Genomic DNA, 51,082 nt, shown 5'->3' on the forward strand with positions numbered 1-51,082 from the left:
CAGATGATGAGACAAAATATTTTTGAAAACAGAAAAAGACAAACACCAAAAATGACGTTTGTCTTCGTTCTGAGAGCCGTTTAAGGCTCTTTTTGTGTGTTTACATTTGATGAGAGATCATTATAAACATTGGTGTTGAGGGCTTACAAGTTTATGGGATTTCGCCATCTAGATTATTAGTTAGACGAACTGGTTGTATCGCTATTAGACTCTGATTGAGAACCTGAAGAATCAGCAGTTTGACCTCCTGTATTAGCGGCATTATCTCCTCCACTGCTAGCACTATCAGTTGAGTATTGGTCTGTTGCAGGTGCTTGGGAATTATTTATTGTTCCATATGTTTCAGTGTAGGTTGGAGTGTAGTTGCTATCTTCTGAATCTACTCCCTGAACGCTACGAGTCGTTTCAGTCTGGCTAGGCTTTTCTTCTTTTTTGGTCAAGGCTTCAACTTGTTTTTGGAATCTAGAGATGAGTTCTTGAATTGGTTTTATCTTTTCTTCAAGAGCAGTTTGATCGTTTGCAGAATTGATGTTTTTAATGATGTCTATTATTTTTTGTAAGGAAGTGATGGTTGTTTCAAGTGTTTGTTTATCTTGAAACTGGCTATCAGAATCTTTTATATCAAGTTTTAAAGCTTTTTCACTATAATGATTTGTGACTTTATCGGCAGTAGAAGTAAGAAAGTCTGCTAGTGTCTTTTTGCCTTCATCAGTAGTTGGTTTTAATTCTTGAATTTTTTTCCAATCTTCTATAATGGTTTCAGAATCGATATTGAAGTTTTTAATAGCGTTTTTTACTTGTTCAACATCTTGATGATTCTTTTGATGGTTGACGAGAGCAACACTCCCTCTCTCTGCTTGGATTTTTTCTTGATGGAGGACTAAGCCTGTCAAAAGTCCAATACCTGCAATAAGTGTAATAATAAAAATAGTATTTTTTGATTTTAGAATATCTTTGTAGTTGTTCACATTAGTCCTACGCACATGGATGATGGTGTATATATGGAATCATGTGCGCGTTCCTCCTTATTACAGTATATCATTTTTAGCTGATTTTAAAAGTAAGTTTATAAAGAGAATAGGGGTTTAGGTATGAATTATCTTTTTTGTATCTTTATCTCCATGTATTTACATAAGAGCTTGGTAGATTATCAGCCTCTTCCTTGTCTTCTCTATCTAAGCATGTTATAATGAAAACTGCTCAAACGACCTTCAATCGTGAAGCAAACACGACCTTCAATCGTGAACTAGTCATTTCGTTTATCTTTTATTACGTCGTTAACTCGAAATGAGATGCAAGCTGAGCTTGTCTGATTTATAACCTCAATCAGTCTCCCAGACTGATTGAGCGAACTCAAGTTATGCCTGCGACTCGTTGCCTATCATATTTTCATTTTAAGATGATAGGCTAAAATGGTCTCCCAGACCATTTTACTACTAAAAGCAAACGAAATGACTGTACTCAAATAAATTCTATTGAAAGTCATAGTAAATAGAATTTTGAGGGGTATAAATAAACGAATAGATGGGAGACTTACCATGAGTGATAACTCTAAAACACGTGTTGTCGTGGGGATGAGTGGTGGTGTTGATTCGTCGGTGACGGCTCTTCTTCTCAAGGAGCAGGGCTACGATGTGATCGGTATCTTCATGAAGAACTGGGACGACACAGATGAAAACGGCGTCTGTACGGCGACCGAAGATTATAAGGATGTGGCTGCGGTGGCAGACCAGATTGGCATTCCCTACTACTCTGTCAATTTTGAAAAAGAGTACTGGGACCGCGTTTTTGAGTATTTCCTAGCAGAATACCGTGCGGGGCGCACGCCAAATCCAGACGTTATGTGCAACAAGGAAATCAAGTTCAAGGCCTTTTTGGACTATGCTATGACCTTGGGAGCAGACTATGTAGCGACTGGGCACTATGCCCGTGTGGTGCGTGATGAGGATGGGATTGTTCATATGCTTCGTGGCGTGGACAATGGCAAGGATCAGACCTATTTCCTCAGCCAACTTTCGCAAGAACAACTCCAAAAAACCATGTTTCCCTTGGGACATTTGGAAAAGCCTGAAGTTCGCAGACTAGCTGAAGAAGCAGGACTTGCGACGGCTAAGAAGAAAGACTCTACAGGGATTTGCTTTATCGGCGAAAAGAACTTTAAAAACTTTCTCAGCAACTATCTACCAGCACAGCCTGGTCGCATGATGACTGTGGATGGTCGCGATATGGGTGAGCATGCCGGTCTGATGTATTATACGATTGGTCAGCGTGGTGGACTTGGTATCGGTGGGCAACACGGCGGTGACAATGCACCTTGGTTTGTTGTTGGAAAAGATCTCAGCAAGAATATCCTCTATGTAGGCCAAGGATTCTACCATGATTCGCTCATGTCAACTAGCTTAGAGGCTAGTCAGGTTCACTTTACTCGTGAGATGCCAGAGGAATTTACACTAGAATGCACGGCTAAATTCCGCTACCGTCAGCCTGACTCTAAGGTGACTGTTCATGTCAAAGGAGACAAGGCAGAGGTCATCTTTGCAGAACCTCAGCGCGCTATTACACCAGGACAGGCAGTTGTCTTTTACGATGGTGAGGAGTGTCTCGGTGGCGGTTTGATTGACAATGCCTACCGTGATGGACAGGTTTGTCAGTACATTTAGATTGACAAATTTTCTCAATTTGCTACAATAATAACAGCAATAGAAATGATGGTCAAAGCTCATGGATGTTGCAGGCTTTTTTGTCCTGCACTTCTTTGGAGTTTTGACTGTTTTTGTGTCGTTTAAGGGAAAGGAAAAGAATGACTCAGCAAGACTTTCGGACAAAAGTGGGGAATACGGTTTTTGGTGTTCGGGCGACTGCCTTGATTCTCCATAATCGCAAGCTTCTAGTTACCAAAGACAAGGGCAAGTATTATACTATTGGTGGTGCGATTCAAGTCAATGAAAGAACGGAAGAAGCGGTAGTCCGCGAAGTGAAGGAAGAACTGGGTGTCAAAGCTCAAGCTGGACAGCTAGCTTTTGTGGTTGAAAATCGTTTTGAACAAGACGGTGTTTACTATCACAACATCGAATTTCATTATCTGGTAGACTTACTTGAAGATGCCCCATTGACCATGCAGGAAGATGAAAAAACGCAGCCTTGTGAGTGGATTGACATAGACAAGCTTGAGGGTATCAATCTAGTTCCAGCCTTTTTAAAAACAGCCCTACCAGATTGGGACGGTCAACTGCGACGCATCCATCTTGAGGAATAGGAGAGAAAATGATGGTTAAGCTTATTGCCCATGTACTTGTTCATAGTGGTGATGATTATTTGCTCATTCAGCGTTCGGAAATTAAAAGAGGACAACCCAACGTTTATCCAACTTACTGGGATATTCCTGGTGGTGGGGTTGAAAAGGGTGAGCTTCCGCGAGATGGAGCTCTTAGAGAATGTGTTGAAGAAGCGGGAGTTAGGCTAGATAGCAGTTCGCTCAAACTTCTTCACGAAGATAGTCAACTGGATACCTCTAAGGATACTGTCTTTACTCGCTTAGTTTATAAAGCAGAGTGGGTTGGGAAGAAGCCAATTATCAGATTAGATCCTGAAGAGCATACGCACTTTAAATGGGTTACTATGGCTCAAGCTCTAGAGGAGGAGAAGTTAGTTCCTTATTTGCGAGAAATTTTTGAAAGGTTAAGAAATGACTTATAATTTTACTGAAGAATACGATATTATTGTAATTGGTGCGGGACACGCTGGGGTCGAGGCTTCCTTGGCTGCTAGCCGTATGGGCTGCAAGGTCTTGCTTGCGACCATCAATATTGAAATGCTGGCTTTCATGCCTTGTAATCCCTCTATCGGTGGTTCTGCCAAGGGGATTGTCGTGCGTGAAGTCGATGCCCTAGGTGGGGAGATGGCCAAAACCATTGACAAGACTTACATCCAGATGAAGATGCTCAATACAGGGAAGGGCCCTGCCGTCCGTGCCCTTCGTGCGCAGGCTGACAAGGAGCTTTACTCTAAGGAGATGCGCAAGACGGTTGAAAATCAAGAAAATCTGACCCTTCGTCAGACCATGATTGATGAGATTTTGGTTGAAGATGGCAAGGTTGTCGGTGTTCGTACAGCGACCCATCAAGAGTATGCTGCTAAGGCTGTTATCGTGACGACAGGGACGGCCCTCCGTGGGGAAATTATCATCGGAGACCTCAAGTACTCATCAGGACCTAACCACAGCCTAGCTTCTATTAACCTAGCTGACAATCTCAAGGAACTGGGCCTCGAAATTGGTCGTTTCAAGACAGGAACCCCTCCACGTGTCAAGGCCTCTTCTATCAACTACGATGTGACCGAGATTCAGCCAGGAGATGAAGCACCTAATCACTTCTCATACACTTCACGTGATGAGGACTATGTCAAGGACCAAGTACCTTGCTGGTTGACCTATACCAATGGTACCAGTCATGAGATTATCCAAAACAACCTCCATCGTGCGCCTATGTTTACAGGTGTGGTCAAGGGAGTGGGGCCTCGTTACTGTCCATCGATTGAGGACAAGATTGTGCGCTTTGCGGACAAGGAACGCCACCAACTCTTCCTTGAACCAGAAGGTCGCAATACAGAGGAAGTTTATGTTCAAGGACTTTCAACCAGTCTGCCTGAGGATGTCCAGCGTGACTTGGTTCATTCTATCAAAGGTTTGGAAAATGCAGAGATGATGCGGACAGGTTATGCCATTGAGTATGATATGGTCTTGCCTCACCAGTTACGTGCGACTCTGGAAACCAAGAAAATCTCAGGTCTTTTCACTGCTGGTCAGACAAATGGAACGTCAGGTTACGAAGAAGCTGCTGGCCAAGGGATTATCGCGGGTATCAATGCGGCTCTGAAAATCCAAGGCAAGCCCGAATTGATTTTGAAGCGCAGTGATGGTTATATCGGGGTCATGATTGACGATTTGGTGACCAAGGGAACCATTGAACCCTACCGTCTATTGACCAGTCGTGCTGAATACCGTCTCATTCTCCGTCATGACAATGCCGATATGCGTTTGACAGAGATGGGACGCGAGATTGGCCTTGTGGATGATGAACGCTGGGCTCGTTTTGAAATCAAGAAAAATCAATTTGATAATGAAATGAAGCGTTTAGACAGCATCAAACTCAAGCCAGTCAAGGAAACTAACGCTAAGGTTGAGGAGATGGGCTTCAGGCCCTTGACAGATGCAGTAACAGCCAAGGAATTTCTCCGTCGTCCAGAAGTGTCTTACCAAGATGTGGTGGCCTTTATCGGACCTGCTGCTGAAGAGTTAGATGACAAGATTATCGAATTGATTGAAACAGAAATCAAGTATGAAGGCTATATTTCCAAAGCCATGGATCAGGTTGCCAAGATGAAACGCATGGAAGAAAAACGCATTCCAGCCAATATTGACTGGGATGATATTGATTCTATCGCGACAGAAGCTCGCCAGAAGTTCAAACTCATCAATCCAGAAACCATCGGCCAAGCCAGCCGTATTTCAGGAGTAAACCCAGCAGATATTTCTATTCTGATGGTGTATCTGGAAGGTAAAAATCGTAGTATTTCAAAAAATTTAGAAAAAAAGGCTGACTAATTACAAATCGCTGAATTCTCATTTTGGAAATTCAGCTTTTTTGATAGAATCGTCCTCTATTTTCGAATAAAGAGAAAAGGAGGAATGACTATGCTGACAGTAGAGGAAAAAACTTTTTTAGACCACTATAAAAAAGCTTCTTATCATCGTTTTTATGAGATTGAACGCTTTGTCTCCTTGTCTGAAAAGTTGTGCAAACGTTCGCCACAGGCTGACAAGAACTAGACTTTTTGATATACTAGAACAAATTAAAACATAGGAGAGAATGAATGAACGTATATGGCAGATTAGAAGAGGAACCAACTCCATCTTGGACGGGAATTCAGGATGATTTAGTTGGGAGAGAGGAGCGCTTCGAGGATGAACCAAGCTCATTTGCTCCCTTACCATTATTTAAGATCCTAATCTGGAGCACTTTAGTTGTACTTGTATCTGTAGTTCTTCCTTTCTTGCTAGGACTAACTAGCCCAGAGCAGGCACAAGATTTTTATATGGGATGGGCGATGCACCAGGGGGGAGATATCTACACAGACTATTTTGGAACGAGTGGTCTTCTCTATTACTTTTTACAGTATCTAAGCAAGGGTAGTATTTTGTTTGCAGCCTTTACTTGGCTTGCTCTAGTGGGTGCTGGGATTTTTCTTTTCCGTTCAACTTATACCTTGACGGAGGAGAACAAGCAGTCGCAACAAGTGTTGACCATCTTTTATCTTCTTGCTGGAGGACTTAGCTTTGGCGGTGGTTATGCCACCATTTTGGCCCTTCCATTCCTGTTTTACGCTCTTAGTTTAGTAACAAGGTATTTGGCAGAATCTAATCATGACAAAGGCTTCTTGCGTATCGGGATGAGTTTGGCGCTTGCCTTCTTCTTGGCACCTCTAGTCACAGTTCTATATACTCTTGTCTTATTTTTAGCCTTATTAGCCTTTAATATTGGACGTGGTTACTGGGCTCGTGGTTTTTATCAATTTCTTGCGGTTAGTCTAGGATTTTCACTCTTCTTTTATCCGATTGGTTACTACACGGTGTATAAAGGGAGTTTCGGGAGTGCTATCAGTCAAATTCTCTATCCAGTAGATAGTTTGAAGTTTATGTCCAATCCGTTCTTGCTAGACAACCTCCTTTTTTATGGATTGTTAACAATTGGTCTTGGAGGCTTGACATCGGTCTTCACAGGATTTTTCCAGTCTAAACCAAGCAAACAATACGTCTTATCCATATTTGCTTCAGTAGCTATCTTATTGTTACTAGGATTGGAAATTTTCTCTACAGAACCGATTCACGGTAGTCGTCTAGCTGAGTTGCTTCCTTTCTTGTCTATTTTACTATTGACTCGAATTCGTGCCAATGATACAGAAGGAGTGAGTCGTCGTAGAAGATATAGCGAATCTCCTTCAGTATGGGCAATCTTCCTCAAAGGAAATGCCTACTTGCCTATCCTGGCCCTTGCTTACCTATTCTTGGCCCCTTTAGTAGCGCGCTATGTCCTTCACCCAGAACAATATCAAGAACGAACTCGCATAGAAACTACGGTTAAAGGGCAAACGCAGGCAACAGATCGTATTTATATATGGGATGATTTTACTAATGGTTATAAGACTAGTGAACGTTTAGCAGCCAGTCAGTTCCTATCACCAAAATTATATACTGGCCTTGATGCAAATCGAAGCAAGCTTGTCAATGATTTACGTGATAATCAGCCTAAAGTGATTGTGGTCAATACTAAAATAGCTCTCTGGACGGAAGTAGAACAGCTTCTAGCAGAAAGTTATCAACCAGTTCAAAGTGAATTCAAAGACTTTAAACTTTACAAATTAAAATAAAATAATCAATATCTAGTATAATTTTTATGAAAATAGGAATTTTAATACTAGATATTGATTTTTATTTTTTTAGTGATATAATATTTTTTAGATACTACTTTTAGAAAAGAGCCTGGATATGATTGTATTGGAAGAGAAAACAAACCCTGATCTAACCTTATTCGTCGAAAAGCGTGACGGTAGACGCGTCATTTTTGATGTAGATAAGATTGACAAAGCCTTGCATAAGGCTGCGGAAAAAGTCATGGATATAACCCCCTTGGTCGAAAAGCGTCTTAATACTCTAGTTGAACGTATTGTAGAAGAGATTCATAGTCGCTTTCCTCAAGGTGTAAAAATCTATGAAATCCAAAATATCGTAGAACATGAGTTATTGGAAGCTAAAGAATATGCCTTGGCAGAGGAATATATCACTTATCGAACTCAAAGGGATTTTGAGCGCTCAAAAGCAACAGATATCAACTTCAGTATCCATAAACTTCTCAACAAAGACCAGGCAGTTGTCAATGAGAATGCTAATAAAGATAGTGATGTTTTTAATACCCAGCGTGATTTGACGGCAGGAATTGTTGGGAAATCAATCGGTCTTCAAATGCTTCCTAAGCATGTGGCTAATGCCCACCAAAAAGGGGATATCCACTATCACGATTTGGACTATAGCCCTTACACTCCGATGACCAACTGCTGTCTGATTGATTTTAAGGGTATGTTGGAAAATGGTTTTAAGATTGGGAATGCTGAGGTAGAGAGTCCTAAGTCTATTCAGACTGCGACTGCTCAGATATCGCAAATCATCGCCAACGTTGCATCAAGTCAGTATGGAGGCTGTTCAGCAGACCGTATTGATGAAGTCTTGGCTCCTTATGCAGAAAAAAATTACCAAAAACACCTCAAGGATGCGGAAGAATGGGTGCTACCTGATAAGCGCGAAGAATATGCTTGGAAGAAAACCCAAAAAGACATCTATGATGCCATGCAATCTCTAGAGTACGAGATTAATACCCTCTTTACATCAAATGGACAAACACCCTTTACTTCCCTTGGTTTCGGTCTAGGAACCAATCGTTTTGAACGCGAAATTCAAAAGGCAATTTTAAACATTCGTATCAAGGGGCTTGGTTCAGAACACCGTACAGCTATCTTCCCTAAATTGATCTTCACTCTTAAAAGAGGACTTAATCTGGAGGAAGGTTCTCCTAACTACGATATCAAGCAGTTGGCCCTTGAGTGTGCAACTAAGCGCATGTATCCAGATGTCTTGTCTTATGATAAGATTATTGAGTTGACAGGTTCTTTCAAGGTTCCGATGGGGTGTCGTTCATTCCTTCAAGGATGGAAGGATGAAAATGGAGTAGAAGTCAATTCTGGTCGTATGAACCTAGGTGTGGTAACAGTCAATCTTCCTCGTATCGCCCTCGAGTCTGAAGGCGACCTGAACAAGTTCTGGGAAATCTTCAATGAGCGTATGAATATCGCTGAAGATGCACTGGTTTACCGTGTGGAGCGAACCAAGGAAGCCACTCCAGCTAATGCGCCTATCCTTTATCAATACGGAGCTTTTGGCCGTCGTCTTGGTAAAGAAGAAAGTGTCGACGAGCTCTTTAAGAATAGACGTGCCACAGTTTCGCTTGGCTACATTGGACTTTATGAAGTAGCGACAGTATTCTTTGGTAACAATTGGGAAACCAATCCAGAAGCTAAAGAATTCACCCTTGATATCATTCGAGACATGAAACATCGAGTAGAAGAGTGGTCAGACCAATATGGCTATCACTTCTCTATTTATTCAACACCGTCTGAAAGTCTGACGGACCGATTCTGCCGTTTAGATGCTGAGAAATTTGGTTCTATTCCAGATATTACAGATAAAGAATACTACACAAATTCCTTCCATTATGATGTTCGCAAAAATCCAACACCATTTGAAAAATTGGACTTTGAGAAAGTCTACCCAGAAGCGGGTGCATCAGGCGGCTTTATCCACTACTGCGAGTATCCAGTTCTTCAACAAAATCCAAAGGCCTTGGAAGCTGTTTGGGATTATGCTTATGACCGTGTAGGTTATCTCGGAACCAATACTCCAATTGACCGCTGTTACAAGTGTGATTTTGAAGGAGATTTTGAGCCGACAGAGAGAGGATTTGCTTGTCCTAACTGTGGGAACAACGATCCTAAAACAGTAGACGTGGTTAAACGAACCTGTGGTTATCTTGGGAATCCACAAGCTCGTCCGATGGTTAATGGTCGTCACAAGGAAATTGCTGCGCGTGTCAAACACATGAACGGTTCTACTATCAAAACAGCAGGACATGAAGTAAGAAGTTAGAAAGAGATAGCATGGGAAAATATCAATTAGATGATAAGGGCAAGGCCTTGGTTCAACGGTTCCACGAGAAACATTCAAAAGGTGGAGGCAATAAAAAAGACCGAGTGGCTAGCCTAAGAGAGCAATTTTTAAATAAGAATAAGAAAAAGTGAGAGTCCGCTCTCGCTTTTCTCTTAGTTGGAGGTAAAGATGATATTACGCAGACCAAGATTGGCAGATAAAGAAACAATTTTAGAGATGATGTCAGAGTTTGAGCAGACTCAATCAGCCCACAATGGAGGATTTTGGGATACTGAGAACTTTGACTATGAAAAGTGGTTGGAAACTAGCCATAATAAAGAAATGGGAATAGGATTGCTGGAAAATCGCGTTCCATCAATTCAGTTCGTATTGTTTGATGAATCAGGCCATGCTTTAGGTTTTTTAAATTTACGGTTGAGACTGAATGAGGGTTTACTGAATTATGCTGGCCATATTGGCTATTCTATCCGCCCTTCCGAAAGAGGCAAAGGATATGCCAAGGAAGCTCTCCGTCAAGGTCTACAAGTGGCTAAAGAAAAGAACATCCATCGTGCTCTGGTGAATTGTAGCGCGGAAAATCCAGCAAGCCGAGCTGTTATCTTAGCTAATGGTGGAGAGTTGGAGGATGTTCGAAATGGAACGGAGCGCTATTGGATAGAGTTGGAGTAGAAAGCATGACATGGAATACACCAAAACCAGGCGAGTGGAAGAGTGAGGAGCTTAGTCAAGGGCGTATCATTGACTATAAGGCTTTTAACTTTGTGGATGGAGAAGGGGTGCGCAATTCTCTCTATGTAGCCGGCTGCATGTTTCACTGTGAGGGCTGTTACAATGTAGCGACCTGGTCTTTCAATGCAGGAATTCCTTATACGCCAGAATTGGAAGAACAAATCATGGCAGACTTAGCCCAGCCCTATGTTCAAGGATTGACTTTGCTAGGAGGAGAGCCATTCCTCAATACAGGTATTCTTTTGCCCCTTGTAAAACGCATTCGAAAGGAATTGCCAGAAAAAGACATCTGGTCTTGGACAGGCTACACTTGGGAAGAAATGATGCTGGAAACTCCAGATAAGCTAGAGCTTTTATCTATGATTGATATCCTGGTCGATGGTCGCTATGATCGGAGCAAGAGAAATCTTATGCTTCAATTCCGCGGCTCTTCCAATCAACGAATTATCGATGTACAAAAGTCTCTCCAAAGTGGAAAGGTAGTCATTTGGGACAAGCTTAACGATGGAAAAGAAAGCTATGAACAGGTGAAGAGAGAATGAAGAAAAAAGAATTAATAGAAAGACTAGTATCAGAAATAGAGTCGGGAAAAGTAAAAACGCTGGGTATCTACGGTCACGGCGCTTCAGGAAAATCAACTTTTGCTCAAGAATTGTACCAAATATTGGATGCTGAAAAGGTAAATTTACTAGAGACAGATCCCTATATTACTTCGGGACGACATTTAGTAGTACCTAAAGAGACACCAGACCAAAAGGTGACAGCATGTTTACCGGTAGCGCATGAGCTGGCAAGTTTACAAAGAGATATTCTTGCTCTGCAAGCGGGTATGGACATCTTGACAATTGAGGAACCTTGGAAGGCTAGCGAGATCTTATCTGGAGCAAAACCAATTCTGATAGTCGAAGGGATGTCTGTGGGTTTTCTACCCAAGGAACTCTTTGACAAAACCATTTGTTTCTACACAGATGAGGAGACCGAATTAAAGAGACGTCTAGCTCGAGATACGACTGTGAGAAATGGCGATGCATCCATTATATTGGCTAGTCAGCAGATGAGACGAGAGCAGTATCTACAATACTATAAAGAAACCGAGTCAAGAGCTGATATCTTGGTAGATCAATCAGATGATAAATTTCAAATTAAAACTAACATTATATAGAAGAAAAGACAGATAATCTAGCACTTAAATATGAAAATTTATTAAAATGGAATAAGAAAACAGTTTCATCTAAAAAATTTAAAAAAACCTGTCAAATCCCTTGCAATCGCAGGGGCTTTGTGTTATTCTATTATGGTGCTGTAAATTACAGCTTTAGCTTTGATGCAAGAGGTTGCGACACGCTCGGTTGCATTGCCACGCAACGCGCGTCGGTTTTCTTGTGGAGCTAGCCTATTATCTTAAATAGACGAAAAGGAGAAAAAGATGGCAAACAAAAAAATCCGTATCCGTTTGAAAGCTTACGAACACCGTACGCTTGACACAGCGGCTGCAAAAATCGTAGAATCAGCTACTCGTACAGGTGCACAAGTTGCGGGTCCAATCCCACTTCCAACTGAGCGTAGCCTCTACACAATCATTCGTGCGACTCACAAATACAAAGACTCTCGCGAACAATTTGAAATGCGTACACACAAACGTTTGATCGATATCGTTAACCCAACTCAAAAAACAGTTGACGCTTTGATGAAATTGGATCTTCCAAGTGGTGTAAACGTAGAAATCAAACTTTAATTTAAAGCTTGATAACTTGAGCATAAAAAACGCTCGTTAAAAACTTTTTGAATAAAAAATATAGAAAAGGAACTATTTTCTCATGACAAAAGGAATCTTAGGGAAAAAAGTGGGAATGACTCAAATCTTCACTGAAGCTGGCGAATTGATCCCTGTAACAGTTATTGAAGCAACTCCAAACGTTGTTCTTCAAGTTAAAACTGTTGAAACAGACGGATACAACGCTATCCAAGTTGGTTTCGATGACAAACGCGAAGTATTGAGCAACAAACCTGCTAAAGGACATGTAGCAAAAGCTAACACGGCTCCTAAGCGCTTCATTCGTGAATTCAAAAACGTTGAAGGCTTGGAAGTTGGTGCTGAAATCACAGTTGAAACTTTCGCAGCTGGAGATGTTGTTGACGTAACTGGTACTTCTAAAGGTAAAGGTTTCCAAGGTGTTATCAAACGCCACGGACAATCACGTGGACCTATGGCTCACGGTTCTCGTTACCACCGTCGTCCAGGTTCTATGGGACCTGTTGCACCTAACCGCGTATTCAAAGGTAAAAACCTTGCAGGACGTATGGGTGGCGACCGTGTAACAATTCAAAACCTTGAAGTTGTACAAGTTGTTCCAGAAAAGAACGTTATCCTTATCAAAGGTAACGTACCAGGTGCTAAGAAATCTCTTATCACTATCAAATCAGCAGTTAAAGCTGGTAAATAATAAGGAAAGGGGAATACAGTCAAAATGGCAAATGTAACATTATTCGACCAAACTGGTAAACAAGCGGGCGAAGTTGTTCTTAACGATGCAATCTTTGGTATCGAACCAAACCAATCTGTTGTGTTTGATGTCATCATCAGCCAACGTGCTAGCCTTCGTCAAGGAACTCACGCTGTTAAAAACCGTTCAGCCGTTTCAGGTGGCGGACGCAAACCATGGCGTCAAAAAGGAACTGGACGTGCTCGTCAAGGTTCTATCCGCTCTCCACAATGGCGTGGTGGTGGAATTGTCTTCGGACCAACTCCACGTAGCTATGCGTACAAACTTCCTCAAAAAGTTCGTCGCCTTGCACTAAAATCTGTTTACTCAGAAAAAGTTGCTGAAAACAAATTTGTAGCCGTTGATTCTCTTGAATTTACAGCTCCAAAAACTGCTGAATTTGCAAAAGTTCTTGCAGCTTTGAGCATCGATTCTAAAGTCCTTGTTATTCTTGAAGAAGGAAACGAATTCGCAGCTCTTTCAGCTCGTAACCTTCCAAACGTGAAAGTTGCGACTGCTACAACTGCAAGTGTTCTTGACATCGCAAATAGTGACAAACTTCTTGTTACTCAAGCAGCTATCTCTAAAATCGAGGAGGTTCTTGCATAATGAATTTGTATGATGTTATCAAAAAACCTGTTATCACTGAAAGCTCAATGGCTCAACTTGAAGCAGGCAAATATGTATTTGAAGTTGACACTCGTGCGCACAAACTTTTGATCAAGCAAGCTGTTGAAGCTGCTTTCGAAGGTGTTAAAGTTGCAAATGTTAACACAATTAACGTAAAACCTAAAGCTAAACGTGTTGGACGTTACACTGGTTTTACTAACAAAACTAAAAAAGCTATCATCACTCTTACAGCTGATTCAAAAGCAATCGAGTTGTTTGCTGCTGAAGCTGAATAATCTAAGGAGGAAATATCGTGGGAATTCGTGTTTATAAACCAACAACAAACGGTCGCCGTAATATGACTTCTTTGGATTTCGCTGAAATCACAACAAGCACACCTGAAAAAACTTTGCTTGTTGCTTTGAAGAACAAGGCTGGTCGTAACAACAACGGTCGTATCACAGTTCGTCACCAAGGTGGTGGACACAAACGTTTCTACCGTTTGGTTGACTTTAAACGTAACAAAGATAACGTTGAAGCAGTTGTTAAAACTATCGAGTACGATCCAAACCGTTCTGCAAACATCGCTCTTGTACACTACACTGACGGTGTGAAAGCATACATCATCGCTCCAAAAGGTCTTGAAGTTGGTCAACGTATCGTTTCAGGTCCTGAAGCAGATATCAAAGTAGGTAACGCTCTTCCACTTGCTAATATCCCAGTTGGTACTTTGGTCCACAACATTGAGTTGAAACCAGGTCGTGGTGGTGAATTGGTTCGTGCTGCTGGAGCTTCTGCTCAAGTATTGGGACAAGAAGGTAAATACGTTCTTGTTCGTCTTCAATCAGGCGAAGTTCGTATGATTCTTGGAACTTGTCGTGCTACAGTTGGTGTTGTCGGAAACGAACAACATGGACTTGTAAACCTTGGTAAAGCAGGACGTAGCCGCTGGAAAGGTATCCGCCCAACAGTTCGTGGTTCTGTAATGAACCCTAACGATCACCCACACGGTGGTGGTGAAGGTAAAGCACCAGTTGGTCGTAAAGCACCATCTACTCCATGGGGCAAACCTGCTCTTGGTCTTAAAACTCGTAACAAGAAAGCGAAATCTGACAAACTTATCGTTCGTCGTCGCAACGAGAAATAATTTAAAACTAGTCGCTTAAGCAACTAGGAAATTCCGCCAGCTCGGTAGCGCTCCTTGTGAGCGCAAGCCGCTGTGGTACAAAATTTAAAGGAGAAAATATAAAAATGGGACGCAGTCTTAAAAAAGGACCTTTCGTCGATGAGCATTTGATGAAAAAAGTTGAAGCTCAAGCTAACGACGAAAAGAAAAAAGTTATCAAAACTTGGTCACGTCGTTCAACGATCTTCCCAAGTTTCATTGGTTACACAATCGCAGTTTATGATGGACGTAAACACGTACCTGTTTACATCCAAGAAGACATGGTAGGTCACAAACTTGGTGAATTTGCACCAACTCGTACTTACAAAGGTCACGCCGCAGACGACAAGAAGACACGTAGAAAATAAGGAGAACATAAATGGCAGAAATTACTTCAGCTAAAGCAATGGCTCGCACAGTACGTGTTTCACCTCGTAAATCACGTCTTGTTCTTGACAACATCCGTGGTAAAAGCGTAGCCGATGCAATCGCAATTTTGACATTCACTCCAAACAAAGCTGCTGAAATCATCTTGAAAGTTTTGAACTCAGCTGTAGCTAACGCTGAAAACAACTTTGGTTTGGATAAAGCTAACTTGGTAGTATCTGAAGCATTCGCAAACGAAGGACCAACTATGAAACGTTTCCGTCCACGTGCGAAAGGTTCAGCTTCACCAATCAACAAACGTACAGCTCACATCACTGTAGCTGTTGCAGAAAAATAAGGAGGTAAAATCGTGGGTCAAAAAGTACATCCAATTGGTATGCGTGTCGGCATCATCCGTGATTGGGATGCCAAATGGTATGCTGAAAAAGAATACGCGGATTACCTTCATGAAGATCTTGCAATCCGTAAATTCGTTCAAAAAGAACTTGCTGACGCAGCTGTTTCAACTATTGAAATTGAACGCGCAGTAAACAAAGTTAACGTTTCACTTCACACTGCTAAACCAGGTATGGTTATCGGTAAAGGTGGTGCTAACGTTGATGCACTCCGTGCTAAACTTAACAAATTGACTGGAAAACAAGTACACATCAACATCATCGAAATCAAACAACCTGATTTGGATGCTCACCTTGTTGGTGAAGGAATTGCTCGTCAATTGGAGCAACGTGTTGCTTTCCGTCGTGCACAAAAACAAGCAATCCAACGTGCTATGCGTGCTGGAGCTAAAGGAATCAAAACTCAAGTATCAGGTCGTTTGAACGGTGCAGATATCGCCCGTGCTGAAGGATACTCTGAAGGAACTGTTCCACTTCACACACTTCGTGCAGATATCGATTACGCTTGGGAAGAAGCAGACACTACATACGGTAAACTTGGTGTTAAAGTATGGATCTACCGTGGTGAAGTTCTTCCAGCTCGTAAAAACACTAAAGGAGGTAAATAACCAATGTTAGTACCTAAACGTGTTAAACACCGTCGTGAATTCCGTGGTAAAATGCGTGGTGAAGCTAAAGGTGGAAAAGAAGTAGCATTCGGTGAATACGGTCTTCAAGCTACAACTAGCCACTGGATCACTAACCGCCAAATCGAAGCTGCTCGTATCGCCATGACTCGTTACATGAAACGTGGTGGTAAAGTTTGGATTAAAATCTTCCCACACAAATCATACACAGCTAAAGCTATCGGGGTTCGTATGGGATCTGGTAAAGGGGCACCTGAAGGTTGGGTAGCACCAGTTAAACGTGGTAAAGTAATGTTTGAAGTTGCTGGTGTTTCTGAAGAGATCGCTCGCGAAGCGCTTCGTCTTGCAAGCCACAAATTGCCAGTTAAATGTAAATTCGTAAAACGTGAAGCAGAATAAGGAGAAGGCATGAAACTTAATGAAGTAAAAGAATTTGTTAAAGAACTTCGTGGTCTTTCTCAAGAAGAACTCGCGAAGCGCGAAAACGAATTGAAAAAAGAATTGTTTGAACTTCGTTTCCAAGCTGCTACTGGTCAATTAGAACAAACAGCTAGCTTGAAAGAAGTTAAAAAACAAATCGCTCGTATCAAAACAGTTCAATCTGAAGCGAAATAATAGACTAGGGAAGGAGAAATTTCAATGGAACGCAATAATCGTAAAGTTCTTGTTGGACGTGTTGTATCTGACAAAATGGACAAGACAATCACAGTTGTAGTTGAAACAAAACGTAACCACCCAGTCTATGGTAAACGTATTAACTACTCTAAAAAATACAAAGCACATGATGAAAACAATGTTGCCAAAGAAGGCGATATCGTACGTATCATGGAAACTCGTCCGCTTTCAGCTACAAAACGTTTCCGTCTTGTAGAAGTTGTTGAAGAAGCGGTCATCATCTAATCAAACCTGAAAGGAGAAAACTGAAATGATTCAAACAGAAACTCGTTTGAAAGTCGCAGACAACAGCGGTGCTCGCGAAATCTTGACTATCAAAGTTCTTGGTGGTTCAGGACGTAAATTTGCAAACATCGGTGATGTTATTGTGGCATCTGTAAAACAAGCTACTCCTGGTGGTGCGGTTAAAAAAGGTGACGTTGTAAAAGCAGTTATCGTTCGTACTAAATCAGGTGCTCGTCGTGCTGATGGTTCATACATCAAGTTTGACGAAAACGCAGCAGTTATCATCCGTGAAGATAAAACTCCTCGCGGAACACGTATCTTTGGCCCAGTTGCACGTGAATTGCGTGAAGGTGGTTTCATGAAGATCGTGTCACTTGCTCCAGAAGTACTTTAATTTTCACAGAGCAAAAACAAACAAACACAGTCCCCTGGCTTAGCCAGGGTGCCCATTGGGCGTAAGAATAAAAGGAGAAAAAAATGTTTGTAAAAAAAGGCGACAAAGTTCGCGTAATCGCTGGTAAAGATAAGGGAACAGAAGCTGTTGTCCTTACTGCCCTTCCAAAAGTAAACAAAGTTATCGTTGAAGGTGTTAACATCGTTAAGAAACACCAACGTCCAACTAACGAACTTCCTCAAGGTGGTATCATCGAGAAGGAAGCAGCTATCCACGTATCAAACGTTCAAGTTTTGGACAAAAACGGTGTAGCTGGTCGTGTTGGTTACAAATTTGTAGACGGTAAAAAAGTTCGCTACAACAAAAAATCAGGCGAAGTGCTTGATTAATCACGAAGGAAAGGAGAAGTATAATGGCAAATCGTTTAAAAGAAAAATATCTTAATGAAGTAGTTCCTGCTTTGACAGAACAATTCAACTACTCATCAGTGATGGCTGTGCCTAAAGTAGATAAGATCGTTTTGAACATGGGTGTTGGTGAAGCTGTATCAAACGCTAAAAGCCTTGAAAAAGCTGCTGAAGAATTGGCGCTTATCTCAGGTCAAAAACCACTTATCACTAAAGCTAAAAAATCAATCGCCGGCTTCCGTCTTCGTGAAGGTGTTGCGATCGGTGCAAAAGTTACCCTTCGTGGTGAACGTATGTACGAATTCTTGGATAAATTGGTTTCAGTTTCACTTCCACGTGTGCGTGACTTCCATGGTGTTCCAACAAAATCATTTGATGGACGCGGAAACTACACACTTGGTGTGAAAGAACAATTGATCTTCCCAGAAATCAACTTTGATGACGTTGACAAAACTCGTGGTCTTGACATCGTTATCGTAACTACTGCTAACACTGACGAAGAGTCACGTGCATTGCTTACAGGCCTTGGAATGCCTTTTGCAAAATAATATAGGAGGTATAACTAATGGCTAAAAAATCTATGATTGCTAAGAACAAACGCCCAGCGAAGTTCTCTACTCAAGCATACACTCGCTGTGAACGTTGTGGACGTCCACACTCAGTTTACCGCAAGTTTAAACTTTGCCGTGTTTGCTTCCGTGAATTGGCATATAAAGGTCAAATCCCTGGTGTAACAAAAGCATCTTGGTAATATCATGATACAAAGAGCGTAACAACCCCAGCAAAAATAGGAGATTTGGTGCAGGAGCGATGCTCCAAGACAAATCTATCTTTTTTGCCCAGGTTGTAGCTCGTGTTCAAATGAGATTATCTTGTTTGAATGTGTCAATACTATCTGAGCCCAGCTCAATCATTAACTAGCAAGTGCAACTTGCAAACTACTAGTAAGAGGAGAAAAATAAAATGGTTATGACTGACCCAATCGCAGACTTCCTAACTCGTATTCGTAACGCTAACCAAGCAAAACACGAAGTACTTGAAGTACCTGCATCAAACATCAAAAAAGGGATTGCAGAAATCCTTAAACGCGAAGGTTTTGTTAAGAACGTAGAAATCATCGAAGATGACAAACAAGGCATCATCCGTGTATTCCTTAAATACGGACCAAACGGTGAAAAAGTTATCACAAACTTGAAACGTGTTTCTAAACCAGGACTTCGTGTCTACAAAAAACGTGAAGACCTTCCAAAAGTACTTAACGGTCTTGGAATTGCTATCCTTTCAACTTCAGAAGGTTTGCTTACTGATAAAGAAGCACGCCAAAAGAATGTTGGTGGAGAAGTTATCGCTTACGTTTGGTAATATTTAGCTCCCAATTTCTTTGTGACTCGTCGTTATCGTCTCTTGCCTAACCCAAAGTTATGCCTGGGAGACGATGCCTAGATTCACCTTGAAATTGAAACCTAAATGTTCCTTCAAATCGAGAAATCGATTTAACCCCGTGAAAACTGGCCAACAAGGCCTGACAATTTAACAGGAGAATAAAAACATGTCACGTATTGGTAATAAAGTTATCGTGTTGCCTGCTGGTGTTGAAATCACTAACAATGACAACGTTGTAACTGTAAAAGGACCTAAAGGAGAACTTACTCGTGAGTTCTCAAAAGATATTGAAATTCGTGTGGAAGGTACTGAAGTAACTCTTCACCGTCCAAACGATTCAAAAGAAATGAAAACTATCCACGGAACTACTCGTGCTCTTTTGAACAACATGGTTATTGGTGTATCAGAAGGATTCAAGAAACAACTTGAAATGCGTGGGGTTGGTTACCGTGCACAACTTCAAGGATCAAAACTTGTTTTGGCTGTTGGTAAATCACATCCAGACGAAGTTGAAGCTCCAGAAGGAATTACTTTTGAACTTCCAAACCCAACAACAATCGTTGTTAGCGGAATTTCAAAAGAAGTAGTTGGTCAAACAGCTGCTTATGTACGTAGCCTTCGTTCACCAGAACCATACAAAGGTAAAGGTATCCGTTACGTTGGCGAATATGTTCGTCTTAAAGAAGGTAAAACAGGTAAATAATATTGAGTGGTTGATTTTCAGCCACCAATATCATTTCCAACTTTGTGCATAGCACACGATTTAAAACTAAAGAGGTGAAAACTGTGATTTCTAAACCAGATAAAAACAAACTCCGCCAAAAACGCCACCGTCGCGTTCGCGGAAAACTCTCTGGAACTGCTGATCGCCCACGTTTGAACGTATTCCGTTCTAATACAGGCATCTACGCTCAAGTTATTGATGACGTAGCGGGTGTAACGCTCGCAAGTGCTTCAACTCTTGACAAAGAAGTTTCAAAAGGAACAAAAACTGAACAAGCCGTTGCTGTCGGTAAACTCGTTGCAGAACGTGCAAACGCTAAAGGTATTTCAGAAGTGGTGTTCGACCGCGGTGGATATCTATATCACGGACGTGTGAAAGCTTTGGCTGATGCAGCTCGTGAAAACGGATTGAAATTCTAATAGGAGGACACTAGAAAATGGCATTTAAAGACAATGCAGTTGAATTAGAAGAACGCGTAGTTGCTGTTAACCGTGTTACTAAAGTTGTTAAAGGTGGACGTCGTCTTCGTTTTGCAGCTCTTGTAGTCGTTGGTGACCACAATGGTCGCGTAGGATTTGGTACTGGTAAAGCTCAAGAAGTTCCAGAAGCAATCCGCAAAGCAGTAGAAGATGCTAAGAAAAACTTGATCGAAGTTCCTATGGTTGGAACAACAATCCCACACGAAGTTATTTCAGAATTCGGTGGAGCTAAAGTATTGTTGAAACCAGCTGTAGAAGGTTCTGGGGTTGCCGCTGGTGGTGCTGTTCGTGCCGTTATCGAGTTGGCAGGTGTAGCTGATGTTACATCTAAATCTCTTGGCTCAAATACTCCAATCAACATTGTTCGCGCAACTGTTGAAGGTTTGAAACAATTGAAACGCGCTGAAGAAGTTGCTGCCCTTCGTGGTATTTCAGTTTCTGATTTGGCATAAGAAAGGGGATAAAATGGCTCAAATTAAAATTACTTTGACTAAGTCTCCAATCGGACGCATTCCATCACAACGTAAAACTGTTGTAGCACTTGGACTTGGCAAATTGAACAGCTCTGTTATTAAAGAAGATAACCCAGCAGTACGTGGTATGATCACTGCAGTATCTCACTTGGTAACAGTTGAAGAAGTAAACTAATTAAATTTTAGGGGATGTGCAGTATACCATCCCCTAAAACTAGATATAGTCATCTTTGATGACAAACGTATAGGCGAGTTGATAGGAGAGACAACCTTTTCTCTCTTATCGGCGCTAGCATTTTACAAAAGAGGAGAAAATATATAATGAAACTTCATGAATTGAAACCTGCAGAAGGTTCTCGTAAAACTCGTAACCGTGTTGGTCGTGGTACTTCATCAGGTAACGGTAAAACATCTGGTCGTGGTCAAAAAGGTCAAAAAGCTCGTAGCGGTGGCGGAGTACGTCTTGGTTTTGAAGGTGGACAAACTCCATTGTTCCGTCGTCTTCCAAAACGTGGATTCACTAACATCAACGCTAAAGAATACGCAATTGTTAACCTTGACCAATTGAACGTCTTTGAAGATGGTGCAGAAGTAACTCCAGTTGTTCTTATCGAATCAGGAATTGTTAAAGCTGAAAAATCAGGTATCAAGATTCTTGGTAACGGTGAGTTGACTAAGAAATTGTCTGTAAAAGCAGCTAAATTCTCTAAATCAGCTGAAGAAGCTATCACTGCTAAAGGTGGTTCAGTAGAAGTCATCTAAGAGAGGTGACCTATGTTTTTTAAATTATTGAGAGAAGCCTTCAAAGTCAAGCAAGTTCGATCAAAAATTCTTTTTACAATTTTTATCGTCTTTGTCTTCCGTATCGGGACTAGCATTACGGTTCCATGGGTGAATGCCAATAGCTTGAATGCTTTGAGTGGTCTATCTTTTCTAAATATGTTAAGTTTGGTGTCTGGTAATGCCATGAAAAACTTTTCAGTTTTTGCACTTGGTGTTAGTCCATACATTACTGCTTCTATCGTTGTCCAACTCTTACAAATGGATTTATTACCGAAGTTTGTAGAGTGGGGCAAACAAGGGGAAGTTGGTCGTAGAAAGTTGAACCAGGCAACTCGATATATTGCCCTTGTTCTTGCATTCGTGCAATCTATCGGAATTACTGCTGGTTTTAATGCTTTATCTGGAGCCAAACTTTTGACTGTTCCTTTAACACCACAAGTTTTCCTTGTGATTGGAGCAATCCTAACAGCGGGTAGTATGATTGTAACTTGGTTGGGAGAGCAAATTACTGATAAGGGTTATGGAAATGGTGTTTCCATGATTATCTTTGCGGGGATTGTTGCTTCAATTCCTGATATGATCAAGGGAATTTATGTTGACTACTTTGTCAATGTACCAAGCAGTCGCTTGACTTCATCCCTCATTTTTGTTGCTATCTTAATTGTAGCAGTCTTATTGATTGTTTACTTTACAACTTATGTTCAACAAGCTGAATATAAGATACCAATTCAGTATACTAAGGTAGCTCAAGGAGCACCATCAAGTTCCTATCTTCCATTGAAGATTAACCCTGCAGGAGTTATTCCAGTTATCTTTGCTAGCTCAATTACAGCAGCACCAGCGGCAATTTTACAATTTGTAAGTGCATCTGGTCTTGATTGGGCTTGGGTACGTAGTGCTCAGGAGTTGCTATCTACAACAGCCCCTACAGGTATCGCTCTGTACGCTCTGTTGATTATCCTCTTTACATTCTTCTATACATTTGTACAGATTAATCCAGAGAAGGCAGCAGAAAATTTGCAAAAGAGCGGTGCTTATATCCACGGAGTCCGTCCTGGTAAAGGGACAGAAGAGTATATGTCAAAACTTCTTCGTCGTCTCGCAACAGTCGGTTCCCTCTTCCTAGGTGTCATTTCTATTTTACCTATTGTAGCTAAGGATTTATTCGGTCTTTCAGAAGTCGTTGCTTTTGGGGGAACAAGTCTTTTGATCATTATCTCAACAGGTATTGAAGGAATTAAACAATTGGAAGGTTATTTATTGAAACGTAAGTATGTTGGTTTCATGAATACAACAGAATAATTGTAATAGAAAAGAAAATTCACTATTGCTCAGAGAGTGGAGTTTAAAAATCAAAGACCTTGTCAGATTTTTATCTCCTCTCTTCTATTTTGTTTTTAAATAGGAGTTGAAATGAATTTTTGCTTCTATTTAAAAACAAAAAAGGAGTTTGAATCATGAATCTTTTGATTATGGGCTTACCTGGTGCAGGTAAGGGTACACAGGCAGCAAAAATTGTTGAACAATTTCATGTTGCTCATATCTCAACAGGAGATATGTTCCGTGCAGCAATGGCTAATCAAACTGAAATGGGTGTCTTAGCTAAGTCATATATCGACAAAGGCGAGTTGGTTCCAGATGAAGTTACAAATGGTATCGTGAAAGAGCGTCTCTCACAAGATGACATTAAAGAAACTGGTTTCTTGTTGGACGGGTACCCACGTACAATTGAACAAGCTCATGCCTTGGATAAAACTTTAGCTGAATTAGGGATTGAGCTTGAAGGTGTTATTAACATCGAAGTAAATCCAGATAGTCTTTTGGAGCGTTTGAGTGGTCGTATCATTCACCGTGAAACTGGCGAAACTTTCCATAAAGTTTTCAACCCACCAGTTGACTACAAAGAAGAAGACTATTACCAACGTGAAGATGACAAACCTGAAACAGTAAAACGTCGTTTGGATGTTAATATTGCCCAAGGTGAACCAATTATTGCCCACTATCGTGCAAAAGGTTTGGTACATGATATCGAAGGTAACCAAGATATCAATGATGTCTTTGCAGATATCGAAAAAGTATTGACAAAATTGAAATAAAAGCGTTTTTCATGCTTGCAAAATGTCTCTACAAATGTTATACTGAGTTAGTCTGACTTATAATTGTTGTCTCTGTGTCTAGAGGCATCAAATCGAAATTTATGGAGGTACTTTTGCGTGGCAAAAGACGATGTGATTGAAGTTGAAGGTAAAGTAGTTGATACTATGCCGAATGCAATGTTTACGGTTGAACTTGAAAATGGACATCAGATTTTAGCAACAGTTTCTGGTAAAATTCGTAAAAACTATATTCGTATTTTAGCGGGAGATCGTGTTACTGTCGAAATGAGTCCATATGACTTGACACGTGGACGTATCACTTACCGCTTTAAATAATCGAAAAACTTGGAGGGATAAGAAATGAAAGTAAGACCATCGGTCAAACCAATTTGCGAATACTGTAAAGTAATTCGTCGTAATGGTCGTGTTATGGTAATTTGCCCAGCAAATCCAAAACACAAACAACGTCAAGGATAAGATAGAAAGGAGAAAACATGGCTCGTATTGCTGGAGTTGACATTCCAAATGACAAACGCGTAGTAATTTCATTGACTTATGTGTACGGTATCGGACTTCCAACATCTAAGAAAATCTTGGCAGCTGCTGGAATTTCAGAAGATGTACGTGTTCGCGATCTTACACCAGATCAAGAAGATGCTATCCGTCGTGAAGTGGATGCAATTAAAGTTGAAGGTGACCTTCGTCGTGAAGTTAACTTGAACATCAAACGTTTGATGGAAATCGGTTCATACCGTGGTATCCGTCACCGTCGTGGACTTCCTGTCCGTGGACAAAACACTAAAAACAACGCTCGCACTCGTAAAGGTAAAGCTGTTGCGATTGCTGGTAAGAAAAAATAATATAGGAGGTAAAAGTCTTGGCTAAACCAACACGTAAACGTCGTGTGAAAAAGAATATCGAATCTGGTATTGCTCATATTCACGCTACATTTAATAACACTATTGTTATGATTACTGATGTGCATGGTAATGCAATTGCTTGGTCATCAGCTGGTGCTCTTGGTTTCAAAGGTTCTCGTAAATCTACACCATTTGCTGCTCAAATGGCTTCTGAAGCTGCTGCTAAATCTGCACAAGAACACGGTCTTAAGTCAGTTGAAGTTACTGTTAAAGGTCCAGGTTCTGGTCGTGAGTCAGCTATTCGTGCTCTTGCTGCCGCTGGTCTTGAAGTAACAGCAATTCGTGATGTGACTCCAGTGCCACACAATGGTGCTCGTCCTCCAAAACGTCGCCGTGTATAATCATAACCTTACACTGCTTTTCGTTTAAGAGGGAGTAACTAAATGATCGAGTTTGAAAAACCAAATATAACAAAAATTGATGAAAATAAAGATTATGGCAAGTTTGTAATCGAACCGCTTGAACGTGGTTACGGTACAACACTTGGTAACTCTCTTCGTCGTGTACTTCTAGCTTCTCTTCCAGGGGCTGCTGTAACATCTATCAATATCGAAGGTGTATTGCATGAATTTGATACAGTTCCGGGTGTTCGCGAAGACGTGATGCAAATCATTCTGAACATCAAAGGTATTGCAGTAAAATCTTACGTTAAAGACGAAAAGATCATTGAACTAGATGTGCAAGGTCCTGCTGAAATTACAGCTGGAGATATCTTGACAGATAGCGACATTGAAATTGTAAATCCAGATCATTATCTCTTTACAATCGGTGAAGGTTCTTCTCTAAAAGCGACAATGACTGTTAACAGTGGTCGTGGATATGTACCTGCTGATGAAAACAAAAAAGATAATGCACCAGTTGGAACACTTGCTGTAGATTCTATTTATACACCAGTTACAAAAGTCAACTATCAAGTTGAACCTGCTCGTGTAGGTAGCAATGATGGTTTCGACAAATTAACCCTTGAAATCTTGACTAATGGAACAATTATTCCAGAAGATGCTTTAGGGCTTTCAGCACGTATCTTGACAGAGCACCTTGATTTGTTTACAAATCTTACAGAGATTGCTAAGTCAGCAGAAGTGATGAAAGAAGCTGATACTGAATCGGACGACCGTATCTTGGAACGTACGATTGAGGAACTTGACTTGTCTGTGCGTTCATACAACTGTTTGAAACGTGCCGGTATCAACACTGTGCATGATTTGACAGAAAAATCTGAAGCAGAGATGATGAAAGTGAGAAATCTTGGACGCAAGAGTTTGGAAGAAGTGAAAGTCAAACTCATTGATTTGGGTCTTGGATTGAAAGATAAATAAAGGAGGAATAAATGGCTTACCGTAAACTAGGACGCACTAGCTCACAACGTAAAGCAATGCTTCGCGATTTGACAACTGACCTTTTGATCAACGAATCAATCGTGACTACTGAAGCTCGTGCTAAAGAAATCCGTAAAACTGTTGAAAAAATGATTACTCTAGGTAAACGTGGTGATTTGCATGCACGTCGTCAAGCAGCTGCTTTCGTACGTAATGAAATCGCATCTGAAAACTATGATGAAGCAACTGATAAGTACACTTCTACTACAGCACTTCAAAAATTGTTCTCAGAAATCGCACCTCGTTATGCTGAGCGTAACGGTGGATACACTCGTATCCTTAAAACTGAACCACGTCGTGGTGATGCAGCGCCAATGGCGATCATCGAATTAGTATAAAATCATCAATTTTGTTGAGTGTTATGATGATGGAGTCTTGTGCTCTTAGTCTAGCTCTGGTCTACCGCTAGGACTTTTGTCCTAGCGGGAACACTCATCATAAGGTGATAAGGTAGACGCTTGTTTACGAAATTGTTTTTTACTTAAGAACAATTTCGTAAGCAGGCGTTTTTGAGTATTTTATTAAGAAATATGCTATACTATTGAAAAAGAAAATCAACAATGTTCATTTTTTCAAAAATATTCTATAAAGAGGTTATGAGCCAATATACTATCAGTTTCAAGTTCTAAACTAGCGACTTGGTAAAAAAATACTAGTCTGGTACAAGATCAACTAAGAGATTTTTTAGGGTTTCAACTTGGATAATTGTTCACTATTAAGTGATTTAGTTACTCTATCCCCCCTTTTTTATTTTGTTTTTGGCCGAAATGGATATTGTTCTGTGTTAGAAACGGAGTTTAATCATGAAAGCTATTATTACTGTTGTTGGTAAAGATAAATCTGGAATTGTTGCAGGTGTTGCGACAAAAATTGCTGAATTAGGCTTAAATATTGATGATATCTCACAAACAGTCTTGGATGAATTCTTTACAATGATGGCTGTGGTATCTAGTGATGAAAAACAAGATTTTACTCATCTTAGAAACGAATTTGAGGTTTTTGGTCAGACTTTGAATGTCAAAATCAATATTCAAAGTGCGGCTATTTTTGATGCTATGTACAATATCTAGGAGGTATTTATGGATATTAGACAAGTTACCGAAACAATCGCTATGATTGAGGAGCAAAACTTTGACATTAGAACCATTACCATGGGGATTTCCCTTTTGGACTGTATCGATCCAGATATCAATCGTGCTGCGGATAAAATATATGAAAAAATTACTACAAAAGCAGCTCATTTAGTGGCCGTTGGGGATGAAATTGCTGCGGAGTTGGGCATTCCCATCGTAAATAAACGGGTATCAGTTACTCCAATTTCCTTGATTGGTGCTGCTACCGATGCGACGGATTATGTAGTCTTAGCTAAAGCACTGGATAAAGCTGCGAAAGAAATTGGTGTTGACTTTATTGGTGGTTTTTCTGCCTTGGTACAAAAGGGTTACCAAAAAGGTGATGAGATTCTCATCAATTCGATTCCTCGTGCTTTGGCAGAAACAGATAAGGTTTGTTCATCGGTAAATATCGGTTCTACCAAATCGGGTATCAATATGACTGCAGTAGCGGATATGGGGCGTGTTATCAAGGAGACAGCTTCTCTGTCTGATATGGGTGCTGCTAAATTGGTTGTATTTGCCAACGCGGTAGAGGACAATCCTTTTATGGCAGGCGCTTTTCATGGTGTAGGTGAAGCAGATGTCATCATCAATGTAGGTGTTTCAGGACCGGGTGTTGTCAAACGTGCCTTGGAAAAGGTTCGAGGTCAGAGCTTTGATGTTGTTGCTGAAACTGTTAAGAAAACAGCTTTCAAGATTACCCGTATTGGTCAATTGGTTGGTCAAATGGCTAGTGAGCGCCTCGGAGTTGATTTTGGGATTGTCGATTTGAGTTTAGCTCCAACTCCAGCAGTGGGTGATTCTGTAGCTCGTGTTCTTGAAGAAATGGGGCTAGAGACAGTTGGGACTCATGGAACGACTGCTGCCTTGGCTCTCTTGAACGATCAAGTTAAAAAAGGCGGAGTTATGGCTTGCAACCAAGTTGGTGGTTTGTCAGGTGCTTTTATCCCAGTTTCTGAGGACGAGGGGATGATTGCTGCAGTGCAAAACGGCTCCCTTAATTTGGAAAAATTAGAAGCTATGACAGCTATCTGTTCAGTTGGTTTGGATATGATTGCCATTCCTGAGGATACACCTGCAGAAACGATTGCGGCAATGATTGCGGATGAAGCTGCTATCGGGGTCATCAACATGAAAACAACTGCTGTACGTATTATTCCAAAAGGAAAAGAAGGCGATATGATTGAATTTGGTGGCCTTTTAGGAACAGCTCCAGTCATGAAGGTCAACGGTGCATCATCTGTCGATTTTATTGCACGTGGAGGACAAATCCCGGCTCCAATCCATAGTTTTAAAAATTAAAAAGAAGTGGAATCTTTTTAAGTTGGGTTTAAGGAAAGACCTGTATACTATTATCATTAAATAAAGACCTCCTAACTTTATTTAATTAAAATCCTAACTTTTTCATAATAATCTCCTACAAAAGTCACTCCAAAGGGTGACTTTTGTTTTATATCAAGAGAAAATAAAGAAAGTAGCATGTTCAAATTTGTAAATTTGTTCAAAAATAAGATGATTTAAAGGATAAAACCAGTTTTTTCATTCTGTAAAATGGGCTAAAACCTTGCTATGATTGGCTTTTTGAAAAATTATGGTATAATAGTAGTAGTTTTAATAGATGGAGTTGAATTTTGAAAAAACGCTTTCGTGTAAAAAAAGAGAAAGATTTTAGTGCAATATTTAAAAAAGGGGAGAGTTTTGCTAATCGTAAATTTGTTATTTATCGATTAGAAAATAATGAACAGCATTTTCGAGTTGGCCTATCTGTCAGTAAAAAATTAGGAAACGCTGTCACGAGGAATCAGATCAAGAGAAGAATTCGCCATATTCTGATTGAACATAAAAATCAGCTGGTTGAAAATGTAGATTTTGTTGTGATTGCTCGAAAAGGTGTTGAAATCTTGGACTACGCGGAAATGGGAAAAAATCTACTTCACGTATTAAAGTTATCAAAGATTTACCAGGAAGGAAATGGGAGTGAAAAAGAAATTACAGTTGACTAGCTTAATGGTGCTTGCTTTATTTGTGATGAGCGCCTGCACGGCTAGTGGTACGACGAGTGAGATTACAGCTGAATCAACAGGTTTTTGGAGTAAATTTGTTTATTTTTTTGCTGAAATCATTCGCTTTTTATCATTTGATACAAGTATTGGTCTGGGGATTATATTATTTACCCTTCTGATTAGAACCATTCTTTTACCAGTCTTTCAGATACAAATGGTGGCATCTAGAAAGATGCAAGAAGTACAACCACTGGTTAAGGAGTTGCGAGAACGTTATCCGGGACGGGATATGGAGAGCCGTACCAAGTTGGATCAAGAAATGCGTCAGTTGTTCAAGCAACATGGTGTCAAACAGTCAGCTTCTCTTTGGCCAATCTTAATCCAAATGCCAGTCTTGTTGGCCTTGTTCCAAGCTTTGAGTAGGGTAGAATTTCTAAAAACGGGTCATTTCTTATGGATTAACCTTGGTGGTGTTGATACGACTTTTGTTTTGCCTATTCTGGCAGCTATCTTTACTTTCCTTAGCACCTGGTTATCCAATAAGGCCATGGTTGAGAAAAATGGCGCCATGACAGGGATGATGTATGCAATGCCAGTCATGATTTTCTTCTTTGCCATGTATTCACCAAGTGGGGTTGCCTTATACTGGGCGGTATCCAATGCTTATCAGGTGCTCCAAACCTATTTGCTCAACAATCCATTTAAGATTATTGCAGAGCGTGAGGCAGGAGTACAGGCTAAGAAGGATTTAGAAATCAAGAAGAGAAAAGCTCTCAAGAAAGCACAGAAAAAGAAAAAGTAAGGAGGAATCTTGTAATGGTATTATTTACAGGTTCAACTGTTGAGGAAGCGATCCAAACGGGATTGAAGGAATTGGGGATTCCTAGAATGAAGGCGCATATCAAGGTTGTCTCAAGGGAGAAAAAAGGTTTCTTTGGCCTTTTTGGGAAGAAACCAGCGCAAGTTGATATCGAAGCAATTAGTGAGACAACTGTTGTGAAGGCAAATCAGCAAGCAGTCAAAGGAGTTCCAAAGGAAGTTAATGCTAAGAACGAACCCGTTAAGACTGTTAGTGAGGCAACAGTAGACTTAGGTCATGTTGTTGAAGCAATCAAGAAAATCGAGGAAGAAGGACAAGGAATCTCTGAAGAGGTTAAGGCCGAAATTCTAAAAAATGAGAAAGAGGCTAGTACAATTTTAGAGGAGACTGGTCATATTGCCATTCTAAAAGATTTACTGCCAGAAGAATCTAAGGAGCAGGAAGAAGTCGAGCAGAATGATGATTTAGAAAATCTAGGTTTGAAGATTGAACCGACCTATGATATTGACCAGGTGGTCGAAGAAGTGACCAACTATGTTCAAGGTATTATTGATGATATGGATGTTGAGGGAGCAATTTCAAGTACCTCAAATCGCCGTTCTATCAATATGCAAATTGATACCAATGAACCGGGCCGTATTATCGGTTACCATGGTAAGGTTTTGAAATCTCTTCAGCTCTTAGCACAAAATTATCTTTATAACCGCTATTCAAGAACCTTCTATATTACCATCAATGTTAATGACTATGTAGAGCACCGTGCAGAAGTCTTGCAAAGCTATGCACAGAAGTTAGCTACACGTGTCCTAGAAGAGGGGCGAAGCCAGGTGACTGATCCAATGTCTAGTAGCGAACGTAAAATTATCCATCGTATCATCTCACGTATGGAAGGTGTCACTAGTTATTCAGAAGGTGATGAGCCAAATCGTTACGTTGTTGTTGATACAGAATAAAATAGAAAATCAGGGCTTCCCTGATTTTTTGCTAGCTAAGGGAGGTTAATCCTATGTTGAATACAATGAGAGACTATCTAGCTTTCTCTGGCTTGCAGTACCAAAAACCAGAGAAGGCAGAACAAGATGCGGAGAAAATGCTTTATTTGAGGAGTAAGGGGCAGGAGGCCAGAAAGGTCTTTACACACTTGGCCAAGGCTTTTCAAGCAAGGCATCCAGAATGGATACTGCAAGGAACGAGTCAGTGGATGAATCAAGCCCAACGTTTGCGACCACATTTCTGGGCTTATTTACAGCGTGAAGGGCAAGTGACGGAGCCTATGTTGGCCCTTCGTTTGTATGGAAGCCCTTCTGATTTTGGAGTTTCACTAGAAGTGAGTTTTATTGAACGTAAGAAGGATGAGCGAACATTAGACAAACAAACCAAGGTCTTAGAAGTTCCAGTGGTAGAAGGAATTTACTATCTAGTCTACTCAGATGGAGAAAGTCAAAAGATGGAGGCTACTGAGGAAAATCGCCAAATTTTAAGAGAAAAACGATTCCATCAGGAAGTCCGCAAAGTTTTAGTAAAGGCAGATATTCCAGTAACTGCAAATTCATCGGAAGAAGAAATCGTAGAAGGCCTATTGAAGTCTTATGATAAAATTCTTCCCTATTATCTAGCTACAAGGAAATAAGATAATCCGTAAAATATCATAAATTATACAGTCCAAGAGTGAACAGTCCGCTGTGTAATTCTTGGTCTTTTTGTTTCCGCTTTCACATTATATAATAAACTTACAAAAACAATTCAAAAGGAGAACAATTATGGAAGTCATTTCAAGTGTTCTAAATTGGTTTTCTAGCAATATTTTGCAGAATCCCGCATTTTTCGTAGGTTTATTGGTGCTAATAGGATATGCACTTTTGAAAAAACCTGCTCATGACGTTTTCTCAGGTTTCGTTAAAGCAACAGTAGGCTATATGTTGCTCAACGTGGGTGCTGGTGGTTTGGTTACAACCTTCCGTCCAATCTTGGCAGCCCTTAACTACAAATTCCAAATCGGTGCAGCGGTTATTGACCCTTACTTTGGACTTGCTGCAGCAAACAACAAAATTGCAGCTGAATTTCCAGATTTTGTCGGAACTGCAACTACAGCTCTATTGATCGGTTTTGGAGTAAATATCTTGCTTGTAGCTCTACGCAAGATTACGAAAGTAAGAACCCTCTTTATTACTGGTCACATCATGGTACAACAAGCTGCGACTGTATCTCTTATGGTTCTATTCTTAGTTCCACAATTGCGCAATGCTTACGGTACAGCAGCTATCGGTATCATCTGTGGCCTTTACTGGGCAGTTAGTTCAAATATGACTGTTGAGGCAACTCAACGCTTGACTGGTGGTGGCGGATTTGCGATTGGTCACCAACAACAATTTGCAATCTGGTTTGTAGATAAAGTTGCAGGACGCTTTGGTAAGAAAGAAGAAAGTCTAGACAATCTTAAATTGCCTAAATTCCTCTCTATCTTCCACGATACAGTTGTTGCCTCTGCTACCTTGATGCTCGTATTTTTCGGAGCTATTCTTTTAATCTTGGGTCCAGAAATTATGTCTAATAAAGAAGTCATCACTTCAGGAACTCTATTCAATCCTGCTAAACAAGATTTCTTTATGTACATTATCCAAACAGCCTTCACCTTCTCTGTTTACTTGTTCGTTTTGATGCAAGGTGTCCGCATGTTCGTATCTGAGTTGACAAATGCCTTCCAAGGTATTTCAAACAAATTGTTGCCAGGTTCATTCCCAGCGGTTGACGTTGCGGCTTCTTATGGATTTGGTTCTCCAAACGCTGTCTTGTCTGGATTTGCCTTTGGTTTGATTGGTCAATTGATTACAATTGTCTTGCTCATCGTCTTTAAAAACCCTATCCTTATTATTACAGGATTTGTACCAGTGTTCTTTGATAATGCAGCCATCGCGGTCTATGCTGATAAGCGTGGCGGATGGAAAGCAGCCGTTATCCTATCCTTCATTTCAGGTGTCCTCCAAGTTGCTCTAGGAGCTCTCTGTGTAGCCCTTCTCGACTTAGCATCTTACGGTGGTTACCATGGAAATATCGACTTTGAATTCCCATGGCTTGGATTTGGTTATATCTTCAAATATCTCGGTATTGTTGGTTATGTACTTGTATGTCTCTTCTTGCTCGTTATTCCTCAACTTCAATTTGCAAAAGCAAAAGATAAAGAGAAATATTACAAGGGTGAAGTTCAAGAAGAAGCTTAGTGTCTAGAAAAGGAGAAATAAAATGGTTAAAGTATTAGCAGCGTGCGGAAATGGAATGGGTTCATCTATGGTTATCAAGATGAAGGTTGAAAATGCCCTCCGTAAGCTTAATCAAACAGACTTTACAGTCAATTCATGCAGTGTCGGTGAAGCAAAAGGTTTAGCAGCAGGCTATGACATCGTAATCGCTTCTCTTCATTTAATCCAAGAATTGGAAGGTCGGACTAATGGGAAGTTAATTGGGCTTGACAACTTGATGGATGATAAAGAAATCACTGAAAAACTCAGTCAAGCACTACAGTAAAAGGTTGGAGGGGGCTGGACAGAAACTGAGAGTTATCGTTTCTGTCCTTCTCCCTCTTTAAATAAAGGAGGCAGATATGAATTTAAAACAAGCTTTAATTGACAATGACTCGATCCGACTAGGTTTAGAAGCTAACGATTGGAAAGAAGCAGTCAAAGTAGCAGTAGATCCCTTGATTGAAAGTGGGGCAATTTTGCCAGAGTATTACGATGCTATTATCGAATCAACTGAAGAGTATGGGCCTTATTATATTTTAATGCCAGGTATGGCTATGCCCCATGCTAGACCAGAAGCTGGGGTGCAAAGAGATGCCTTTTCATTGATCACCTTACAAAATCCTGTTGTATTTTCAGATGGGAAAGAGGTCTCTGTTTTGCTTGCATTAGCAGCAACAAGCTCAAAAATTCACACAAGTGTAGCCATTCCACAAATCATTGCCTTATTTGAATTAGAAGATTCTATCGCACGTTTACAGGCTTGCCAGACTAAAGAAGATGTCTTGGCGATGATCGAAGAATCTAAGGATAGCCCTTATCTTGAAGGATTGGATTTGGAAAGTTAGAAAGAGGAATAAAGAGATGACAAAAAGAATACCTAATTTACAGGTTGCATTAGACCATTCAGACTTGCAAGGAGCAATTAAAGCAGCTGTTTCTGTTGGTCAGGAAGTAGATATTATCGAAGCTGGAACTGTTTGCTTGCTTCAAGTTGGAAGTGAACTGGTTGAGGTCTTGCGAAGCCTTTTCCCAGATAAGATTATTGTGGCAGATACAAAATGTGCTGATGCTGGTGGAACAGTTGCCCAAAATAATGCCGTTCGTGGAGCAGATTGGATGACTTGTATCTGTTGTGCAACCATCCCTACTATGGAAGCAGCTCTAAAGGCTATCAAGGCTGAACGTGGAGACCGAGGCGAAATCCAGATCGAGCTTTATGGTGATTGGACTTTTGAACAAGCTCAGCTTTGGCTAGATGCAGGTATCTCACAAGCTATCTATCACCAATCTCGTGATGCCCTTCTTGCTGGTGAAACTTGGGGTGAAAAAGACCTTAATAAGGTTAAAAAACTCATTGACATGGGCTTCCGAGTTTCTGTAACAGGTGGTCTAGATGTAGATACTCTCAAACTCTTTGAAGGCGTTGATGTCTTTACCTTTATCGCAGGTCGTGGAATTACGGAGGCTGCGGATCCAGCAGGAGCAGCGCGTGCCTTCAAGGATGAAATCAAACGAATTTGGGGGTAAACCATGGCACGTCCAATTGGAATTTATGAAAAGGCAACCCCGACACACTTTACTTGGCTAGAACGTTTAAATTTTGCTAAGGAGTTAGGCTTTGATTTTGTCGAGATGTCTATTGATGAACGTGACGAGCGTTTAGCAAGACTTGACTGGAGCAAGGAAGAACGCTTGGAAGTTGTCAAAGCGATCTATGAAACTGGAGTTCGTATTCCTTCTATCTGTTTTTCAGGTCATCGTCGCTACCCATTGGGATCAAATGATCCAGTTCTAGAGAAAAAATCTCTGGAACTCATGAAAAAATGTATCGAATTAGCTCAGGATTTGGGAGTTCGTACGATTCAATTAGCTGGTTACGACGTTTACTATGAGGAAAAGTCACCCCAGACACGCCAACGTTTTATCAAAAATTTGAGAAAAGCTTGTGACTGGGCAGAAGAAGCTCAGGTGCTACTTGCTATTGAAATTATGGATGACCCTTTCCTCAATAGTATCGAAAAATACTTGGCTGTAGAAAAAGAGATTGACTCTCCCTACCTCTTTGTCTATCCAGATATTGGTAATGTGTCTGCATGGCATAATGATGTCTACAGTGAATTTTATCTTGGCCATCATGCTATTGCAGCTCTCCACCTCAAGGATACTTATGCAGTGACAGAAAGTTCAAAGGGCCAATTCCGAGATGTACCTTTTGGGCAAGGTTGTGTCAAATGGGAAGAAGCTTTCGATATTTTAAAGCAAACCAATTATAATGGTCCTTTCCTAATCGAAATGTGGTCTGAAAATTGTGAAACTGTAGAAGAAACACGCGCAGCCATTCAAGAAGCGCAAGCTTTTCTCTACCCACTTATTAAGAAAGCAGGTCTGATGTAAGATGAATCAAGTAATTAATGATATGCGTAAACGAGTCTGTGATGCCAATCAATCATTGCCAAAACATGGACTTGTTAAATTTACCTGGGGCAATGTATCGGAAGTCAATCGCGAACTCGGTGTCATTGTTATCAAACCATCAGGTGTAGATTATGACGAATTGACACCTGAAAATATGGTGGTAACTGACCTGGATGGCAAGGTTCTAGAAGGAGATTTAAGACCATCTTCTGATCTTCCAACTCATGTGCAGTTATATAAGGCTTGGCCAGAGATTGCTAGTGTGGTCCATACCCATTCGACTGAAGCCGTTGGTTGGGCTCAGGCAGGTCGTGATATTCCTTTCTATGGAACAACCCATGCGGATTATTTCTACGGTTCAATCCCTTGCGCTCGTAGTTTGACTAAGGATGAAGTAGAAGTGGCCTATGAAAAAGATACTGGCCTGGTCATTGTGGAAGAGTTTGAGCGTCGTGGTCTTAATCCAGTTGAAGTTCCAGGGATTGTCGTGCGCAATCACGGTCCATTCACCTGGGGCAAAAATCCAGAAAATGCTGTTTATCACTCAGTTGTACTAGAGGAAGTATCTAAGATGAATCGCTTCACAGAGCAAATCAATCCAAGAGTTGAACCTGCTCCCCAGTACATCCTAGAAAAGCACTACCAACGTAAACATGGACCAAATGCTTATTACGGTCAAAAGAAATAAGTAATTGAATTGAAAAGAGGCTAGGACCTTACGATCCAAGCCTCGCTTTTGTAGTTGTAAATATCCAATGGTAAGAGTTTACAGCATATAATTGCAAAGTCTGTACGAATGTGATACCATTATAAAGTTGTTTTGGAAGCGATTGACAAATAGAGGAGTATGAATTATGGTTTTAGATAAGGCGAGCTGTGACTTGCTTCAATATTTGATGGATCAAGAAACGTCCAAAACGATTATGACGATTTCAAAAGATCTAGCTCAATCTCGAAGAAAAATCTACTATCACATTGATAAAATCAATGATGCTTTGGATGATGAGAATTTGCACATCATCAGTCTGCCTCGGATTGGTATCCACTTAACCGAGGAACAAAGAGAAGCTTGTCGTCAATTATTAGAGGAAGTTGATTCTTATGATTACATCATGAGTGCTAACGAGCGGATGCAGCTGATGCTCCTTCTGATTGGTATTTCCAAAGAGAGAATCACGCTTGAAAAACTCATGGAATTAACAGAAGTCTCTCGAAATACAGTCCTTAATGACTTAAATAGCATTCGTTATCAGCTAACCTTGGAGCAGTATCAAGTAACACTTCAAGTTAGTAAATCTCGAGGTTACTATCTAAATGCACATCCTCTTAATAAAATCCAGTATCTTCAATCCCTTCTCTATCATGTCTTTATGGAAGAAAATCCAGCTTTTGTTGCTATTTTAGAGGAGAAAATCAAAGAGCGATTAGACGGTGAGATGCTTCTTTCCGATGAGGTCAATCAATTTCTTAAAAAACAGGTTCCGTTGGTTGAGCAGGATTTGGGGAAAAAAATAAACCATCACGAAGTCACTTTTATGTTACAGGTCCTTCCCTATCTTCTACTAGGGTGTGATACCGTTACTCGAAATCAAGATAAACATCAAGAAATTGAGCAAGAGTTTTCATTGATTCGAAAGAGGATAGAATATCAGGTATCCAAAAAACTAGGAGAGCGCTTGTTTGAAACATTTAGCATCTCGTTTTCAGAATTAGATAGATCTCTGTTAGCTATTCTTTTGTTATCCTATCGAAAAGATCGAGACATCCATGCAGAAAGTAAAGATTTTCAGCATTTGAGAATGGCTTTAGAAGAGTTTATTTGGTATTTTGAATCCCAAACCAGAATGGAGATTGAACAGAAAGAAGACTTATTGAGGAATCTTGTGATTCATTGTAAGGCGCTATTATTCAGAAAGAACTATGGTATTTTCTCAAAAAATCCTTTAACTCGGCAGATTCGTTCCAAGTATAGTGAGCTTTTCGTAATTACAAAAAAATGTGCAGAAGTGCTAGAAGAAGCCTGGCAGATTCGATTGACAGATGATGAGATTGCCTATCTGACCATTCATGTTGGAGGATTTTTAAAGTATACTCCATCGATTCAAAACAATACCAAGAAAATTTATATTGTGTGTGATGAAGGAGTGGGCGTTTCTAAACTCTTACTCAAACAATGTCGCTTCTATCTTCCAAACGAACAGATTGGGGCAGTCTTTACCACTGAGCAGTTCAAAAGCGTGGAGGATATTACTCAGGTTGATTTACTTATTACAACAAACGATGAGCTTGAGAGTCGCTTCCCAGTGCTAAAGGTAAACCCTATACTTGAGGCAGAAGATATTTTACGCATAACAGACTTTATGAAAAATAAGGTTCTTCGAAAAGATGGTCGCACTTTTAAGGATAATCTCTCAACTATTATTACTACCTATATATCTGATAAACACGTTGCAGCAAAATTAAAGGAAGAAATTCAACTCTTAATCAACCAAGAATTAGTCATCCAAGCTTTTTTAGATGAATCATAAATATCACAGTCCAATGATGAACACAAACCTGTGTTTTTCTTGGTCTTTTTTAATATTTCGGTCGGTGTTATACTAAGTATGAAATGAATACTTGAACAAAATATGGAGGATTTCAAATGCCAAACGTAAAAGAAATTACAAGAGAATCATGGATTTTAGCTACTTTCCCAGAGTGGGGAACCTGGTTGAACGAAGAAATCGAAGAAGAAGTCGTTCCTGAAGGCAACTTTGCCATGTGGTGGCTAGGCAACTGTGGTACTTGGATTAAAACACCAGGTGGTGCTAACGTTGTCATGGACCTTTGGTCAAACCGTGGAAAATCAACTAAAAAAGTGAAAGATATGGTTCGTGGACACCAAATGGCAAATATGGCAGGTGTTCGTAAATTGCAACCAAACTTACGTGTTCAGCCAATGGTTATCGATCCATTTGCTATCAATGAACTCGACTACTACTTGGTTTCACACTTCCATAGTGACCATATCGACCCATACACAGCTGCAGCAATTCTCAACAATCCTAAGTTAGAACATGTTAAGTTTATCGGTCCTTACCATTGTGGACGAATCTGGGAAGGATGGGGTGTTCCAAAAGAACGCATCATCGTTGTCAAACCAGGTGATACTATTGAACTAAAAGACATGAAGATTCATGCAGTAGAATCATTTGACCGTACTTGCTTGGTAACTCTACCAGTAAACGGTGCTGATGAGACAGGTGGTGAACTTGCTGGCTTAGCTGTTACAGATGAAGAAATGGCTCAAAAGGCTGTTAACTATGTCTTTGAAACACCAGGTGGAACCATTTATCATGGTGCGGATTCTCACTTCTCAAACTACTTTGCGAAACATGGTAAAGACTTCAAAATTGATGTTGCTTTGAATAACTATGGTGAAAACCCAGTAGGTATCCAAGATAAAATGACATCTATCGACCTACTTCGCATGGCAGAAAATCTACGTGCTAAAGTCATTATCCCAGTTCACTATGATATCTGGTCTAACTTCATGGCTTCTACGAATGAAATCCTAGAACTTTGGAAAATAAGAAAAGATCGCTTGCAATACGATTTCCATCCATTTATCTGGGAAGTTGGTGGTAAATACACTTATCCTCAAGACCAACACTTAGTAGAATATCATCACCCACGTGGTTTTGATGACTGCTTCGAACAAGACTCAAATATCCAATTCAAAGCCTTGCTTTAATATAAAAATTTTTTCTGGAGGTTATCCGTATGTTGCACGATACGGATAATTTTCATATAATAGTACAAATAGAATATGTGATAGACCTATCACCTCAAAGAGAAAGGAAATTCTATGTCAAATCTATCTGTTAATGCGATTCGTTTTCTAGGTATTGACGCTATCAATAAAGCGAACTCAGGTCACCCAGGGGTGGTTATGGGAGCTGCACCGATGGCATACAGCCTATTCACTAAAGAACTTCGTATCAATCCAGCCCAACCAAACTGGATTAACCGCGACCGTTTCATTCTTTCAGCTGGTCACGGATCAATGCTTCTCTATGCCCTTCTTCACCTTTCTGGATTTGAAGATGTGAGCATGGATGAAGTGAAGAACTTCCGTCAATGGGGCTCTAAAACTCCAGGTCACCCAGAATTTGGTCATACAGCAGGGGTTGATGCAACAACAGGCCCTCTAGGACAAGGGATTGCGACTGCAACAGGTTTTGCACAAGCAGAACGTTTCCTTGCAGCTAAGTACAACCGTGAAGGTTATAACATCTTTGACCACTACACTTACGTTATCTGTGGAGATGGTGACTTGATGGAAGGTGTCTCAAGTGAAGCTGCTTCTTATGCAGGCTTGCAAAAGCTTGACAAATTGGTTGTTCTCTATGATTCAAATGATATCAACTTGGACGGTGAGACAAAAGATTCATTCACAGAGAGTGTTCGCGATCGTTACAATGCTTATGGTTGGCATACAGCCTTGGTAGAAGATGGAACAGACTTAGAAGCTATTCATGCTGCTATTGAAGAAGCTAAGGCTTCAGGAAAACCATCTTTGATTGAAGTGAAAACTGTTATTGGTTATGGTTCTCCAAATAAACAAGGGACTAATGCCGTACACGGTGCCCCTCTTGGCGCGGATGAAACTGCAGCAACTCGCCAAGCACTTGGTTGGAACTATGAACCGTTTGAAATCCCAGCAGAAGTATACGCAGACTTTAAAGAGAATGTCGCAGACCGTGGGGCATCAGCTTATGAAGCCTGGACAAAACTAGTTGCAGATTATAAAGAAGCTCACCCAGAGCTTGCTGCAGAAGTGGAAGCAATTATCGAAGGGCGCGATCCAGTTGAATTGACTCCAGAAGACTTCCCAGCTTTAGAAAATGGCTTCTCTCAAGCGACGCGTAACTCAAGTCAGGATGCCTTGAATGTTGTGGCTGCTAAATTGCCAACCTTCCTTGGTGGATCAGCTGACCTCGCTCATTCAAATATGACTTACATCAAAACGGACGGACTTCAAGACGATGCAAATCGCTTAAATCGCAACATCCAGTTTGGTGTTCGTGAATTTGCAATGGGTACTGTCTTGAACGGAATGGCTCTTCACGGTGGACTTCGAGTTTATGGTGGAACTTTCTTCGTATTCTCAGACTACTTGAAAGCGGCTGTACGCTTGTCTGCCTTGCAAGGTCTTCCTGTAACTTATGTCTTCACACACGATTCAATCGCAGTTGGTGAAGACGGACCAACTCATGAACCGATTGAGCACTTGGCAGGTCTTCGTGCGATTCCAAACCTCAATGTTTTCCGTCCAGCAGATGCGCGTGAAACTCAAGCAGCTTGGTATCAAGCAGTTAAGAGCGAGAAAACACCGACTGTTCTTGTCTTGACTCGTCAAAACTTGACTGTTGAGGAAGGAACAGACTTTGATAAGGTTGCGAAAGGAGCTTATGTTGTATATGAAAATGCAGCAGACTTTGATACAATTTTGATTGCGACTGGTTCAGAGGTTAACCTGGCTGTTTCAGCTGCTAAAGAATTGGCAAGTCAAGGTGGAAAAGTTCGCGTAGTCAGCATGCCATCTACAGATGTCTTTGATGCACAAGATGCAGCATACAAAGAAGAGATTTTACCAAATGCAGTTCGTCGTCGTGTAGCAGTTGAAATGGGAGCAACTCAAAATTGGTACAAATACGTTGGTCTTGATGGAGCAGTTCTTGGTATTGATACCTTTGGAGCATCTGCACCAGCACCAAAAGTTTTAGCAGAGTATGGATTTACAGTTGAAAACTTAGTAGAACTTGTAAACAACTTAAAATAAGAAAAATCAGGGCATTTGCTCTGGTTTTTTATTGACCTAAAATCAAGGTGCAATCTTGTAAAAACAAGTGAAATTTGATATAGTAGTTTTATCTGAATTACAAAGGAGAAAAAATAATGGGTGGGAATTTAACATTTTTAATTATGCTTGTCTTGATGTTGGGCTTGATGTTCTTCATGCAACGTTCTCAAAAGAAACAAGCAGAAAAACGTATGGAAAGCCTCAATAAGCTTCAAAAAGGCTACGAAGTAATCACTATCGGTGGTCTCTACGGTACAGTCGATGAAGTAGATACAGAAAATAGAACAATTGTTCTTGATGTTGATGGCGTATACCTAACCTTCGAACTAGCAGCAATTCGAACTGTTTTGCCAGTCAAAGAAGCTGTGACACCTGAAGGAGCTGTTATTGAAGAAGGCAGTGCTATTGAAGAATAAAACGGGGTGGAATGCATTCCCGTTTTTCTATAGATGAGAGGAACAATGATGAAAAAAGTTGTCTTTGTCTGTCTTGGCAATATTTGTCGTAGTCCTATGGCGGAATTTGTAATGAAATCCCTGACCGATAAATATGAGATTCAAAGTCGAGCGACTTCTTCCTGGGAACACGGTAATCCAATCCACAAAGGGACGCAAGGCATCTTTCGAAGTCATGGCGTTCCTTATGATACTTCGAAAACTTCCCAACAAATTTCTAAAAAAGATTTTGAGTATTTTGACTATATCATTGGGATGGATGAGTCTAATCTCGCTGATTTGCATCAGATGTGTCCACAGGATCAACAATATAAGATACAGCCTTTTGCATCTGAAAGCGTTCCAGATCCCTGGTATACAGGTGATTTTGAAGAAACTTATGACCGAGTTTTAACTGGTTGCCAGGCTTGGTTAGGTCGCTTAGAAAATGAGAGTGAAAATGGAAAATATAAAGAAACTCTATGAAAAATACAGTGTCTATTTGACACGTCCTCGACTAGAAATTGCGACAGTGATCGTCATTGTTGTCTGTGCAGGTCTCGTATTTCTGACCAATCTTCCAAAACAGGGCGTTCTTAAGCTTGATAATGATGCTATTATTTATGACGGAAGCCTAGTTCGTGGTAAGATGAATGGTCAGGGTACTGTTACCTTCTCGAACGGTGATACCTATACTGGAGAATTTAGCAATGGTGCCTTCAATGGTAAAGGTACCTACCAAGCTAAAGCAGGTTGGGTATATGAGGGAGACTTTGTAAATGGTCAAGCTGAAGGAAAAGGAAAACTGACTACCGAACAAGAAGTAGTCTATGAAGGGGATTTCAAACAAGGTTTATTTCAACAAGCACAATAACCTCCTCCTAGAAGGAGGTATTCTTCTAGAGTCTAAGAAAGCGCTTACATGGAAATAAAAACGGCTTACAAGACTGTTTTACAACTAAGTTTGTGAAAAATAAAACTTTTATGAAATAATTCACAAACTTTAAGTGAAAAAGTGCATGTGCAGGTATATTTGAAATTATTTTCACAAACAAATAAAAAAAGTTTGTGAAATGTCTATGAAACTGTTTACAAACGTTTAAAAAAGAGTTATAATAAACTTGTGAAAAAATTAACAAAGGACTTACAATCCTTGAAAGCTATGGAGGAAAATATGGCTGATAAAAAAACTGTAACACCAGAAGAAAAGAAACTCGCTGCTGAAAAGCATGTCGATGGTTTGGTGCAAAAAGCTTTAGTTGCCCTTGAAGAAATGCGTAAACTTGACCAAGATCAAGTCGATTATATCGTAGCAAAAGCTTCAGTTGCTGCACTTGATGCTCACGGAGAATTGGCTTTACATGCCTTTGAAGAAACAGGACGTGGAGTATTTGAGGATAAAGCGACTAAGAACTTGTTTGCTTGTGAACACGTAGTAAACAACATGCGCCACACTAAAACAGTTGGTGTTATCGAAGAAGACGATGTAACAGGATTGACTCTTATCGCTGAACCAGTTGGTGTTGTTTGTGGTATCACTCCAACAACTAACCCAACTTCAACAGCAATCTTTAAAGCGTTGATTTCATTGAAGACTCGTAATCCTATTGTCTTTGCATTCCACCCATCAGCTCAAGAATCATCAGCTCACGCAGCTCAAATCGTTCGTGATGCAGCGATTAAAGCAGGTGCTCCTGAAAACTGTGTACAGTGGATTACTGAACCATCTATGGAAGCAACTAGTGCGCTTATGAACCACGAAGGTATTGCAACAATCCTTGCAACAGGTGGTAATGCCATGGTTAAAGCGGCATACTCATGTGGTAAACCAGCTCTTGGGGTAGGTGCCGGTAACGTTCCAGCTTATGTGGAAAAATCAGCTAACATCCGCCAAGCTGCTCACGATATTGTAATGTCTAAATCATTTGACAACGGTATGGTCTGTGCATCTGAACAAGCGGTTATCATTGATAAAGAAATTTACGATGAATTTGTAGCAGAGTTCAAATCTTATCACACTTACTTTGTAAACAAAAAAGAAAAAGCTCTTCTTGAAGAGTTCTGCTTCGGCGTGAAAGCAAACAGCAAAAACTGTGCTGGTGCAAAATTGAACGCTGACATTGTTGGTAAACCAGCAACTTGGATTGCAGAACAAGCAGGATTTACTGTTCCAGAAGGAACAAACATTCTTGCTGCAGAATGTAAAGAAGTTGGTGAAAACGAGCCATTGACTCGTGAAAAATTGTCACCAGTTATCGCAGTTTTGAAATCTGAAAGCCGTGAAGATGGTATTGCTAAAGCTCGTCAAATGGTTGAATTTAACGGTCTTGGGCACTCAGCAGCCATCCATACAGCTGATGAAGAATTGACTAAAGAATTTGGTAAAGCTGTTAAAGCTATTCGTGTTATCTGTAACTCACCTTCTACTTTCGGTGGTATCGGGGACGTTTATAATGCCTTCTTGCCATCATTGACACTCGGATGTGGTTCTTACGGACGTAACTCAGTTGGGGATAACGTTAGCGCCATCAACCTCTTGAACATCAAAAAAGTCGGAAGACGGAGAAATAACATGCAATGGATGAAACTTCCTTCAAAAACATACTTTGAACGTGATTCAATTCAATACCTTCAAAAATGTCGTGACGTTGAGCGTGTCATGATCGTTACTGACCACGCTATGGTAGAGCTTGGCTTCCTTGATCGTATCATCGAACAACTTGACCTTCGTCGCAATAAGGTTGTTTACCAAATCTTTGCAGATGTAGAACCAGATCCAGATATTACTACAGTTGAACGTGGTACTGAGATCATGCGTGCCTTCAAACCAGATACAATCATCGCTCTTGGTGGTGGATCGCCAATGGATGCTGCTAAAGTAATGTGGCTCTTCTACGAACAACCAGAAGTGGACTTCCGTGACCTTGTTCAAAAATTCATGGATATCCGTAAACGTGCCTTCAAATTCCCATTGCTTGGTAAGAAGACTAAATTCATCGCTATCCCAACTACATCTGGTACAGGATCTGAAGTAACTCCATTTGCCGTTATCTCTGATAAAGCAAACAACCGTAAATATCCAATCGCTGACTACTCATTGACACCAACTGTGGCAATCGTAGACCCTGCTTTGGTATTGACAGTTCCTGGATTTGTTGCTGCTGATACTGGTATGGACGTATTGACTCACGCAACTGAAGCTTACGTATCACAAATGGCTAGCGACTACACTGACGGTCTTGCACTTCAAGCCATCAAGCTTGTATTTGAAAACCTTGAAAGCTCAGTTAAGAATGCAGACTTCCATTCACGTGAGAAAATGCATAACGCTTCAACAATCGCTGGTATGGCCTTTGCCAATGCCTTCCTAGGTATTTCTCACTCAATGGCTCACAAGATTGGTGCGCAATTCCACACAGTTCACGGACGTACAAATGCAATCTTGCTTCCATACGTTATCCGTTACAACGGTACTCGCCCAGCTAAGACAGCTACATGGCCTAAGTATAACTACTACCGTGCAGACGAGAAATATCAAGATATCGCTCGTATGCTTGGACTTCCAGCTTCTACACCAGAAGAAGGGGTTGAATCTTTTGCAAAAGCTGTTTACGAACTCGGTGAGCGCGTAGGTATCGAAATGAACTTCAAAGCACAAGGTGTTGACGAAAAAGAATGGAAAGAACATTCACGTGAATTGGCCTTCCTTGCTTATGAAGACCAATGTTCACCTGCAAACCCACGTCTTCCAATGGTTGACCACATGCAAGAAATCATCGAAGATGCTTACTATGGTTACAAAGAAAGACCAGGACGTCGTAAATAATTAATTAATTAATTATCAGCCAAAACCGAGGGGGACCTCGGTTTTTTTATGGTTAGAGAGTTTATTTTCATAAAAAATTGCTAGCATGAGAGTCAGATGCAAGGCCAAGTAAAGAAATGAAAATATTACCAAAGCTCATCAGAAAATCAAGGCCAGCGCTTGCAATTAAACTCAAATAGTTATATAATAGGTTTGTTGAAAGGTGATTTGTAGTGATTCAAGTTACTCTTTTCACAATAAAATTTTCATGATTTTCATAAGGAGGAAATCACTAATGGTAGTTAAAGTTGGTATTAACGGTTTCGGACGTATCGGTCGTCTTGCTTTCCGCCGTATCCAAAACGTAGAAGGTGTTGAAGTTACTCGCATCAACGACCTTACAGATCCAGTTATGCTTGCACACTTGTTGAAATATGACACAACTCAAGGTCGTTTCGACGGAACTGTGGAAGTTAGAGAAGGTGGATTTGAAGTTAACGGTAAATTCATCCGTGTTTCTGCTGAACGTGATCCAGAACAAATCGACTGGGCTAACGACGGTGTAGAAATCGTTCTTGAAGCTACTGGTTTCTTTGCTAAGAAAGCAGCTGCTGAAAAACACTTGCACCCAGGTGGAGCTAAGAAAGTTGTTATTACTGCTCCTGGTGGAAACGACGTTAAAACAGTTGTATTCAACACTAACCACGATGTTCTTGATGGTACTGAAACAGTTATCTCAGGTGCTTCATGTACTACAAACTGCTTGGCTCCAATGGCTAAAGCTCTTCAAGACAACTTTGGTGTTGTAGAAGGATTGATGACTACTATCCACGCTTACACTGGTGACCAAATGATCCTTGACGGACCACACCGTGGTGGTGACCTTCGTCGTGCTCGCGCTGGTGCAGCAAACATCGTTCCTAACTCAACTGGTGCTGCTAAAGCTATCGGTCTTGTAATCCCAGAATTGAACGGTAAACTTGACGGATCTGCACAACGCGTTCCAACTCCAACTGGATCAGTTACTGAATTGGTTGCTGTTCTTGAAAAGAACGTTACTGTTGATGAAGTGAACGCAGCTATGAAAGCAGCTTCAAACGAATCATACGGTTACACAGAAGATCCAATCGTATCTTCAGATATCGTAGGTATGTCTTACGGATCATTGTTTGACGCAACTCAAACTAAAGTTCTTGACGTTGACGGTAAACAATTGGTTAAAGTTGTTTCATGGTATGACAACGAAATGTCATACACTGCACAACTTGTACGTACTCTTGAATACTTCGCTAAAATCGCTAAATAATTCTTGAGTTGATGGAAAAGCAAGGCCAACTGGTCTTGCTTTTTTTGGTATCTATAAGAAAAAATGGATGCTAGTGTCATCCATTTTGGTTTAATTCTCTTTCAAATGTGTCTGATAGCGCAGTAAAGCTTAATTTGTTTAATGTCAGAGGATGGACAAAGGATAGTTTAAATGCGTGTAACATTAGTCTGCTAGATTTGGAATGTGGATTGTAGAGAGGATCTCCAAGGATTGGATGTCCGTGGTGAGATAGATGCACTCGAATCTGATGAGTGCGTCCTGTTTTCAATCTACATCGAACGAGACTGGTTTTGTTTTGAAATTGTTTCAACCGAGTTACTTGGGTTTCGGCGTATTGACCATTTTTTTGATCCACAACTCTTTTTCTACGATCGTGACGATCGCGACCGATTTTATCTCGAAAGACGAGCTCTTTAACTCCTATTTTTCCCTCAACCAGAGCCCAGTATTCGCGGGAGATTTCTTTTTTCTCCAATAATCGATTGAGGATGGGCAGTATAAATGGATTTTTAGCAAATAGTACGAGGCCACTCGTTTCCTTATCTAGGCGATGGACAACATAGCAAGTCTGGCCTACATAGGCGCTGACATGATTGAGAAGTGCAATTTCTTCTGGTTGATTCCCGTGAGTTTTCATACCTTCTGGTTTGTTCACGATGATCAAATGTTGGTCTTGGTAGACTTCTTGGACAAGATTAGGATTTCCCCAAACAATTTCTTTTGTAGGATAAGCCTCCTCGTCGAAAATCAGTTGACATTCATCTCCGGATTTGACAGTTTGATGCCAGTGGACTTCTTCTTGATTGATGAGAATGTGCTTTTTAATTCTCAAGAAATGCCGTATTTTTCTCGGAATGAGTAGTTGCTCCTCCAAGAAGACTTTGACAGTCATTTCAGGAAGAGAATCAGGGATAACAAAGGTAAATTTCATACAGATATTGTAACAAAAAATAGATTATTTGGATAGAGAAACTAGCTAAATTCTTGTCTTCCTATGGGGAAGATGATAAAATAAACGCATGAAATTAGATACATTATTTGAAAAGTTTCTTTCTTTATTTAAAAAAGAAGAATCTGAAATGGCAGAAATAGAAATCGATAAAGTTAATAGTGAAGAAAATACCTCGACTAAGTTAAGACGGTCAAGAGGTGGGCGAAAGAAAGTTGGGCAAGTCGGCCCCATTCGAAAATTTTGGCGTCGCTATCATCTGACAAAAATCTTTCTCATTCTTGGACTAAGTGCAAGCTTGTTTGTTGGGGTCTATCTATTTGCCTTGGCTAAATCGACAAATGTTACAGAATTGCAGAATGCTTTGAAAACACGAACGGTGATTTTTGATAGAGAAGAGAATGAGGCTGGTGCCTTGTCAGGCCAAAAAGGAACCTACGTTGAGCTCTCGGAAATTAGTGAAGATTTGCAGAATGCCGTTATTGCGACAGAAGATAGAAGCTTCTATAAAAATAGTGGAATTAACTATGGTCGTTTTTTCCTAGCTATCCTAACAGCTGGTCGCTCGGGTGGTGGTTCTACAATTACCCAACAGTTAGCGAAAAATGCTTATCTTTCACAAGACCAAACTGTTCAGAGAAAGGCTAAAGAATTCTTCCTTGCTTTAGAATTAACCAAAAAATACAGTAAAAAAGAAATTCTAACCATGTATTTGAACAATGCCTATTTTGGTAATGGAGTTTGGGGTGTTGAGGATGCTAGTAAAAAGTACTTTGGTGTTTCAGCATCGGAATTAACTCTTGATGAAGCCGCCACTTTAGCAGGTATGCTTAAAGGCCCAGAATTGTACAATCCTCTGAATTCTATTGAACATTCAACTAATCGAAGAGACACTGTCTTACAAAATATGGTGGCTGCAGGTTACCTTGATAAAAATAAGGAAGCAGAAGCAGCAAGTGTTGATATGGCTTCTCAATTGAAAGATAGTTATGAAGGGAAAATATCAGACTACCGTTATCCTTCTTATTTTGATGCAGTTGTTAATGAAGCTATTGAAAAGTATAATCTAACAGAGGAAGAAATCGTTAATAACGGTTATCGAATTTATACGGAGCTAGATCAAAATTACCAAGCAAATATGCAGGTTATCTATCAAAATACTTCGCTCTTTCCGACAGCTGAAGATGGGACACATGCAGAGTCTGGTAGTGTCGCTTTGGAGCCAAAAACGGGTGGAGTTCGAGGAGTTGTTGGTCGAGTGGCAGGGGATGATAAGACAGGTTTCAGAAATTTTAACTATGCAACCCAGACCAAAAGAAGTCCAGGTTCAACGATTAAACCTTTAGTAGTCTATACACCAGCAGTCGAAGCGGGTTGGTCTCTTAATAAGGAGCTGGATAATCATACCATGCAATATGGTGATTATAAAGTAGACAATTACGCAGGAATCAAGACATCACCAGAAGTTCCAATGTATCAAGCCTTAGCCGAGTCTCTAAATCTTCCTGCTGTAGCGACAGTCAAGCAACTTGGTATCGATAAGGCTTTTGAATCAGGTGAAAGATTCGGACTTGATTTAACGAATGTTGATCGTGTGTTAGGTGTAGCTCTAGGTGGTGGGGTGGAGACAAGTCCGCTACAAATGGCGCAGGCTTATGCAGCGTTTGCAAATGAAGGTTTGATACCTGAAGCGCATTTTATTACTCGTATTGAAAATGCGAGCGGCCAAGTCATTGCAACCCACAAAAATTCTCAAAAACGTATAATAGATAAGTCAGTAGCCGATAAAATGACCAGTATGATGTTAGGTACTTTTACAAACGGTACAGGAATAAGCTCCTCGCCAGATGACTATGTTATGGCTGGGAAAACTGGTACAACTGAAGCAGCTTTTAACCCAGTATATACAAGTGACCAGTGGGTTATCGGATATACGCCTGATGTGGTGATAAGTCATTGGCTTGGTTTCCCGACTACGGACGAAAATCATTATCTGGCAGGTTCGACTTCGAATGGTGCTGCTCACATTTTTAGAAGTATGGCAGAAACAATTCTTCCTTATACACCAGGAAGCACTTTTACAGTTGAAAATGCTTATAAAATGAATGGTATTGCACCAGAAAACACACGGAAACAAACTACAAGTGATACTAGTACGCAGTCGGATGATATATTAGCAGATATTCGTGGACGAGCACAAAATCTGGTCGATGAAGCAGGCAAAGCTATTTCAGATGCTAAGATTAAAGAAAAAGCCCAGACAGTTTGGGATACCATTGTAGATCTGTTTCACTAATACGTTTATAAGCTAAAAGACAAGGATTCAAATCTTTGTCTTTTTTCACTCTCACTTGTCAGCATTCACAACTTCCATAACATTAGAGAGTAAAAAAAGCACAAGACAGAAACCAAAGCCCTTCTTTCCGCCTTTCTCTGCTATACTACAAGCAGAGAAAGGGGGAAAGCAAATGCTTGAAAAGTATTATGAGAAAGTAAAAGGAATTGTCCATAAATGTAGAAAAGATTACTATCTTCACCTGTGGGAAAAAGAGGATTGGGATCAAGAAGGACTGATCTGTCTCTATGAACTCCTCGAGGCCCATCCAGAACTAGTAGTAGAAGAAGAAAAGAAACTCTATGTCTACTTCAAAACAAAATTCCGCAATCGAATCCTAGATAGCGTCAGAAAACAAGAGAGTCAAAAACGTCGCCTAGACCGAATGGCCTATGAAGAAGTAGGGGAAATTAGCCATCGCCTACCAGAAGGAGGATTGTGGCTGGATGATTACTACGCCCTTCATGAATTGTTGAATACTTATAGGAGAAAGTTACCACAAGATAAGCAAGAAGCCTATGAACGCCTCTGGGCAGACGAACGATTTAAAGGCCGCAAAGCCCTTCTCAGAGAGCTGAAGGAAGTAATTCAGGAGAAATGAAAAAAAATTAAAAAAAGGTGTTGACAAAGTAAGAAAAGTCGGTATAATAGTAAGAGTTGAAAATAACAACTCCGGTCCGTTGGTCAA

At 40.5% G+C, this 51,082-nt stretch carries 64 protein-coding genes; 62 read left to right on the forward strand and 2 right to left on the reverse strand.

The annotated features are described in order from the left end of the window. Positions 1-176 precede the first annotated feature (176 nt). Positions 177-968: a hypothetical protein gene (locus M1R56_RS08375; protein ID WP_248035740.1), complete on the reverse strand. Its 792-nt coding sequence runs from the start codon at positions 966-968 to the stop codon at positions 177-179. 570 nt (positions 969-1,538) lie between these two features. Between M1R56_RS08375 and mnmA the strand changes: the two genes are divergently transcribed. The 60 genes from mnmA (at position 1,539) to gap (ending at position 47,089) form a co-directional block, all read left to right on the forward strand. Continuing rightward, a complete protein-coding gene (gene mnmA / locus M1R56_RS08380; RefSeq protein ID WP_248035741.1) occupies positions 1,539-2,660 on the forward strand; it encodes a tRNA 2-thiouridine(34) synthase MnmA in 1,122 nt (373 codons plus the stop codon). Positions 2,661-2,800: 140 nt separating this feature from the next. Next, positions 2,801-3,256 (forward strand): NUDIX hydrolase, encoded by a 456-nt coding sequence (locus tag M1R56_RS08385; RefSeq protein ID WP_248035742.1) that lies wholly within the window; start codon positions 2,801-2,803, stop codon positions 3,254-3,256. Positions 3,257-3,264: 8 nt separating this feature from the next. Further along, on the forward strand, positions 3,265-3,696 hold the full coding sequence (locus tag M1R56_RS08390) for an NUDIX hydrolase (protein WP_248035743.1): 432 nt from the start codon (positions 3,265-3,267) through the stop codon (positions 3,694-3,696). Continuing rightward, on the forward strand, positions 3,686-5,602 hold the full coding sequence (gene mnmG / locus M1R56_RS08395) for a tRNA uridine-5-carboxymethylaminomethyl(34) synthesis enzyme MnmG (protein WP_248035744.1): 1,917 nt from the start codon (positions 3,686-3,688) through the stop codon (positions 5,600-5,602). Before M1R56_RS08390 ends, mnmG begins: the two co-directional genes overlap by 11 nt. 90 nt (positions 5,603-5,692) lie before the next feature. Then, on the forward strand, positions 5,693-5,827 hold the full coding sequence (locus M1R56_RS10075) for a hypothetical protein (RefSeq protein WP_282434700.1): 135 nt from the start codon (positions 5,693-5,695) through the stop codon (positions 5,825-5,827). A gap of 44 nt (positions 5,828-5,871) precedes the next feature. Next, entirely contained in the window at positions 5,872-7,425 is a 1,554-nt protein-coding gene (locus M1R56_RS08400; protein ID WP_248035745.1) for a damage-inducible protein CinA, read from the forward strand. A gap of 118 nt (positions 7,426-7,543) precedes the next feature. Beyond that, positions 7,544-9,751: an anaerobic ribonucleoside-triphosphate reductase gene (gene nrdD / locus M1R56_RS08405; RefSeq protein WP_248035747.1), complete on the forward strand. Its 2,208-nt coding sequence runs from the start codon at positions 7,544-7,546 to the stop codon at positions 9,749-9,751. A gap of 11 nt (positions 9,752-9,762) precedes the next feature. Further along, on the forward strand, positions 9,763-9,903 hold the full coding sequence (locus M1R56_RS08410; RefSeq protein ID WP_000521609.1) for a hypothetical protein: 141 nt from the start codon (positions 9,763-9,765) through the stop codon (positions 9,901-9,903). Between the two features lie 37 nt (positions 9,904-9,940). Continuing rightward, positions 9,941-10,441: a GNAT family N-acetyltransferase gene (locus M1R56_RS08415; protein ID WP_075230998.1), complete on the forward strand. Its 501-nt coding sequence runs from the start codon at positions 9,941-9,943 to the stop codon at positions 10,439-10,441. A 5-nt stretch (positions 10,442-10,446) separates the two neighbouring features. After that, positions 10,447-11,043, forward strand: a complete 597-nt coding sequence (gene nrdG / locus M1R56_RS08420; RefSeq protein ID WP_075230997.1) for an anaerobic ribonucleoside-triphosphate reductase activating protein — start codon at positions 10,447-10,449, stop codon at positions 11,041-11,043. Beyond that, positions 11,040-11,663 (forward strand): phosphoribulokinase, encoded by a 624-nt coding sequence (locus M1R56_RS08425; protein ID WP_153224688.1) that lies wholly within the window; start codon positions 11,040-11,042, stop codon positions 11,661-11,663. The genes nrdG and M1R56_RS08425 overlap by 4 nt, the downstream gene beginning before the upstream one ends. 264 nt (positions 11,664-11,927) lie before the next feature. Beyond that, entirely contained in the window at positions 11,928-12,236 is a 309-nt protein-coding gene (gene rpsJ, locus M1R56_RS08430; protein WP_001284513.1) for a 30S ribosomal protein S10, read from the forward strand. Between the two features lie 82 nt (positions 12,237-12,318). Beyond that, positions 12,319-12,945 carry a 50S ribosomal protein L3 gene (gene rplC, locus M1R56_RS08435; RefSeq protein WP_000160197.1) on the forward strand — a complete coding sequence of 209 codons (627 nt, stop codon included), beginning with the start codon at positions 12,319-12,321 and terminating at the stop codon, positions 12,943-12,945. Between the two features lie 24 nt (positions 12,946-12,969). Further along, positions 12,970-13,593: a 50S ribosomal protein L4 gene (gene rplD, locus M1R56_RS08440; protein WP_000024549.1), complete on the forward strand. Its 624-nt coding sequence runs from the start codon at positions 12,970-12,972 to the stop codon at positions 13,591-13,593. After that, the gene (locus M1R56_RS08445) at positions 13,593-13,889 is read left to right on the forward strand and encodes a 50S ribosomal protein L23 (RefSeq protein ID WP_001055347.1); all 297 of its coding nucleotides are present in this window, start codon (positions 13,593-13,595) and stop codon (positions 13,887-13,889) included. The genes rplD and M1R56_RS08445 overlap by 1 nt, the downstream gene beginning before the upstream one ends. Positions 13,890-13,906: 17 nt before the next feature. After that, a complete protein-coding gene (rplB, locus tag M1R56_RS08450; protein WP_000512914.1) occupies positions 13,907-14,740 on the forward strand; it encodes a 50S ribosomal protein L2 in 834 nt (277 codons plus the stop codon). Positions 14,741-14,844: 104 nt separating this feature from the next. After that, complete coding sequence (gene rpsS, locus M1R56_RS08455) at positions 14,845-15,126, forward strand: 30S ribosomal protein S19 (RefSeq protein WP_000533766.1); 282 nt, start codon at positions 14,845-14,847, stop codon at positions 15,124-15,126. 11 nt (positions 15,127-15,137) lie between these two features. After that, the gene (gene rplV / locus M1R56_RS08460) at positions 15,138-15,482 is read left to right on the forward strand and encodes a 50S ribosomal protein L22 (RefSeq protein WP_000818137.1); all 345 of its coding nucleotides are present in this window, start codon (positions 15,138-15,140) and stop codon (positions 15,480-15,482) included. A 12-nt stretch (positions 15,483-15,494) separates the two neighbouring features. Continuing rightward, positions 15,495-16,148 (forward strand): 30S ribosomal protein S3, encoded by a 654-nt coding sequence (rpsC, locus tag M1R56_RS08465; protein ID WP_000529936.1) that lies wholly within the window; start codon positions 15,495-15,497, stop codon positions 16,146-16,148. Between the two features lie 3 nt (positions 16,149-16,151). Then, positions 16,152-16,565, forward strand: coding sequence for a 50S ribosomal protein L16 (gene rplP, locus M1R56_RS08470; protein WP_000960948.1), 414 nt, complete (start codon positions 16,152-16,154; stop codon positions 16,563-16,565). Positions 16,566-16,574: 9 nt separating this feature from the next. Continuing rightward, positions 16,575-16,781, forward strand: a complete 207-nt coding sequence (gene rpmC, locus M1R56_RS08475) for a 50S ribosomal protein L29 (protein ID WP_075230995.1) — start codon at positions 16,575-16,577, stop codon at positions 16,779-16,781. Positions 16,782-16,805: 24 nt separating this feature from the next. Beyond that, the gene (gene rpsQ / locus M1R56_RS08480; RefSeq protein WP_000440801.1) at positions 16,806-17,066 is read left to right on the forward strand and encodes a 30S ribosomal protein S17; all 261 of its coding nucleotides are present in this window, start codon (positions 16,806-16,808) and stop codon (positions 17,064-17,066) included. A 25-nt stretch (positions 17,067-17,091) separates the two neighbouring features. Beyond that, on the forward strand, positions 17,092-17,460 hold the full coding sequence (gene rplN / locus M1R56_RS08485) for a 50S ribosomal protein L14 (RefSeq protein ID WP_000616545.1): 369 nt from the start codon (positions 17,092-17,094) through the stop codon (positions 17,458-17,460). Positions 17,461-17,543: 83 nt separating this feature from the next. After that, complete coding sequence (gene rplX / locus M1R56_RS08490; RefSeq protein ID WP_000497691.1) at positions 17,544-17,849, forward strand: 50S ribosomal protein L24; 306 nt, start codon at positions 17,544-17,546, stop codon at positions 17,847-17,849. Positions 17,850-17,872: 23 nt separating this feature from the next. Further along, complete coding sequence (gene rplE, locus M1R56_RS08495) at positions 17,873-18,415, forward strand: 50S ribosomal protein L5 (protein WP_000013542.1); 543 nt, start codon at positions 17,873-17,875, stop codon at positions 18,413-18,415. 17 nt (positions 18,416-18,432) lie between these two features. Next, positions 18,433-18,618, forward strand: coding sequence for a type Z 30S ribosomal protein S14 (locus M1R56_RS08500; protein ID WP_001085699.1), 186 nt, complete (start codon positions 18,433-18,435; stop codon positions 18,616-18,618). A 212-nt stretch (positions 18,619-18,830) separates the two neighbouring features. Next, positions 18,831-19,229, forward strand: coding sequence for a 30S ribosomal protein S8 (gene rpsH / locus M1R56_RS08505; protein ID WP_000245504.1), 399 nt, complete (start codon positions 18,831-18,833; stop codon positions 19,227-19,229). Positions 19,230-19,416: 187 nt separating this feature from the next. Then, complete coding sequence (rplF, locus tag M1R56_RS08510) at positions 19,417-19,953, forward strand: 50S ribosomal protein L6 (RefSeq protein WP_000086625.1); 537 nt, start codon at positions 19,417-19,419, stop codon at positions 19,951-19,953. A gap of 83 nt (positions 19,954-20,036) precedes the next feature. Next, entirely contained in the window at positions 20,037-20,393 is a 357-nt protein-coding gene (rplR, locus tag M1R56_RS08515; RefSeq protein WP_000624044.1) for a 50S ribosomal protein L18, read from the forward strand. Positions 20,394-20,410: 17 nt separating this feature from the next. After that, positions 20,411-20,905 (forward strand): 30S ribosomal protein S5, encoded by a 495-nt coding sequence (rpsE, locus tag M1R56_RS08520; RefSeq protein ID WP_000874203.1) that lies wholly within the window; start codon positions 20,411-20,413, stop codon positions 20,903-20,905. Positions 20,906-20,918: 13 nt separating this feature from the next. Next, the gene (gene rpmD / locus M1R56_RS08525) at positions 20,919-21,101 is read left to right on the forward strand and encodes a 50S ribosomal protein L30 (protein ID WP_000057243.1); all 183 of its coding nucleotides are present in this window, start codon (positions 20,919-20,921) and stop codon (positions 21,099-21,101) included. Positions 21,102-21,247: 146 nt separating this feature from the next. Continuing rightward, a complete protein-coding gene (gene rplO, locus M1R56_RS08530; RefSeq protein WP_000766079.1) occupies positions 21,248-21,688 on the forward strand; it encodes a 50S ribosomal protein L15 in 441 nt (146 codons plus the stop codon). A gap of 12 nt (positions 21,689-21,700) precedes the next feature. After that, entirely contained in the window at positions 21,701-23,011 is a 1,311-nt protein-coding gene (gene secY, locus M1R56_RS08535) for a preprotein translocase subunit SecY (protein WP_000465391.1), read from the forward strand. Positions 23,012-23,166: 155 nt separating this feature from the next. Continuing rightward, entirely contained in the window at positions 23,167-23,805 is a 639-nt protein-coding gene (locus tag M1R56_RS08540) for an adenylate kinase (RefSeq protein ID WP_248035749.1), read from the forward strand. Positions 23,806-23,922: 117 nt separating this feature from the next. Then, on the forward strand, positions 23,923-24,141 hold the full coding sequence (infA, locus tag M1R56_RS08545; protein WP_001029883.1) for a translation initiation factor IF-1: 219 nt from the start codon (positions 23,923-23,925) through the stop codon (positions 24,139-24,141). Positions 24,142-24,165: 24 nt separating this feature from the next. After that, the gene (gene rpmJ / locus M1R56_RS08550; RefSeq protein ID WP_001808836.1) at positions 24,166-24,282 is read left to right on the forward strand and encodes a 50S ribosomal protein L36; all 117 of its coding nucleotides are present in this window, start codon (positions 24,166-24,168) and stop codon (positions 24,280-24,282) included. A gap of 17 nt (positions 24,283-24,299) precedes the next feature. Further along, the gene (rpsM, locus tag M1R56_RS08555; RefSeq protein ID WP_000090783.1) at positions 24,300-24,665 is read left to right on the forward strand and encodes a 30S ribosomal protein S13; all 366 of its coding nucleotides are present in this window, start codon (positions 24,300-24,302) and stop codon (positions 24,663-24,665) included. Positions 24,666-24,682: 17 nt separating this feature from the next. Continuing rightward, positions 24,683-25,066, forward strand: coding sequence for a 30S ribosomal protein S11 (rpsK, locus tag M1R56_RS08560; RefSeq protein ID WP_001118385.1), 384 nt, complete (start codon positions 24,683-24,685; stop codon positions 25,064-25,066). A gap of 42 nt (positions 25,067-25,108) precedes the next feature. Continuing rightward, a complete protein-coding gene (locus M1R56_RS08565; protein WP_000568996.1) occupies positions 25,109-26,044 on the forward strand; it encodes a DNA-directed RNA polymerase subunit alpha in 936 nt (311 codons plus the stop codon). An 11-nt stretch (positions 26,045-26,055) separates the two neighbouring features. Continuing rightward, positions 26,056-26,442: a 50S ribosomal protein L17 gene (gene rplQ, locus M1R56_RS08570; protein WP_000331493.1), complete on the forward strand. Its 387-nt coding sequence runs from the start codon at positions 26,056-26,058 to the stop codon at positions 26,440-26,442. A 465-nt stretch (positions 26,443-26,907) separates the two neighbouring features. Then, positions 26,908-27,174: an ACT domain-containing protein gene (locus M1R56_RS08575; protein WP_000644115.1), complete on the forward strand. Its 267-nt coding sequence runs from the start codon at positions 26,908-26,910 to the stop codon at positions 27,172-27,174. A gap of 9 nt (positions 27,175-27,183) precedes the next feature. Then, a complete protein-coding gene (locus tag M1R56_RS08580) occupies positions 27,184-28,521 on the forward strand; it encodes a PFL family protein (RefSeq protein ID WP_248035752.1) in 1,338 nt (445 codons plus the stop codon). Positions 28,522-28,850: 329 nt separating this feature from the next. Continuing rightward, positions 28,851-29,222 (forward strand): ribonuclease P protein component, encoded by a 372-nt coding sequence (gene rnpA, locus M1R56_RS08585; RefSeq protein ID WP_248035754.1) that lies wholly within the window; start codon positions 28,851-28,853, stop codon positions 29,220-29,222. Continuing rightward, complete coding sequence (locus M1R56_RS08590; RefSeq protein ID WP_248035756.1) at positions 29,197-30,024, forward strand: YidC/Oxa1 family membrane protein insertase; 828 nt, start codon at positions 29,197-29,199, stop codon at positions 30,022-30,024. Before rnpA ends, M1R56_RS08590 begins: the two co-directional genes overlap by 26 nt. Before the next feature lie 14 nt (positions 30,025-30,038). Next, the gene (gene jag, locus M1R56_RS08595) at positions 30,039-30,995 is read left to right on the forward strand and encodes an RNA-binding cell elongation regulator Jag/EloR (RefSeq protein WP_049504883.1); all 957 of its coding nucleotides are present in this window, start codon (positions 30,039-30,041) and stop codon (positions 30,993-30,995) included. Between the two features lie 53 nt (positions 30,996-31,048). Beyond that, positions 31,049-31,672 carry a ribonuclease P gene (locus tag M1R56_RS08600; protein WP_075230990.1) on the forward strand — a complete coding sequence of 208 codons (624 nt, stop codon included), beginning with the start codon at positions 31,049-31,051 and terminating at the stop codon, positions 31,670-31,672. A gap of 130 nt (positions 31,673-31,802) precedes the next feature. After that, a complete protein-coding gene (locus tag M1R56_RS08605; RefSeq protein WP_075230989.1) occupies positions 31,803-33,260 on the forward strand; it encodes a PTS ascorbate transporter subunit IIC in 1,458 nt (485 codons plus the stop codon). A gap of 22 nt (positions 33,261-33,282) precedes the next feature. Further along, positions 33,283-33,564 carry a PTS sugar transporter subunit IIB gene (locus M1R56_RS08610; RefSeq protein ID WP_000241466.1) on the forward strand — a complete coding sequence of 94 codons (282 nt, stop codon included), beginning with the start codon at positions 33,283-33,285 and terminating at the stop codon, positions 33,562-33,564. Between the two features lie 76 nt (positions 33,565-33,640). Beyond that, on the forward strand, positions 33,641-34,126 hold the full coding sequence (locus tag M1R56_RS08615; RefSeq protein ID WP_061863925.1) for a PTS sugar transporter subunit IIA: 486 nt from the start codon (positions 33,641-33,643) through the stop codon (positions 34,124-34,126). A 16-nt stretch (positions 34,127-34,142) separates the two neighbouring features. Further along, a complete protein-coding gene (locus M1R56_RS08620; protein ID WP_248035758.1) occupies positions 34,143-34,808 on the forward strand; it encodes a 3-keto-L-gulonate-6-phosphate decarboxylase UlaD in 666 nt (221 codons plus the stop codon). A 3-nt stretch (positions 34,809-34,811) separates the two neighbouring features. Next, positions 34,812-35,675 (forward strand): L-ribulose-5-phosphate 3-epimerase, encoded by an 864-nt coding sequence (locus tag M1R56_RS08625; RefSeq protein ID WP_248035760.1) that lies wholly within the window; start codon positions 34,812-34,814, stop codon positions 35,673-35,675. Position 35,676: 1 nt separating this feature from the next. Next, the gene (locus M1R56_RS08630; RefSeq protein ID WP_075230987.1) at positions 35,677-36,384 is read left to right on the forward strand and encodes an L-ribulose-5-phosphate 4-epimerase; all 708 of its coding nucleotides are present in this window, start codon (positions 35,677-35,679) and stop codon (positions 36,382-36,384) included. A gap of 166 nt (positions 36,385-36,550) precedes the next feature. Further along, positions 36,551-38,224 (forward strand): transcription antiterminator, encoded by a 1,674-nt coding sequence (locus tag M1R56_RS08635; protein ID WP_248035762.1) that lies wholly within the window; start codon positions 36,551-36,553, stop codon positions 38,222-38,224. A 116-nt stretch (positions 38,225-38,340) separates the two neighbouring features. After that, positions 38,341-39,432: an L-ascorbate 6-phosphate lactonase gene (gene ulaG, locus M1R56_RS08640; RefSeq protein ID WP_075230985.1), complete on the forward strand. Its 1,092-nt coding sequence runs from the start codon at positions 38,341-38,343 to the stop codon at positions 39,430-39,432. Positions 39,433-39,546: 114 nt separating this feature from the next. After that, positions 39,547-41,523: a transketolase gene (gene tkt, locus M1R56_RS08645; RefSeq protein ID WP_075230984.1), complete on the forward strand. Its 1,977-nt coding sequence runs from the start codon at positions 39,547-39,549 to the stop codon at positions 41,521-41,523. Positions 41,524-41,639: 116 nt separating this feature from the next. Beyond that, positions 41,640-41,960, forward strand: a complete 321-nt coding sequence (gene yajC, locus M1R56_RS08650; protein WP_075230983.1) for a preprotein translocase subunit YajC — start codon at positions 41,640-41,642, stop codon at positions 41,958-41,960. A 48-nt stretch (positions 41,961-42,008) separates the two neighbouring features. Continuing rightward, a complete protein-coding gene (locus M1R56_RS08655; RefSeq protein ID WP_075231035.1) occupies positions 42,009-42,464 on the forward strand; it encodes a low molecular weight protein-tyrosine-phosphatase in 456 nt (151 codons plus the stop codon). Beyond that, positions 42,439-42,852: an MORN repeat-containing protein gene (locus M1R56_RS08660; protein WP_075230982.1), complete on the forward strand. Its 414-nt coding sequence runs from the start codon at positions 42,439-42,441 to the stop codon at positions 42,850-42,852. The genes M1R56_RS08655 and M1R56_RS08660 overlap by 26 nt, the downstream gene beginning before the upstream one ends. 300 nt (positions 42,853-43,152) lie before the next feature. Continuing rightward, positions 43,153-45,804 carry a bifunctional acetaldehyde-CoA/alcohol dehydrogenase gene (adhE, locus tag M1R56_RS08665; RefSeq protein ID WP_060956407.1) on the forward strand — a complete coding sequence of 884 codons (2,652 nt, stop codon included), beginning with the start codon at positions 43,153-43,155 and terminating at the stop codon, positions 45,802-45,804. A gap of 274 nt (positions 45,805-46,078) precedes the next feature. After that, the gene (gene gap / locus M1R56_RS08670) at positions 46,079-47,089 is read left to right on the forward strand and encodes a type I glyceraldehyde-3-phosphate dehydrogenase (RefSeq protein ID WP_049492462.1); all 1,011 of its coding nucleotides are present in this window, start codon (positions 46,079-46,081) and stop codon (positions 47,087-47,089) included. A 76-nt stretch (positions 47,090-47,165) separates the two neighbouring features. Here the strand turns inward: gap and M1R56_RS08675 are convergent, their stop codons facing one another. Next, a complete protein-coding gene (locus tag M1R56_RS08675) occupies positions 47,166-48,041 on the reverse strand; it encodes an RluA family pseudouridine synthase (protein WP_348982774.1) in 876 nt (291 codons plus the stop codon). Positions 48,042-48,129: 88 nt separating this feature from the next. On the opposite strand from M1R56_RS08675, the gene pbp2a reads away from it, so the two are divergent. Then, a complete protein-coding gene (gene pbp2a / locus M1R56_RS08680) occupies positions 48,130-50,355 on the forward strand; it encodes a penicillin-binding protein PBP2A (RefSeq protein ID WP_248035764.1) in 2,226 nt (741 codons plus the stop codon). A 172-nt stretch (positions 50,356-50,527) separates the two neighbouring features. Further along, positions 50,528-50,995 carry a sigma-70 family RNA polymerase sigma factor gene (locus M1R56_RS08685; protein ID WP_248035766.1) on the forward strand — a complete coding sequence of 156 codons (468 nt, stop codon included), beginning with the start codon at positions 50,528-50,530 and terminating at the stop codon, positions 50,993-50,995. Positions 50,996-51,082: the final 87 nt, after the last annotated feature.

Origin of the sequence: Streptococcus sp. oral taxon 431 (assembly GCF_023115445.1) — a bacterium.
Taxonomy (GTDB): domain Bacteria; phylum Bacillota; class Bacilli; order Lactobacillales; family Streptococcaceae; genus Streptococcus.

Excerpts from the sequence above, each read along its gene's own strand:
- ulaG (WP_075230985.1), top strand. The coding sequence starts at position 38,341 with ATGCCAAACGTAAAAGAAATTACAAGAGAATCATGGATTTTAGCTACT.
- M1R56_RS08575 (WP_000644115.1), top strand. The coding sequence starts at position 26,908 with ATGAAAGCTATTATTACTGTTGTTGGTAAAGATAAATCTGGAATTGTT.
- gap (WP_049492462.1), top strand. The coding sequence starts at position 46,079 with ATGGTAGTTAAAGTTGGTATTAACGGTTTCGGACGTATCGGTCGTCTT.
- rpmD (WP_000057243.1), top strand. The coding sequence starts at position 20,919 with ATGGCTCAAATTAAAATTACTTTGACTAAGTCTCCAATCGGACGCATT.
- M1R56_RS08635 (WP_248035762.1), top strand. The coding sequence starts at position 36,551 with ATGGTTTTAGATAAGGCGAGCTGTGACTTGCTTCAATATTTGATGGAT.
- rpsQ (WP_000440801.1), top strand. The coding sequence starts at position 16,806 with ATGGAACGCAATAATCGTAAAGTTCTTGTTGGACGTGTTGTATCTGAC.
- tkt (WP_075230984.1), top strand. The coding sequence starts at position 39,547 with ATGTCAAATCTATCTGTTAATGCGATTCGTTTTCTAGGTATTGACGCT.
- nrdG (WP_075230997.1), top strand. The coding sequence starts at position 10,447 with ATGACATGGAATACACCAAAACCAGGCGAGTGGAAGAGTGAGGAGCTT.
- rpmC (WP_075230995.1), top strand. The coding sequence starts at position 16,575 with ATGAAACTTAATGAAGTAAAAGAATTTGTTAAAGAACTTCGTGGTCTT.
- rplP (WP_000960948.1), top strand. The coding sequence starts at position 16,152 with ATGTTAGTACCTAAACGTGTTAAACACCGTCGTGAATTCCGTGGTAAA.
- rpsJ (WP_001284513.1), top strand. The coding sequence starts at position 11,928 with ATGGCAAACAAAAAAATCCGTATCCGTTTGAAAGCTTACGAACACCGT.
- rpsH (WP_000245504.1), top strand. The coding sequence starts at position 18,831 with ATGGTTATGACTGACCCAATCGCAGACTTCCTAACTCGTATTCGTAAC.
- yajC (WP_075230983.1), top strand. The coding sequence starts at position 41,640 with ATGGGTGGGAATTTAACATTTTTAATTATGCTTGTCTTGATGTTGGGC.
- M1R56_RS08685 (WP_248035766.1), top strand. The coding sequence starts at position 50,528 with ATGCTTGAAAAGTATTATGAGAAAGTAAAAGGAATTGTCCATAAATGT.
- M1R56_RS08390 (WP_248035743.1), top strand. The coding sequence starts at position 3,265 with ATGATGGTTAAGCTTATTGCCCATGTACTTGTTCATAGTGGTGATGAT.
- M1R56_RS08625 (WP_248035760.1), top strand. The coding sequence starts at position 34,812 with ATGGCACGTCCAATTGGAATTTATGAAAAGGCAACCCCGACACACTTT.
- nrdD (WP_248035747.1), top strand. The coding sequence starts at position 7,544 with ATGATTGTATTGGAAGAGAAAACAAACCCTGATCTAACCTTATTCGTC.
- secY (WP_000465391.1), top strand. The coding sequence starts at position 21,701 with ATGTTTTTTAAATTATTGAGAGAAGCCTTCAAAGTCAAGCAAGTTCGA.
- rpsS (WP_000533766.1), top strand. The coding sequence starts at position 14,845 with ATGGGACGCAGTCTTAAAAAAGGACCTTTCGTCGATGAGCATTTGATG.
- M1R56_RS08600 (WP_075230990.1), top strand. The coding sequence starts at position 31,049 with ATGTTGAATACAATGAGAGACTATCTAGCTTTCTCTGGCTTGCAGTAC.
- rplO (WP_000766079.1), top strand. The coding sequence starts at position 21,248 with ATGAAACTTCATGAATTGAAACCTGCAGAAGGTTCTCGTAAAACTCGT.
- M1R56_RS08445 (WP_001055347.1), top strand. The coding sequence starts at position 13,593 with ATGAATTTGTATGATGTTATCAAAAAACCTGTTATCACTGAAAGCTCA.
- M1R56_RS08565 (WP_000568996.1), top strand. The coding sequence starts at position 25,109 with ATGATCGAGTTTGAAAAACCAAATATAACAAAAATTGATGAAAATAAA.
- M1R56_RS08425 (WP_153224688.1), top strand. The coding sequence starts at position 11,040 with ATGAAGAAAAAAGAATTAATAGAAAGACTAGTATCAGAAATAGAGTCG.
- M1R56_RS08615 (WP_061863925.1), top strand. The coding sequence starts at position 33,641 with ATGAATTTAAAACAAGCTTTAATTGACAATGACTCGATCCGACTAGGT.
- M1R56_RS08655 (WP_075231035.1), top strand. The coding sequence starts at position 42,009 with ATGAAAAAAGTTGTCTTTGTCTGTCTTGGCAATATTTGTCGTAGTCCT.
- rplF (WP_000086625.1), top strand. The coding sequence starts at position 19,417 with ATGTCACGTATTGGTAATAAAGTTATCGTGTTGCCTGCTGGTGTTGAA.
- M1R56_RS08400 (WP_248035745.1), top strand. The coding sequence starts at position 5,872 with ATGAACGTATATGGCAGATTAGAAGAGGAACCAACTCCATCTTGGACG.
- rpmJ (WP_001808836.1), top strand. The coding sequence starts at position 24,166 with ATGAAAGTAAGACCATCGGTCAAACCAATTTGCGAATACTGTAAAGTA.
- M1R56_RS08620 (WP_248035758.1), top strand. The coding sequence starts at position 34,143 with ATGACAAAAAGAATACCTAATTTACAGGTTGCATTAGACCATTCAGAC.
- mnmG (WP_248035744.1), top strand. The coding sequence starts at position 3,686 with ATGACTTATAATTTTACTGAAGAATACGATATTATTGTAATTGGTGCG.
- M1R56_RS08605 (WP_075230989.1), top strand. The coding sequence starts at position 31,803 with ATGGAAGTCATTTCAAGTGTTCTAAATTGGTTTTCTAGCAATATTTTG.
- M1R56_RS08385 (WP_248035742.1), top strand. The coding sequence starts at position 2,801 with ATGACTCAGCAAGACTTTCGGACAAAAGTGGGGAATACGGTTTTTGGT.
- rpsM (WP_000090783.1), top strand. The coding sequence starts at position 24,300 with ATGGCTCGTATTGCTGGAGTTGACATTCCAAATGACAAACGCGTAGTA.
- adhE (WP_060956407.1), top strand. The coding sequence starts at position 43,153 with ATGGCTGATAAAAAAACTGTAACACCAGAAGAAAAGAAACTCGCTGCT.
- M1R56_RS08410 (WP_000521609.1), top strand. The coding sequence starts at position 9,763 with ATGGGAAAATATCAATTAGATGATAAGGGCAAGGCCTTGGTTCAACGG.
- rpsE (WP_000874203.1), top strand. The coding sequence starts at position 20,411 with ATGGCATTTAAAGACAATGCAGTTGAATTAGAAGAACGCGTAGTTGCT.
- M1R56_RS08630 (WP_075230987.1), top strand. The coding sequence starts at position 35,677 with ATGAATCAAGTAATTAATGATATGCGTAAACGAGTCTGTGATGCCAAT.
- M1R56_RS08610 (WP_000241466.1), top strand. The coding sequence starts at position 33,283 with ATGGTTAAAGTATTAGCAGCGTGCGGAAATGGAATGGGTTCATCTATG.
- M1R56_RS08675 (WP_348982774.1), bottom strand. The coding sequence starts at position 48,041 with ATGAAATTTACCTTTGTTATCCCTGATTCTCTTCCTGAAATGACTGTC.
- mnmA (WP_248035741.1), top strand. The coding sequence starts at position 1,539 with ATGAGTGATAACTCTAAAACACGTGTTGTCGTGGGGATGAGTGGTGGT.
- pbp2a (WP_248035764.1), top strand. The coding sequence starts at position 48,130 with ATGAAATTAGATACATTATTTGAAAAGTTTCTTTCTTTATTTAAAAAA.
- M1R56_RS08415 (WP_075230998.1), top strand. The coding sequence starts at position 9,941 with ATGATATTACGCAGACCAAGATTGGCAGATAAAGAAACAATTTTAGAG.
- M1R56_RS08500 (WP_001085699.1), top strand. The coding sequence starts at position 18,433 with ATGGCTAAAAAATCTATGATTGCTAAGAACAAACGCCCAGCGAAGTTC.
- jag (WP_049504883.1), top strand. The coding sequence starts at position 30,039 with ATGGTATTATTTACAGGTTCAACTGTTGAGGAAGCGATCCAAACGGGA.
- M1R56_RS08540 (WP_248035749.1), top strand. The coding sequence starts at position 23,167 with ATGAATCTTTTGATTATGGGCTTACCTGGTGCAGGTAAGGGTACACAG.
- rplX (WP_000497691.1), top strand. The coding sequence starts at position 17,544 with ATGTTTGTAAAAAAAGGCGACAAAGTTCGCGTAATCGCTGGTAAAGAT.
- M1R56_RS08660 (WP_075230982.1), top strand. The coding sequence starts at position 42,439 with ATGGAAAATATAAAGAAACTCTATGAAAAATACAGTGTCTATTTGACA.
- rplQ (WP_000331493.1), top strand. The coding sequence starts at position 26,056 with ATGGCTTACCGTAAACTAGGACGCACTAGCTCACAACGTAAAGCAATG.
- rplN (WP_000616545.1), top strand. The coding sequence starts at position 17,092 with ATGATTCAAACAGAAACTCGTTTGAAAGTCGCAGACAACAGCGGTGCT.
- M1R56_RS10075 (WP_282434700.1), top strand. The coding sequence starts at position 5,693 with ATGCTGACAGTAGAGGAAAAAACTTTTTTAGACCACTATAAAAAAGCT.
- rplV (WP_000818137.1), top strand. The coding sequence starts at position 15,138 with ATGGCAGAAATTACTTCAGCTAAAGCAATGGCTCGCACAGTACGTGTT.
- rplD (WP_000024549.1), top strand. The coding sequence starts at position 12,970 with ATGGCAAATGTAACATTATTCGACCAAACTGGTAAACAAGCGGGCGAA.
- rplC (WP_000160197.1), top strand. The coding sequence starts at position 12,319 with ATGACAAAAGGAATCTTAGGGAAAAAAGTGGGAATGACTCAAATCTTC.
- rplE (WP_000013542.1), top strand. The coding sequence starts at position 17,873 with ATGGCAAATCGTTTAAAAGAAAAATATCTTAATGAAGTAGTTCCTGCT.
- M1R56_RS08580 (WP_248035752.1), top strand. The coding sequence starts at position 27,184 with ATGGATATTAGACAAGTTACCGAAACAATCGCTATGATTGAGGAGCAA.